We start from the raw sequence: 57671 nt of genomic DNA, 5'->3' as shown, positions 1-57671 counted from the left end.
TTTCCCTATATTCTCTCTGCTACCCTTAACTTTGCACTTCTTGATCTTGGATTTACTTCTATTTCTTCATCCGATGGAAGTATAGGTTTTCTACTTATAACTTTTAAAAGAGATTCTTTATCACATTGACATATAGGAAGTTCTGATGGGCATATACAATCAATAGCTAAATCCTTATATGCATTTTTAACTATTCTGTCTTCCAGCGAATGGAAAGTTATTATACATATTCTCCCACCAGGATTCATTATAGAAGTTGCATCCTCTATCATCTTGTTTATTATTCCAAGCTCGTTATTTACTTCTATCCTTATAGCTTGAAAAGTTCTCTTAGCTGGATGAGGCCCATCTATTCTAGCTTTTTTAGGTATAGCCTTTTTTATTACCTCAACAAGTTCACCAGTAGTTTCTATAGGTTTTTCATTTCTTTCTTGTACAATAAATTGAGCTATACGCTTAGCCCAGTTATCTTCACCGTAATCTCTTATTATTCTAGCAAGGTCTCTTTCATCATACTCATTTACAACTTCATATGCAGATAATGAACTTCTTATATCCATTCTCATATCAAGAGGAGCATCTTGCATATATGAAAATCCTCTTTCAGCTTCATCAAGTTGATGAGATGAAACTCCCAAATCTGCCAAAACACCATCTATTTTGTTAATACCTAACTTTTCTAATTCTTCTTTTAGATGAACAAAGTTTCTATGGACAAGTTTTACTCTATCAGAGTACTCACCAAGTCTTTCTTTTGCAGTATTTATAGCATTAATATCTTGATCAAAGCATACCAAAAGTCCATTAGGTCCAAGTTTTTTTACTATTTCCTTTGAGTGACCTGCACCACCTAAAGTACAATCCACATATACACCGTCTGGCTTTATATTTAAATTATCTATACATTCATTTAAAAGTACCGATACGTGATGAAATTCCATATTAACTCTCCTTATTTTTCATTTATGTCTTTATCTATTATGTTTTTAGATTTCTTAGTAAAATATACATGAATTATTAATGCAGCTATTATTCCAACTAAGCTTATAACCTGTGCCATTCTAAGCGGACCTAACATTAAACTGTCAGTTCTAAGTCCTTCTACAAAGAATCTACCTATTGAATAAGCTATTATATATAATACAGTAACTTCACCTTCATATTTTTTGTTTTTTCTAAATAACATTAAAAATGTAAATACTCCTACATTCCATATAGATTCATATAAAAATGTTGGATGAACTTTTTGACCATCTACAATTATGCCCCAAGGTAAATTTGTAGGACCACCATGAGCTTCTTTATTTAAAAAGTTTCCCCATCTACCTATAGCTTGTGCTAAAGGTATACCTAAAACTAATGTATCTGCCATTTTTAAGAAATTTAACTTTTTTATTCTACAATATATGTATCCAGCTAAAAATCCACCTATTAAGGCTCCGTGTATTGCCATTCCTCCACCTCTAAAATTAAGTATTTGAGATGGATTTGCTCCATAATAATCCCATTCAAAAATAACATAATACAATCTTGCACCTATTATCCCTGCTGGTATACCAACGAGAACTATATTAAGTATATCGTCTTCACTTATATTTAGTCTCTTTGCTTCTCTTAGACCTATAATAGTGGCTACTATCATACCTGTTGCCATTAATATTCCATACCACATTACGTCTATACCAAATATACTAAAAGCTATTCTGTCCATAAAGACACCTCCAAAATAAAAAACTAGACCTTAGTATTATAGCCTAGTTTTTATTATAACATTATAATTGTCCAATTTTCTATCTTATTAAACCATTTACTATGGCATCAGCTATTTTATCATAGCCAGATGGACCCATATTAATAAATATATCCATATCAGAAGAATCTAAGAAGAATCCTTCTACTAATACAGCCGGTGTGTTTGTTTGATTTAATACATACAATCCATTTTGTTGATTTGTTAAATATTCTCCGTACTTAACTCCTCTATTTTTAAATCCTAGGGCAGATATATTACTTGCTATATTTGATCCAATAGTTTTTGCATTGCCTTCACTTGAATAAAATACTTCAGTACCATTACCCTTGCCTATATTAAAATGTATAGATACAAATATATCAGATTTATTTAATTTAGCAATGTCAGTTCTTTGCTTTAGTGCATCTGTACTACTAGTTGCTGATTTAGGAAGAGTTTCTATTACATGATATCCCATACTTCTTAGCTTGTATATCACCTTCTCACCAACTATCTTAGTTAGATAATCTTCTTTATATACACCATATACTGCTCCAGTATTATACTTAACATTATGCCCTATATCAACAGCTATAGTAGGTTTATCATTTTCTCCAGGATTAGCTATAACTGGAGTAGCTATAGGTACTGGAAGTGGTCTTTGTCCAACTTCATTAGATAAATAAGTACTATATACATAAGCATAACTTTTATTATATTTTATTTTAGACCATCCATTACTTAATTTTTCAATAACTTCTACCTTGTCTCCATATACAAAAACCCCTAATACTATTCCAGAAGGATTATCTCTTATATTTAAAGTAGTTGAATTAACATACTTTACCTCAACCTTTTCACTATCTACAACGCTTCCAGAATCTGGAGTAGGACTAGGAGCTGTAGTTTGTGCCTTTAAATAATCTACACTTACATATCCATATCCACTTCCGTATTTTATCTTGCACCATCCATTGCTTAACTTTTCAACTACCTCTACTTCTTTGTCTTTAACTAAACTCCCTACAATACTACTACTAACCCCAGGACCTGATCTTACATTTAAGCTACTAGCAGTTACATTCATTTTTATAACTGTATCTGGTTGTGGTGTTGGAGCTGGCTCTTGAACAGGTGGCTTTGGTTCAGGTTGTGGTGTTGGTACTGAAGTTTGTGCCTTTAAATAATCTACACTTACATATCCATATCCACTTCCATATTTTATCTTACACCATCCATTACTTAGTTTTTCAACTACCTCTACTTCTTTCCCCTTAACTAAACTTCCTATAGCTTTATAACTAGTTCCAGCTCCTGCTCTTACATTTAAGCTATTAGCAGTTACATTCATTTTTATAACTGTACTAGGTTGTGGTACTGGTGTAGGTTCTTGAACCGGAGGCTTTGGTGTTGGTACTGGAGCTGGTACTGTAGTTTGTACCTTTAAATAATCTACACTTACATATCCATATCCACTTCCGTATTTTATCTTACACCATCCGTTACTTAGTTTTTCAACTACTTCTACTTCTTTTCCTTTTACTACGCTTCCTACAGTTTTATAAGTAGTCCCAGCTCCTGATCTTACGTTTAAGCTACTAGCAGTTACAATCATCTTTGTAACAGTGCTAGGATTAGTAGGTTGAGTAGGACTAGCATTATTTATTTCAGTTAAATATGTTTTAGATACATATCCTATTATATTGTTGTATTTTATTTTTGCCCAATCACCTGTATATTCTAATACTTCAACTATTGTCCCCTGCTTTATACCAGTTATCGATTTATATGTTGTACCTGGACCTGTTCTAAAATTAAGTGAACTTGCATTTACCTTTGCCATTTTTGATTCACCATGTACATCTGCATAGTTCATAGTTATACCAACTATACTTACTCCTATAGCTGATATTAGCTTTTTTCTATTCATCATAACCCCCTAGTTTTACCGTAATTTAACAATATATTATATATTATATATTAACCTTTGTTAAAAATTCTACTTAATATCCCTTTTTTCCTGTATTTTTCAGGTTCATTTATAGTTATTTCATCATTATTTAGCATATTTTCAGGATTACTGTAAAATATTTTCTTAGCTTTTCTTATTCCTATTTTCTTTTCAGCATAATAATAAGCATCTTTTATCAATGGTCTTCTTTTATCACTTCCATGAGCATCAGTGCCTACAAAATGAATCATATCATTTTCTAACAAGATATCACATAATTTCTTAATTTCTTTGCCATTTTTACCTACTATACTACTTGCATTGACCTGTATTAATGCACCTTCATTTATACAATCATAAACCAAATTTGGATTTTCAATTATATTCTTATATCTTTCAATATGAGCTAGTACCGGTACATACCCTTTTAATTTTAACTCATATATAATATCGGTTAAGTTATCTGGAAACTTTATAGGTGAAAACTCAATTAATATGTATCTACTGTTATTTAATGAATAAAAATCAAGTTCATCTAATCTACTTAATAAATCAGTAGTATAGTAAATTTCATTTCCTATATAAACTTCTAGATCTATATTATTTTCTTTTAATATTTCATTAATTTTTTCTACTCTATATCCTAATTCTTTCCCCATAATAAATTTAGAATCTGGATGATAATGAGAAGTACTTATGATCTTTTTTATGCCTTCTTCACTTGCTATCTTCGCCATATGTATAGATTCTTCTAGTGTTCTTGATCCATCATCTATCTCTGGAAGTATATGACAATGTACATCTATCATAAAGTGCCCCTTTCATAACTTTAATTGTATAAATTTTATATATTTTGTAATTTATTCTCGAATATTAATATAAGTAAATAATACCATATTTATAACAATAAAAAAATAAGAGGTTATAACTTAATAACCTCTTATTTCTTATTTAAATATTTTATTTTATTATTACTTTAGTATTTTTAGATACATTGTCATATATCCACTTTGCATTTTCTGTAGCAAGTCTTATACAACCTTTACTCAAAGAAGCTCCTAACCTACCATCTGTTATACGAGTTCCGGCCTTATTATATACTATAGAATGATACAAATAATTTCCTGATATTTGAGTAAACCACTTACATTGATATCCTTTGTCTTGACCAAAACTTCTTCCCCTAATACCTACTTCATATTCTCCAGTGATAGTTGGACTAGACGGTTTTCCTATAGTACACTTCCAAGTATTTATTCTCTTCCAGTTTCCTACACTACCTTGAAACACATATGTTTCTTTTTTCTGTAGTGATGTTACTACCATATATTTTGTATCACTTTTTATGTTATTTTCATTCACAAAAGCATCTATATTTGAATTGAATTTAGAGTAGTCTAGTCCACTTTGTAAATATCTACTATTGATATATCCTGTTATACCTTTATAAGTAACTAAACATTTATCACCTACTAAATCTTGTACAGCAATACTTGTACCTTTAGGTATAGTTACTTTTTTCCTTCCTGAAACTAAAGATATATTTCTATTAGCTTTTCTTGTCTCTAGTTTAGCTATTACTGTCATATCTTTGTAAGAGATATTTCCAGCTAAATCTTTAATAATTACTCTTGCCATAGTTCCTGCTTTTCTTTTAGTTTTTATACTTATATTGAAACGACCATTTTTATCTGTAATTCCTTTGTATTCATCTTTATCTATTTGTACTGTAACATTTATACCTGGCTCAGTTTTTCCACTTACCATTACATAGTTATCACTTATTGGATTTATTACCTCTATATTTGGTGGTGTCGTGTCTAAAGGTTCTGTATTTTCTGTTTCACTTATAACGTTTACAGGTGTTTCTATATTACTATCATCTACTCCAAATATTGTATTAACTTTTAAAGAAAAAATTATGGATATAGCCATAATAATTGCTAATGATTTTCTTTTTATCATATTTATCCCCCTAATACATATCATAATAACAATAAATTATATCTTTTATTTCATATACTATATTTATTCTATTAATTACCTTTAAATCCTTGATATAACTCGTCGCAATTATATTGTATAATTGACAAATAGTAACAAAAAAAATGGAGCCATAAGGCTCCATTTTTTATTTAATCTACTTTTGCCGGTGTTAATGTTGGAATTACTCCATCATCTTCATAAACTATACCATTTTCCCCTACCCAATAAGTTGGACCAGAAGTACCTGCGCCTGGTTCTTCTGGACTCGTAGGAAAGTCATAATTTACTTTAACTAAATGATATTTTTTCCCGTTGAATACTTCTGGAGTCTCAGTACGCCATGAAAATATATAGTCTTCTCTATTTCCAAAATACTTTGAAGCATATTGTTCCGCCATCTCAGGTGTAAACTCTTTTGCAACCTTAGAATCTTCACTTGTATTCTCAGTGGTATTTACAGCTTCCTGTTCTTTTGCTTTTTCTTCTAACTTACTTATAATTTCTTTAACATTTGCTTTTATAAAATTGCCCTCTATAACACTTACAAAATAATTAGTATTAACATCGTCATTCTTATTTGCTATATAAGAATCCATATCCTCTCTAGTTGATTTTTTTCCTTCATAAATATATTCACCTATCTTAAATTTTGTGCTTTCTTTATCATCTAACGTAATTTCTATTTCTAAATTACTATCTCTAGTTTTTAATTTTATTGTATTCTCAGTTGAATCTATAATATCTACTATATCAGCAGTATTTACAAACTCCAAATAACCATCTGGATCTAAATCTATGTACATAACTCCATGTTCTTCATCTTCAAGTGCCCATACACTTTCAACATCTTCTAAAGTCAATTTATTAGTGGTACAACCAGCAGTAAATAAATTTACTCCCATTAAAACTATACATAATACAAACAATAACTTTTTTCTCACTATATAATCCCCCAATTTATTATCTTATATATTTATTATTAATATATAGAACCATCTACTCCAATACTTACAATATCTCCAGTGTATTTATTCACACCATTTAAAACATCACCTGCTGGTTCATCAATTTCAGCAATATATGGTTCAAATATATAATAATTATTTCTTACATTTGCTGGAAGATAAGTAGGATTTGGCGCATATACATAGTACATTTCTCCTTTTCCATAATTAGTAATTTTGGCCATGGCTTCGTCTGCTGAAATCATTTTATTTTTTTCTATTTCAACATTACACTTTTCTTTTAACCCTTTTACTTCCTTATTATCTGGGTCTATTTTAGAAATATTATCTAACACAGCAATTGCAGCTTTATAATCTTTCTTTTTATATGATTCATTGTATGATTTCATAAGATTATCTATTTGTTTAGTTTTTAATTCGCCCAATCTAGCTTGTAATTTTTCGCTGTCATTTGAGTTCTTAAGTAAGTTCATAGCCTCTTCTATTTTTTCTTCACTTTCTAGTTTAGCTACTTCATTTAATAGCTTTTCTTCTTCTAAATCTTGTTTAGCTAGTTTAATAGCTTTTTTTATCTCTGGATCTTCTTTTATTTTCATGGCCTTTTCAAAAATTTCTATAGCTTCACTATATTTTTCTTCTTTTAAAAGACCATTTCCATTTTGAACTAATGTCTTAAACTCCTTTTCACTTGTATAAATTTCTAACCCCTTTTTAGCTCCAAATCCCACCGCTATAACACCTATTACAAGTGATATAACAATAACCTTTTTTGATTTCTTCATATTATCCCCCTTTAATTTGTTATATTTCCGACTATTTAATTTCTACATAAATGCCACAATCCCTTTGTTGCAATATGTCTAATAAAGTTCAAACGAAAAAAACTCATGAAATAGTTTACCTACTCCATGAGTTTCATATAATTATTTAGGTTGTACTATAGACATAACAGCAAATTCTTCATTGAAGTGTTCCTTAAGTCTATTTTCTACTTCTTCAAACTTTACAGCTTTTAATTCTTCTAAATAATCTATTAAATTTATTTCCTTAAACTTATAAGATATAAAGTTATTAGCTATAAACTCAACAGAATCAAAATACTTTAAAAAGTTTCCTATTTTCTTTTTCTTTATTCTGTCAAAGTCTTCTATCTTTAAACCTTCTTTTTTGTACTTTTCTATATACTCAGTTATAGTATTTCTAACCTTCTGTGGATCTTTTGATTCTCCACCTATTAAAGTATGAGCATAATCTATTTGAGAAGTATATCCAGCACCGAAATTTTCATTTATAGTACCATCTAAATACATCTTTTCATACAATTCACTACCTCTTTTAAACAACATATCTAAAAGTATTTCAGTAGCTAATTCTTTTCTAAGTAATTCTTTGCCTTTAAGCCCTACATTCATATCCTTATATCCTATATTAAACATAGGTATAGATATTGGGAAATGTGCAACTATTTCTTTTTGATTTATCTTCTTTGGCTCTTCTGGATAAAATCTTTTTATTTCATGTGTCATTTTTTCAGCGCCATTTTTCACAGTTTTTCTCACAACATCCATAACTTTGTCGTATTCTAAATCTCCGACTACAAATAACACCATATTTCCCGGGTGATAAAATGTATTATAGCATTTATATAGCTCTTCATGGGTTATTTTGTAGATACTTTCTACTGTTCCTGCTATATCTATTCTAACTGGATAATTTACGTACATAGCTTTTAATGTATTAAAGTATACATTCCAGTCAGGATCATCGTCGTACATATTTATTTCCTGTGCTATTATACCCTTTTCCTTTTCAACATTTTCTTCTGTGAAATAAGGTGTTTGAACATAATCTATTAAATGTTCTAGTGATTCATAAAAGTTTTGCGTAGCAGAAAATAAATAAGCAGTTGCTGTAAAGTTAGTAAATGCATTTGCGCTAGCTCCAAGTTCACTAAATCTATCAAAGGCATTTCCTCCACCAGGCTGTTCAAACATTTTATGTTCTAAAAAGTGGGCAATACCTTCGTTAACCCTAAATTTTTCATTTTCGCCAATTGGCACAAACTCAAGCTCATTTGACCCATAGTTAGTTGCAAACATAGCATACTTTTTAGTAAATCCTTTTTTAGGCATGAAGTAAACATCAAGGCCATTATCTAATTTTTCATAATATACTTCTTCTTTAAGTATATCGTTTACTATCTTCTCCATATATTACCCTCCATTTAGTTTCTTAAGAAATAAACAGTGTCTAATTCTATATTTTTTGAAACCCTAACAACGTCATCTATATTAACTTTTTCTATTTTTTCTATCATAGTCTCCAAAGTCTCATTAGAATTACCTATAGATTGAGCAAAATAGAAATCTCCCAATCCACCTATACTATCAGCAACAGATCTTAGAGAGTTTATCATTGAGTTTTTACTATTTCTTATTTCCTCATCACTTACTTTACCATCTTGTATCTTCTCTAATTGTTCTTGTATTACAGAAACAGTTTTGTCATATTTATCAAATTCAACACCAGAAGCTATATACATAATACCTTTGTATTTTTCTATAGATGAATAAACATAATAACATAAACTTTCTTTTTCTCTAACATTTAAGAACAACTTAGAGTGAGGTCCTCCACCTAATATACTTGAATACACCATAAGTGGATAATAATTATCTGCATCTTTGAAATCTATATGTGTTCTATAACCCATAGCAAGCTTTCCTTGAGTTACATCCATTTTATCTACGATATTTTTTACAGCAGATACATTCTTACCTATTTCTTCTCTAGGAACTTCTTTTATATTTTTTCTTTCAAAATTAAATTTATTTTTTATAGTATTTACTATTTTATCTTTGTCAAATTCACCAGCTACAACTATATCTATAGGCGAAGACTTAAGAATATCTTTATAATGATTATATAGTTCTACTGGGTCAATATTATCCAAATCTTCTTCATAACCATATTCATACAAACTAAATCTTTCATTTTTGCACATTTCTTCAAAACATCTCTCAAGGGCATATCTACCTTTGTCGTTTATTCTACCTTTTATTCTATCCTTTAGATTATTTCTCTCTAGTTCAAAATACTCTTTTTTAAATCCACCATTTTCTACTAATGGATTGTTTATAACCTCATTTAAGAAATCTATAGCTTCTTCAAATATAGGCTCATCTAAATACTTTTCATTAGTAGTTATAAGTTTGAACATAAGTATTTGTCTTTCACCTCTTTTAGATATATCACTATAAAGAGATGAACCATATAAACTATCCGACTTATTAGATATTTCCCTTGAACTTGGATAGTTTTTACTACCACTAGTTATAACATTAGGAAGTAATGCATTTTTACTAACTTCATCTTTATCTAAAACTCTTTGAACATAAACACTGACAACATTAGTTTTGAACTTATCAGTGTTTACTAAAGTTAGGTTCAAACCTTCACCTAAATTTATTCTTTCAACACTATTCATATTTGCCTCCTACTTTAATAAAGTTATTTTAGTATATAATTCTTCAATTATAATGTGTTCCTCATTTAAAGGTCCTATGTAATAAAACTTAGTGTAACTAGTATTGATTTTTTGTAAGACATGTTCAGCTAAATACCTAATATATGAAGTTTCTATAGTTGATGTTGGCATAACAAGATACAAAGCATCAATTCCATATTCTAACAATTCTTCCCCTGACTTTATTATATCCTTTTTATTATTTTCTAAAAGAGGTAACTTTATTTGAATATTATCTTTTTTTTCATTTAATATATATTCTTTAATTTTTTCTCTAAAAAGTACGTCTTGTTCTAAGTTATTTTCATTATTAAGACCAACTAACAAAACACCGACATCCATATCTTTATCTCTTATATTTTTTAATACTTCATCTTTATACCCTTTTGCCAAAGTATTAGACTTATAAAAAACATCTGTAGTTTTAACATTAACTTCATATCTTGAAACTTCCATTTTATCCAACCTATTTTTAAATACCTTATAATCAGTTCCTTCAGTTATAAACATAGGACATATAACAATGTCTTTGTATCCTTTACTTATAATATCTTCTAGGGTATTTTCAAAATATGGCTTAGTATATAAATAACTATTTATAACTATATAATCATTATCAAGCTTATTTCTTAATCCTTCTGCTATTTCATAACTAGTATGTTTGAAATGACTTGAACCCAAACTTTCATAAACCTGCTTATACTTATGTAGTCTAACTATCATATCAAAGTAAGAACTATATCCAGTAGTTTGATATATTTCACTTGCCCTTTCCTTTAAATGATAAGTTTCATCTTCTCCTTCATATAATAAAACAACAGCAGTTTTGTCCTGTGGCTCATCAAAATCAGTTTCTATATTACCTATATCTATCTTATCTCTCATAAAACCAGTAATAGTTATATTTAATATAAAATAAGCAATAATAAAACAAACTGCAATATTTTTAGTATCTTTATCCTTAATATACTTATACATAGCCAAAGTAAATATTATTATAAATGTATTTTCCAAAATACCTTGAAAAATAAAAATAGAACATAGACATAATCCTAATAATATCTTTTTTAATATAACAACCACCTCCAACTACATAAAATTTGCACACTATTTATATATAATGTATAATTAATAGGTATGTCTATTTAAGATAATTTAGTACGATATTACAACAATATTATATATATGAAAGGAAGATAAAATTATGAAATTAGGTATAGTAGGATTACCAAACGTTGGTAAAAGTACACTATTTAATGCAATAACACAAGCGGGAGCAGAATCAGCCAACTATCCATTTTGCACGATAGACCCAAACGTAGGTGTTGTAGCAGTTCCAGACGAAAGATTGGACAAGCTTAGAGAGTTATATAACTCTGAAAAAGTAGTTCCAACAGCTATAGAATTTTGCGATATAGCAGGGTTAGTTAGAGGAGCATCTAAGGGAGAAGGATTAGGAAACAAGTTCTTATCTCACATAAGAGAAGTTGACTCTATAGTTCACGTTGTTAGATGTTTTGAAGATGAAAACGTAGTACACGTTGACGGTTCAGTAGATCCACTTAGAGATATAGAAACAATAAACTTAGAGTTAATATTCTCTGATATAGAAATATTAGAAAGAAGAATACAAAAAACTCAAAAAGGTGCTAAAACTGACAAAGCCCTTAAAGTGGAGCTTGATATACTTCAAAGAATAATGGAAGTTTTAGAAGATGGAAAATCTGTAAGAACTATGGAGTTTACAGAAGATGAAGCTAATTTTGTTAATCAGTTAACTCTACTTACTTCAAAGCCAGTTATATATGTAACTAACGTAGCAGAAGAAGATCTTGCAAACGAAGGTGAAGATAACAAATACGTTCAGATAGTAAAAGAGTTCGCAGCTACAGAAGAAGCACAAGTTGTTGTTGTATCTGCACAAATAGAAGCAGAAATAGCAGAACTTGAAACAGATGAAGAAAAGAAAGAATTCTTAGAAACACTAGGGCTAGAGCAATCAGGACTTGATAAACTTATAAAATCTTCATATGCATTACTAGGTCTTATGTCATTCTTAACAGCAGGACCAAAAGAAATAAGAGCATGGACTATAAAAATGGGAACAAAAGCTCCACAAGCTGGTGGAAAGATACACTCTGACATAGAAAGAGGATTCATAAGAGCAGAAACTATAGCATTTAATGACTTAGTTGAGCACGGAACAATGAACGCAGCAAAAGAAAAAGGACTAGTAAGACTAGAAGGAAAAGAATATATAGTTAAAGACGGAGACGTTATATTATTCAGATTCAACGTATAAAAAAATTCACTAAATAAAAAAAGGCTGAGTTAAATGATCTATAAAATCATTTAACTCAGCCTTTTAGTTTTCTTTAAAAGCAAAGAACCTTTGTCCAACGTAATTCAGTAAAGTAAATAGCACCATTCCAAACAACATAGAAATCTGTTCGATAGTACTAACAGATAATTCTGTGTCTGAAATTATAAGTAACATTGTTGGTTTTGCTATACTGTAAGCTAATAAATAGCAAACTGCTACATTCACTGAAAATTTAAATGCTGTTTTAAAAATAGATCCTTCATTTTTAAATGTAAAGTTTTTGTTTAGAAAGAAACTAAGAATGCTTGCAAGTATATATGATACAGTAGAAGATCCCCAGTAGCCTAAATTTGCTATATTGTATAAAAAAAACATTATAATAGCACTAAATGCAGTGTTTAAAATCCCAACAAGTATAAATTTTAAAAGTTTTACATCGAAAAATTTCTTTATCACTTTAAGCATCCCCATTTCAAGTTTTATGTAATCAAAAAATTATGTTTTACTTTCAAATAATACAATAATTTAAGGTAAATAGCAACGTACCAAGTATAGTATTGCATTTTAAATTACAATACTGTAAAATTGTAATTTGTATGAATATCAGGAGGTGAGCATTAATGAGGTTGTTATCAATTATTGTACCTTGCTACAACGAGCAAGATGCTATACCCTTGTTCTATAACGAAATAATCAAAATTTCAGATAGAATGAAAGACTTAGTTGATTTCGAATTTATATTTGTAGATGACGGTTCAAAGGATATGACACTAAAAATAGCAAAAGAGTTAAACTTAAAGGATAATCGTGTTAAATACTTATCTTTTTCTAGAAATTTTGGTAAAGAATCAGCTATGTATGCTGGTCTTGAAAAAGCTAAAGGTGATTTTATTGCAATAATGGACGTAGATCTCCAAGACCCACCTGAACTTTTAATTGATATGTATAACAGTATCATTAATCATGACTATGATTGTGTAGCAACAAGAAGAGTAACTCGTAAAGGTGAGCCTCCCATTCGCTCGTTTTTTGCCAGATGTTTTTATTCATTAATAAATAATATTTCTAATACTGAGATTGTTGATGGCGCCAGAGATTATAGAGTCATGACAAGACAGATGGTAGACTCTATATTAAGCTTAAAAGAATATAACCGTTTTTCTAAAGGAATATTTAGTTGGGTTGGGTACAAAACAAAATGGCTTGAGTACGAAAATGTAGAGCGTATTGCCGGTGAGACAAAATGGTCATTTTGGAAACTTCTTTTATATTCTTTAGACGGGATAATTGCATTCTCTACTGTACCACTGGCCATTGCATCTATCATGGGAATAATTCTTTCTTTAGTTGCTTTTATATTGATTTGTATAGTAATCGCAAAAACATTAATTTGGGGTGACCCAGTTGCTGGTTATCCATCGTTGATTTGCGCTGTTACGTTTATTGGTGGAATTCAACTTTTATGTATTGGAATATTAGGGCAATACTTGTCCAAGACTTATCTTGAGATAAAAAATAGACCTATTTATATTACAAAGGAGGAAACACAAGACAATGACTCTATCTAAATTAAAAAATAATAAACAGTTTATTTACTCATTAGCTTTTGTTATTCCTGCTTTATTAATGCTACTTGTATGTATATTCAATAAAATATACCCTTTTGGAAATAACGCATTATTAATTTCTGATGCTAACGGACAATATATAGATTATTTATCATATTTTAAAACTATATTTACAAGCAACAACGACTTTTTTTATACCTTTAGTAAAAACATGGGTGGAGATATGGTAGGACTCTCTGCTTACTATTTAATAAGTCCACTGAACTTTATATTCCTTTTCTTTTCAAATGAAAATCTACCCGTTGCTCTATTTTTAATTATATTAATAAAAATAGGTCTATGTGGATTGACTTTTAACTATTTTATAAATAAATGCAATGATTTAGATTGGAAATCTTTAGTGTTTTCCACATCTTATGCACTAATGGCTTATAACATGACTTATTTCTGGGATATCATGTGGATTGATGGTGTAATTTTACTGCCGTTAATAGTTTTAGGAATAAATAATATACTTTCATCAAGCAAGCCATATTTGTACATAATAAGCCTTTCTGCCGCACTGATTACAAACTACTATATAGGCTTTATGCTATGTATTTTTTCAGTAATATATTTTGTTTATAGACTTCTTTTATCTATAAACAGTCTATCCGAACTTAAATTATATACAAGAAGAATACTTCAATATATTATTTCATCCTTGGCTTCAGCTTGTTTATCTGCATTTATACTTATCCCTACATTTAAGTCATTACAGGGTGGAAAAGCACAGTTTTCGTTATCTATGCTATCATTTACAGAAAACTTCAAGTTCATTGATGTATTTACTAAACTTTACACAAATTCAATGGATGGTAATCAGTTAATTAACGGTCTACCTAATATTTTTTGTGGAATGCTTATTGTCTCATTAGTTATTTTATATTTCTTTAATTCTAAAATAACATCAAAAGAGAAATTATTATCTGCTGGAATTTTATCTGTTATGTTAATAAGTTTTCATATAAACACATTTAATTTAATATGGCATGGATTTAACCCTCCTGCATGGTTTCCATATAGATATTCTTTTATGTTCAGCTTTTTATTAATACATTTGGCATATAAAAGCTTTCTTAATCTTAATGACGGAATAAAAAATAAAGATATTATTTACTGTGCAATTATATTTATAATTTCATCTATAATTATATTTAAGAACGATTATTCTTTTGTAAATGTAAAGAACTTTTACCTTGATGTGTTTTTAATAATTTGTTTGTGTACATTACTATATCTTTTGAAAAATAGTATAAATAGAAAAAAAGTACTTATTATTTTAATTGTACTTATTCAAGTTGGAAATCTATCATTGAATGCTATTTACTCTATCCGTAAATTACAGGATTTTGATTCTTCTACAATGGATACCTATACAAGTTACATTCAAAACACTAAACCTGTAATAAATAATATTAAAACACAAGATACAAGTTTTTATAGATTAGAAAAAACTTTTCAAAGAACACATAATGATGCGATGCAATTTAACTATAATGGGTTAAGTCATTATAGTTCAAGTGAAAAAACATTCGTTAAATCATTTTTAGGCAAATTAGGATTTAGATATAACGATAACTGGTCATATTATAATAATGGCTCTACAGTTTCTGTAGATAGTTTCCTAGGCGTTAAGTATTTACTTTCTAAAGAAAAAATAAATAAGCCTTATGACAAATTATTTACTAAAAATGATATTACCACTTTCCAAAATCCATATACACTACCTATAGGATTTGCTGTAAGTGATAAAGTCCTAAAAGTAAATTTAAATACTCCAGACTTATTCAAAGTTCAAAATAAGATTTTTAGTTCTATGACAAATAAGGAATTTAATAATATATTCACACCTGCTGATGTTATAGATATGAATATTAAAAACTTAAAGGTAACAAAACTTAAATCATCAACTAAATATGAAAAAATAGATGCTGCAAAAGATGCCTTTATATCCTATAAAATAAAGGTAGATAATATAAATACGCTTTACACGTATATTAGTGCTCCACAATGTCAAGGTGCAGAAATTTTTATCAATAATAAGCCTTTAGGACCATACTTTGATTCTTATAGATGGGACATTGTATCTCTTGGAAAATTTGATAAAGATACTACCGTTACTTTTAAAATAAAGGTTAACGATAATGCAATAGAAGTTAATAAAGCATTTTTCTATTATGAAAATATCGATGTTTTACAACAATATTATAATGAATTATCGAATGAACCTTGCAATTTAGAAAAAATAAGCAGTTCTCATTTAAAAGGAACAATAAACATTAAAGATGATAATAAATACCTATTATTTACTATTCCACAGGAAAAAGATTGGAAAGTAACTATTGATGGAAAAAAAGTCAAAACAGTTATGGTATTTGATGCACTTATGGCCATTCCTATTTCAGAAGGTGAACATACAATAGAGCTTAAATATATTCCAAGTGGTTTATATTTAGGAATAGGAATATCAGCTCTTTCTTCCATGGCAGTTTTGGTATACTCCATATGGTCGCGTAGAAACAAAACTAAATAAAACATAACACAAAATCCTAGGTTATGAAAAACCTAGGATTTTATTATGTTTATATTTAATTTATTTGTTAATAATTAAATACATAGTATAATTAATTTAAATATATTTTATATAGAGGTGTAAACATGCTTTTAAAATTAAATTTAATAATTCTTAGCTTACTCATATTATTTTATAGTGTTTCAAGAATAATAATAAATAGAAATAAACATGTAGATATTAAAAAAGAAGTTATAAACTTATCTTTATTTATGTCTATGCTCGTTATAGTATCTGCAACTATACTTCCTAGACAATTAGGTACAGGATTTAGAGAATTTGAAATTTATAACTTAACTCCATTTAAAGTAGTTACTTATATTTACAATAATTACTCCTTAGAATACTTTTTATATCAAACCGTAGGCAACTTTATGCTATTTATCCCCTTCGGATTTTTTAGTTATTGTAAATTTAAAAGTATAAAAAAAGCTATTATATTATCTCTAGCCATGACTCTAAGTGTAGAGCTTATACAAGGGTTTATTCCCAATAGATTTTGCGATATAGATGATATATGGCTAAATACATCAGGTGGTATTTTGGGGTCTATTGCTGCATACTTTCTTATTTCATCTTTTAATTTAATATCAAAAAATATGAAAATTAGTGACATAGAAAGTTAGCAGTTATTATAACTGAACTTCTTCTTCATCCTTTGAATATTTAGTTAAACTATACGATAAATAAAACCCTACAACACAAAGTAATATTCCAATTAAATACTTAAAATTAAATTCTATACCTGGAAATATAGTAATTATTGATCCTATTACAAATCCTAATACAGCATAATAGGTATATCCATAAAATCTTTTAAACAACAAACTAATTAACTTTGCAAACATTAAAATACTAAGTGCAAATCCTACTCCTATAGGTATAAGTAATGTTAAATCAAAATTTACAATTGCATCAAGCATAACTTCATATGCACCAATATACATTAGTATAAAGGAAGAACTAATACCAGGAACTATAGTTCCAAAGCCAGTAATTGCACCATATACAAGAAGCTCAATTAATCCTGTTCCACCTTCAGTAATTATATTTATAACACCATTTTCTAATATTATAAACAATACTGTTATACCAAATGTAATTATACAAGGCAAAATATATGCTTTTTTAAATCCCTTCTTATTAGCCTCCTTAAATATAGCAGGAAGTGTACCTATCATAAGGCCAATAAAAAGATACTTAACCTCAGTATTATAATTTTCAAATAAATACTTCATAATTTTACTAAATATCAAAACCCCAGCAACAGCACCAAGTCCAAGAGGGAAAAGCATTATTACCTTTTTTCTAAAGTCCTTAAAAATATTTGCAATTGCATCTGTAAGCTTCTTATATATGCCTAATATTACAGCAAACGTACCTCCACTTACACCAGGAGCAACAGCTCCTATTCCAATTATCATTCCTTTTAAAAAATCTGATAAAAAATTCATTATTATTTCACTCATTTCATAACTATTATTTATTACTAACTATTTAAATATTAACCATGTTTGATATATCTCTCATATGTAGTAATTATATCATGTATTAATATTATTTATTTTGTACTTCAAGAGTTTCTGATTTTTTCCAATCATTATCCTCTCTTACAGCATATCTTTTATATAAATGTTTCCAATAAAAACTCATACTTACAATTCCCATAAGAACAACAATTCCACTTATTACAGACATATTAAATAAGTACTTCTTAATAACAAGGCCAACAGTCTCTGCAATATAAGGAGTAGCTATAATAACATACTCGTAAAACCCTGATATATATCCACTAAAACTTAATAAAAATACAACCATGCCAGCACCAACCAAAGAATAACCAGACCAAGCATATGCTCTAACTTTTCTTCTTCCCCAAATTGGAACAAATAGACTCATAAGCATAATATCCAAAACTATAATACCTGCAATAACAAAATTATTAGCTAAAATCCCAACAATTTTAGATAACATTATCATAGGACTTGACTTAGATAACTCATTAAAATTTATAATCTGAAGCTCTTTATCTATAATTTTAATAATATTTTGTTTCATAAAATCTAAATCTTTGCTTTGTTCTTCATTTAAATACATATTCTTGTCTCTCAAAAACTTATTTATATTAGTATCCACTCTTTTACTATAAATACTTAGATCATGAGAAATAACAAAGTTATCTCCACCATTAATAAAATCTATAAAACTTTCAGTAGTAGTATTAATAGTGTTAGTAACATCATTTTTAGACAAAACACCATCTAATGTATCTACAGGAATATTGTTAACAACAAGGGCATATTCAATATTTTCATTTATACTTTCATATACCTTATCATAAATCCCAGCAGACTCAAAAACTTTCTTGTAAGTATTTTCATTAACTAAGGTAGTCTTTAAAAACACAACACCTATAGTAACTATAACACTAAACATAAGTATAATAGCTACAACAGTAGAAGCTATATTTTTACCAATTTTTTTAGATGAAAATTTCATTAGCTTACTCTCCTATCTATTTATCAAAAACTCCCACATAGTCACACTCAACTATAAATCTCTCAGGTGCATTACCTATATAGTTAAATGGATAACATGTGTACATAGTTAATTTTTCATTATCAGTAGGCATAGTAACAGTAGAATCATTAGGATTAGTTATCCTAGTTTTACTAACCTTATACTTATAAACACCATATTCAGTTTCAAATACAACCTCATCACCAACTTTAATATCCTTAAGAGGTCTAAAAGCCGTATCTCTATGACCACTTAACACAACATTTCCACCTTCTCCAGGAAGAGTACTTCCTGCATAGTGACCAATACCTTTTCTAAGCTCTAAATCTCCATCACCATGAACAATAGGCTTTTCAAGATTTACAGAATCTATCTTTAAAGTAGCAAACAAAGTACCTAATTCAGGTCTATATACTTCTTTTCCATTTATATTAAAAGAAACTTCATTTAAATTATTATTTGGCTTAGCAAACACAGTAGAACCTACAGCATAAGTTTGAGCAAACAAATTCCATCCTGCAGTTAAACAAATCAACATTCCTCCAATAGCCAAAAACATAGGGATTACAAATGTAATCCCTATGCGTTTTATTAGCTTGGAGTTTTTAAAACTTAGTTTTTTCATAATAAAAACCCCTCTAAAATAACTATATTATTTTCTTTTCTTTCTAGCTAGGAAGTGAACTCCACCAGCCATACCAATCATACTAGTTCCTGCAAACATCATATTCCCAAAAGGAGTAGCAGTTTTATTTAACTTTCCTCCACCCTCAGGCTTGAACTCAGGCTTGTCTGGCTTGCCATCTCCATCTAAGTCAATTTTGTTTTTATCATTTGAGAAATCAGCAGCTTCTTGAACAGCATCAACTACAACATTCATATCAAAATTTGTAGCTAAATTAATAACTTCAAGAGTATTAAGTTGAAGTACAGTACCTCCATTTGCAGTAGTACCGACTACAGTAGTAACTCCTTTAGAGTCAGTGCCAAACTTAACATTAATATCTACTACCTTAGCAGCTTCTACTGCTATACTTTGAAGCTTAACTTTATTAGCAGTAGACAACGAAGATAAGTCTTTAGTATTTCCTATTATAGACTTAGCTTCATTAATCTTACCCATCATCAGATCCACTTCTTTGTCACTTACTTTTATTCTTTGTAAGTGATCAACTATATTGCCTATGTAATTGCTTGGTACTCCCATTTGTATAAGTGCATTCTTCACATCATTTACTGGACTCTCATATGCTAAAACTGTAGTACTCATACTAAGAGTAACTATGGCAGCAGCAGCCATAACTCTAATTTTTTTGTGCATAATTTTTCCTCCTCTCTTGTATAATATTAAACCTTTCTTATTATACTACACTTAACCTGTGTTTGTTGTCGAAATTTGCATCATAATCAATTTCCATTTAATTTTTTTATTTTCCTTATAAATTATTAATATTTTATTGCTAAGCCTCCTTTGTATGAAATGTTAAAGCTTGATAAGTAAGGAACCTTATGGAGAAACTTATCAAAGGAAATATACTTTTAGACTTGGCAATTTCCCTCATAATCATATTGTACTTCTTCATCTGCTTTGTTATATAAATTCTAATCTTATTTTTGAAAACACTTAACATATGAGGAAATTTCATACATTAAGTGTTCCATTTATCGTCATATAATATATAGTCACTTTTTCAAGTTTTATTAGTTTTCCAATTATATTTTATGATACGTTTACGTAATTAGCTCTATGGGTAATCAGAATACCTTTACTTTATAGATACTATTTATTCTCTACCATACTCATCATCAAATCTTACAATATCATCTTCTTCCAAATATTCTCCCATTTGTACCTCAATTATTTCTAATAGTGTCCTACCTGGATTTTCAAGTCTATGTTTTTGTCCCTGTTTTATAAAAACACTCTCGCCAGCAGGTACTAGGCTCTCTACATCATCTATAGTTATTTTAGCCATTCCACTGACAACAATCCAATGTTCACTTCTATGATAATGCACCTGGTAGCTTAATTTCTTATTTTGACTTACTTTAATTCTTTTAATCTTAAATGAATTCTTTTCTTCCTCAAGGACTTTATAATTACCCCAAGGCCTGTAATCTTGAACATGATATTCAGTTCTACAATCATTTTTCTCTTTTAGGATCTCAACAATCTCTTTTACTTTTTGTGATTGGTCTTTTTTGCATATTAATAAAGCGTCTCTGTTATCTACAACGATTAGATCATTAACTCCTACTATCGATACTACTTTATCCTTTTCAGAGTATATATAATTGTTCTTTGAGTTAAGAACTATATTATCAGAGCCTACAATATTATTATTTTCATCCTTGTCAAATACATCATAAAACGAATCGAAGCTACCTAGATCATTCCAGCCGATATCTACTGGTGTGACGGTAACATTTCTACTCTTTTCCATAATTCCATAGTCAATTGAAATCTTTTCTTCTATTTTACCAAAAGCCTCTTTTATATTGTCGCTTGTCTCAAATGCATCGTAAATGTTTTTAGCATATTTTTTCACTTCATTTATAAAGAACTCTGTGTTAAACATAAATATACCAGCATTCCAGTAATAACCTTTGTCAACATATGTAACTGCTATCTCATACTTTGGTTTTTCTTTGAACTCTTTTACTTCATAACTATTAAACTTTGCAGTTCCTGGTGCGATATACCCATATCCAGTATTAGGAGCATCAGGCTTAATGCCAAAAGTTATGATTGAATCTCTTGTTAATGCTTCAGAATCTCTAATACTATCTACAAACTTCTGTTCTTTTAAAATCACATGGTCGGAAGGGAACACTACTACTGAGTCATTACCTTTTTTAGCTATTTCATGAACACCTGCATAAATTGCAGGAAGGGTATTCTTTGCTTCGGGTTCAATAAGAATGTTTGACTCACTATATTGATAATCTAATTCTTCAATAGCCCCAAGAACTAAAAATTTATATTTTTCATTTGTAACCACATATATATCGTTTAAATCAGCTAATAGTAAACTTCTTTTAAAGGTTTCTTGAAACAAGGATAGTTTATCTCCTTGTAACTTAATAAACTGTTTTGGATATCTATCACGGCTAAGGGGCCAAAGTCTGGTACCACTTCCACCTGCTAATATTATTACTTTCATTAGCTTTTCTCCTTTTTAAAATAGTTTAATCTCTGCTAAATAAATCTCTAGTATACACCTTTTTCCCAACATCTTTAATATCATCCGACAATCTATTTGCAATAATAACATCAGAAATTTTCTTAAATTCTTCAAAGTCTTTTATTACTCTTGAATTGTAAAACTTTTCCTCTTGGAAAGTCGGCTCATAAACTACTACTTCAATTCCCTTAGCCTTAATGCGCTTCATAACTCCTTGGATAGATGATTGTCTGAAGTTATCTGAACCCATCTTCATGGTTAATCTATAAATGCCTACAACCTTTGGGGCTCTTTTAAGAATCATTTCTGCAATATGATCTTTTCTTGTTCTATTAGCATCAACTATTGCTGCCATAATGTTTTGAGGAACGTCAGCATAGTTTGCTAATAACTGCTTCGTATCTTTTGGTAAACAGTAGCCGCCATAACCAAAAGATGGGTTGTTATAATGATTGTCTATTCTAGGATCAAGGCATACTCCTTCTATAATCTGTTTGGTATTAAGACCTCTGACTTCTGCATATGTATCAAGTTCATTAAAATACGCAACTCTTAATGCAAGATATGTATTTGCGAACAATTTAATGGCTTCCGCTTCGGTTGAGTCAGTAAGCAAAACAGGAATATCTTCCTTTATTGCACCTTGTACTAAAAGATTGGCAAACATTTTTGCTCTCTCTGATTGCTCTCCTACAATAATTCTTGAAGGGTATAAATTATCATATAAGGCCCTACCTTCTCTTAAGAATTCTGGTGAAAAGATAATATTATCAGTTTCAAACATCGCTCTTACCTTTTCTGTGTATCCTACAGGTACAGTGGATTTAACAACCATTACTGCATCTGGATTAATTGATAATACATTTGCTATAACTGCTTCTACAGTTCTTGTGTTAAAATAGTTCTTTTCCGGATCATAATTAGTAGGTGTAGATATAATAACATATTCTGCATCCTTAAAAGCTTTATAATTGTCCGTAGTTGCAGTAAGATTTAACTGCTTTGTTGCCAAATATTCTTCAATCTCTTTATCAGTGATAGGAGATTTTCTATCATTAATCATATCTACCTTTTCTTGGATAATATCCAATGCAATTACCTCATTATGTTGAGCTAATAGTACTGCATTGGAAAGTCCTACATAGCCTGTTCCTGCTATTGTTATTTTCATTTGAGCTACCTCCCCTCAATTTCCAATATATCTGCTATTCTTTTGCATGCAAATCCATCGCCATAAGGATTGCTTGCATGACTCATCTTTTCATACTCTTTTCTATCTTCTAGCAATAGCTTAAAAGTGTTATAAATTACTTCTTCATTTGTTCCAACAAGTTTCAATGTTCCTGCAGCTATTCCTTCGGGTCTTTCTGTAGTATCGCGCATAACCAATACTGGCTTGCCTAGACTTGGCGCTTCTTCTTGGATACCACCGCTATCCGTTAGAATCAGATATGATCTTGAAAGAAAATTATGAAAATCAAGTACTTCTAGTGGTTCAATAATCTTTAACCTATTACAGTCTCCTAAAATTTCATTTGCGGCTTCTCTTACCACAGGATTCATATGAATAGGATAAATAGCCTTGATGTTAGGGTGTTCATCCACAATTCTCTTAATAGCCCTAAACATGTTTCTCATAGGCTCACCAAGATTTTCTCTTCTGTGTGCGGTTATCAATATAAGCCTACTATCTGCAGCCCATTCTAATTCTCCATGAGTATAATCTTCTCTTACTGTAGTATTAAGGGCATCGATTGCTGTATTGCCAGTTACATATATATTAGCAGGGTCCTTACCTTCTTTTATTAGATTTTCTTTTGACATTTCAGTTGGTGCAAAATTGTATTTAGCAACGATTCCCACAGCTTGACGATTAAATTCTTCTGGATAAGGAGAGTATATATTATAAGTCCTAAGCCCTGCCTCAACATGTCCAACAGGAATTTGCATATAAAAACATGCTAATGCTGTTACAAATGTTGTTGATGTATCTCCGTGAACTAAAACTACGTCAGGCTCAACTTCTTCTAAAATAGCCTTCATTTTTTCTAGAATATTTATGGTAACATCAAATAGAGTTTGCTTATCTTTCATAATTGAAAGGTCATAATCTGGAACAACATTAAAAGCATCTAATACTTGATCTAGCATTTGCCTATGTTGACCAGTTACACAAACCACTGTATCTAATTGTTTTCTAGTCTTTAATTCCTTAACTAAAGGACACATCTTAATAGCCTCTGGTCTTGTTCCGAATACCACCATTACCTTTTTCATAGGATCCTTCCTTTCATTAAATCCTTATCACTTTTCTTAAAATATCCTTTAAATAAACTGGATAAATATTTAATAGTAGAAACATTAAATATATTAGATAAAGCAATATATATAATAGCTCCTGCTAAAATTTGAATTATAAGTTTTAGTATGATATTAATTGATAAAAACTTTAGACTATACACAATAACTGCCATAATTACAGAATTGAAAAAAGATGGTGTTATATCTTTCAGTTGTTCCTTCACCCCATAATTTATTAGTTTTTTATTTGGATATAAATTGATTCCTAAAGATATTACCGTAGTAACTACTTCTCCAATCGCAATTGCATATACTCCAAGTCGTACACTAAATATTAAAATACTTAATTCTAATATTTTTCTTATTATTTCTAACTTTAATATTATATTGCTATATCCCATTGCTTTAATAGCTTGTAAATTTGCAGTGTGAATTGGCATTAACATGTACGTAAAAGCACATATTTGAATATATGGAACAGCAAGTAGCCATTTATCAGTCAAAAGTATTTTCACAACAGGTTCAGCTACTACTGCTAGTCCAAACATCATAGGAAAAATAATGAAGGAGCTGACAGTCATAGATCTCCTGACCATTTCCTTGATCCTTTGCTTATTGTCCTGTTCATTTGAATACGCAACCAACATTACTGATTGAATAGAGCCATTCACATTAGTCATTATCATTTCAGGAAATTGTCTACCTCTATTAAAATAACCTAACATATCAGGTGTATATATTTTCCCAATTAATAAGCTTCTTAAATTTAAAAATAGAGTATCACTTAAATTGGTCATAAGTATTTTCCACCCATACCCTATTAGATCTTTCAATCTTTCAATTGAAAATATTAGTTTTGGTCTCCAAGGAACGGTAAACCACATTATAATAACTGTAAAAAATTGATTGGATATTTGTTGACAAACTAGTGCCCAAACTCCAAACCCGCTCATAGCCATTCCTATACCAATAAATGCTGAAATCATCGTAGCGCCAATACTACTCATAAATAATTTTTTGAACTCCATATTTTTTGTAACAAATGCTACTTGTATCGAGTTGATTGAACCGGTAAATAGAATGATTGATAATACTCTAATTATACTAATTAACTCTTCTTCATTATAGAATCTTGAGATAGTCGGAGCTGATATAAATAATATTATATATAATATAAAAGCTATAAAAAAACTAAAATAAAATACGCTAGAAAAATCTTTACTATCAGTATTCTTTTTTTGAATTAATGCAGTATTAAATCCTCCCTGAATAAAAACATTCGCTAAATTGATAAATACAATAATTAATGATATAAGACCATAATCACTTGGGGTTAATAATCTAGCTAAAATAATCGAAACAATAAAACTTACGCCTTGTATCCCCGCTCGTTCTAAAAGCTTCCAAACAAGTGAAGAAAAAATTTTTTCTCTATTCATTTATAATTAATCACCTTTACCTTCTGCTATACAACATTTATCAATTACACAAGAACTCGTTTTGTTATTTGATTTCGAAATCATCCCATTAAAATATAATTACAGCATTACAATAAAATCAAATATATATTTTATATACTTTTTTGAATATCACATATTATTTCATACTCTATTGTTTCAATAGAGTGTGCCATATCATCTGTTATAAAGTCCTCGTCCTCAAACTTGACCTGTGAAATTTCCGTTACATCAACCATCATCTAATCCATCTAACTCTTCCAACGATAGGAGCCTTGTACCCATGAATAATTACACTACCCTCATTAGACAGAATACAATTGTATCCGTCAACATATTTTGTAGGAATTGTTGTAACAACCACCTCTTTTGGCGCGGTATAATAACCCTATACCCTAGTTTCACCTTTATGAACCGTTTTCACCATATAAACAACTAATTTCCACTGAAGTGCTAGTTTAATTCCACCTAGCAAAGTATTTATGTAGTCGGGTTTTAAACTGTAAAGAATTATGCATAAGCTTACAAGATTTCCTAATTTGTTTTGCCAAAGACCGTCGTCAGAGTTTATAATGGGAACATACGTTAAATTCAAGTCAGCATTTTTTCTGCAGCAGTTTTAAATTTTTCAATCTTTTCCTCAGCAAAATTATTTTCAATTGCATCATCAGCAACACAAAGGTGAGTAAATATATCGGACAGTTTGAGTTTATCAGCATACTTACGAATAATTTTTACACTTTCTTCCGGACTATCCGACATCCAAGTCCATTCGATTCATTCTAGTATCAATAGCAAACTGTGCCTTTATTGACTTACCAGTTAATTTTTCGGCGTATTCTTCAGAAAACATTGCCTGTATAATATCATAATCTATCAGATTCTGCAACGACGCCACCGGTGTATAACCAAGTATCAAATCTGACCGGTCGTTCCGTTTTAGTGAAGAATTATTGCCTCATCTATATTTGCTATCGCAAAATATTTATACCCATTATCTTGTAACTGTTTTGTTATTTTAACTTCACCATGTCAGTAAGCATCAGCCTTAACAACCGACATAATCTCTTGGTTTTCAGGCAATTAATATCTGTATATTCGATAGTTATCGAATAATATATACGATTTATTCCACGCAAGAGTGTCTTATCATTATTACACCTCAAATAATTTATTTTCTCAAAGTTAAACTATTTTCTTAGGTATAGGTTTTTTCTCAGACAAAGTTATCAAGTTTCCGTATAAAAGATTTTGCTCGTTATCATTCCATTTTCCGGTTCCGCTTTGCGGTGTAAATGTTAACTCCCCAAAATATATATTTCCATTAATTGAATAAAAATCTACTCTTACAAAAGTAAATTCCTTACTGAGTATTGCAGCAAATTCCTTCATTTTAGAAAATGTATCGGGCATTTCAGGAGAAGGCTCTATGGGTGGATAATTAACCAAATAATCTTGAATATTCCAAGAAGCGTCAAAAATAGTTCTTGTATGCTCTTTAGTTCCGCTTCCACTATCTACCCATACAAATTTAGGTATACCGTTAAAGCAGAAAAATCTATAATCAAATATTGTTCCATCCATATCAGCTATATATTTTTCGGCAACAATTTTAGGAGGAATATTCATATAGTGAAGCTCATACCCGTATTCTGTAGCAAAATTTGTATGCATCCACCTATCAAATTTCATCTTTTCGGCCATGTAATTCATAGCGGCTTTGTCTTGAATTATAGAATTCCATCCACTACCGTGATTGGCTTTTAAAGCAAATTGATTAGGCATTTTAGCAAAGTCGATTTCATCAAAATTATCCCATACACCTAAAATCGGTATCAAATGCTCATGACCTATTTTGTCTCCAACATATTCCCTAGCAAGATATTTGTCCGCAAGGAGAGTTTTAAGTGCTGTACTGTCATATAGTTTTAACCACTGCATTTTTTCATTAAAAGAAACGGGATTTTCCAAATCCAATTCACTTCCACACATACGAAGATACCATTTTTTAAGAATTTCTTCTTTTTGGGAATCACTCGTTCGCCAATAATATCTGTCACGCAAAGGTCTAAATATTGACTTGATAATTTTCCTATACTCCATAAATATTTCCTCCCCTAAATTTATCAACTACTTATTTGCTATATTTTTTATTATCTCACGCCATTGATTTGCCCAGCGTTCATAAGAAAATGAGCATTTTACAGTTTCGTAACCAACCGAAGCCATTCTTGTTCGTTCTTCTGGATTATCAATCAGTTCCTTAATAGCTAAATACAGTTGTTTGGTATCTCCGGCATTAACCATTCTGCCGTTATATCTGTTCAAAACAATATTTGTCATTCCACCCACATCGGTACAAACAACTGCACATTGAGCAGACATTGCTTCAATCAAAGATAAAGAAGTCCCTTCAGAACCTACAGTAGGAACTAGCGCTATATGCTTGTCCGCATGAATATCTAAAGACTGTTCTGCGGTGTATTGTGTAAATAAGACACGGTCTTGCCATTTATTAAGCTTATTGTGAAGATATTCTTCATCGGGTCCTCTACCAGCTACAGTGATTTCAACGTTATCATATTCGACCAATAATCGTTCCACCGCTTCAGCAAAGACTCTTGTTCCCCTATGCTTTACAAATCTTCTGGCAAATATAATTTTCACCTTGTCATTAGGTTTTACGTTAACTTCAGCAATTTTCGTGAAATTTGGAATAACAACAAAATTACTGTTTGGAACGTCAACCTGTGCTCTATACCAATTCAAGAAATTATAATCTACGCACACTACCTGTTTTACATATTTCATTCGTTTATGCTCGTTATATGCAAAACGCGCTTTTGATAAAAACATACGAATATCACTACGGCTTTCATCTTTCTGTATGTCCCAATGAATACCATGTTGTATTGACAAACTGTGTGTAGCATTATTGTCTTGAGCCAACAAATGATCTGCAAAAATCAACAAATCATTATTTTTATCAAAATCTTTATTTATACAATCTAACACAACCTTTGTTCTGAGGCTGCCGTTAACCCTAGCTCTCGGAACACTTTTAACAATACAATTCTCTAACTTAATTTTATTATTATCATTTTCAGAACCGAATTGGAAAACCGTACAGGAATAGCCGGCTTCACACAACAACGGGATTAAATTATTAATATAGGTTTGAACACCACCGGATACAACGCGGTTTGAATCAAAATCATAATATCTTTCATACACAATAAAAGCCTTGTTCTGAATATTATTATTTTTCATAACATTACCTTTCTAGTTTTAGTTATTTTCTCTTTAGCACACCTTATTTCTTTTAAACAAAGTCCCAACAGGAAAAACAGACTATAATCCAGATAGCGTCCTCCAAAAATGCCTTTTACGAATACAAGACAGCCAAACATGATAATCCAATTTCTCACCAATGTACCTTTAGTGGCTTTTAATGCTTTAAAGTATAATGCAACAAAACTTATCATTAGGGTCAAGCCAATAGGAAAACCATAGTGGAATAAAATTTCCATATACATATTGTGTGCCGAATAATATCCCAGTGTCCACTCACCATAAATACCATATCCTAATATTGGCCGTTCCATGAATCTGGAAAATAAATCTTGATAAATGTCAGTTCTACCAGAAGTGTAGGATACCAATTCTCCACTTATCAAATAGTCCACAACTCTTGTTGACAAACCATATCGCATCAATAATCTTTTGATATCAGATAACATCTGCAAATAAGCTGGTGACATAATAAATAAAAAAACAATAATGGATAGAACAATTGCAATACCAACCTTTTTATTGATATTAATATTTAAGTGTGTCCATATACGCACAATCAAGAAAACAAATAGGACAACAATTGCGCCTCTTGTTCCCATAGCCAAAGCATATATTACACCAATAATTGAACAAATAATTGCAAAAATTTTCTTTTTTTCAAAAGCATATTCTATTGCAATAATAGTGTTAGGTAAAAGCAAATAAGACCAATACATACTATATCCAGATCCAACATCCCCACCCAATATTCTCCCTGTTCCCATATAATAAAGCACATAAACCGCGCTCACAAGAATAGCAGTACAACTGAATCCGCTCACAATAGACAATGTTTCTTTATCTAAAGAAAGACACAATCCCAATAGAAAGAACGGAATACAGGGAAGTATATTGGAAGTCAAGGACGCTGAAATATATAGAGCATTATCGGGATAAAAGATATAGGTAGACAAAATAGATACTGTGAAAAACAGTATAATAACCAAATCCGATCCTCTAACATATCTTAATCTGCTTTCTCTATATGATAAGATTATTAACAAAGAATATAATATTGGAAAAAAGAAGACTTCAGCAACAGAAATTACTGGAAGTTTTCTAATAATAACTGAAAAATAATTAAATAAGGTATAATGACAAAACATTACCGAAACAAGCAATGCGAACATCTTATCTTTAGTTATCACAATTTTCGTTTTTGAATCTCTTATGACATTGTTCATTATAGTTAACCTCCCAAAATCGTTTTTGGGGGTATAGAGTGCATTCATCCCCCCTGTCGAACACGATTTTTTATATTTCCGACATATAAAGCTAAAGAAGCCACCCTATACAGATGCAATTTTACACACAGCAGAACCGCTTTTTGGTAGAAACTTCCAGCTATTTTAAAACTATATTTTGAAAACTCTAACTCATTGCATGTTCTACGAATCCATCTTGAACGTGTAAAAACATTTAATTCCATTTTAGGCGAGTAAGAAAGCTCCAAAGCCTTCATTAATTTAGAAAAAATTAATTCATCGACAAGAAGATGTGTTTCCTGATCTCTAGAGTTCCATATACAAATTGTTTCGCTCCATATCTCTTTAAGACCTATAACACAATCCACATAGTTGACCGGATATTTCTTCCATTCCAAGCTAACAGTGTTTTGATAATAGGAATACAAAACTTCCGGTATAAATCTAATGTTTTTACAGTGGTTCACATACCTTGAAATGAAACCCTCATCCTGATGGCGTCTCAAAGGAGGATACTTAATATTGTTCTTTCGAACAGTTTCACCATCAAAAAACTTATTCCAAGGTGCGCCTTGAATACTATTCTTATTAGACATACCGAAATAATCACTGTAATCTGCTCTTACAACCTCACCGGTATTGTTAAACTCTTCGTATTTTTTTTCAAAAACAACTTCACCATCATGTTTCAAACATCTGTATCCGAACACGATTAGATCATATTGTCCGTCACACATAGCTTCAACAAGAACCGAAACAGCATTTGGATCGATATAGTCATCAGCATCCGGAAAGTATAAATATCTACCCTTACTTTTCTCAATTCCTACATTTCTTGCGGGACCTGAACCCTGATTATCTATATGTATACATTTTACTCTGTTATCCTGTAGAGCAATTTTTTGGCATATCCTATAGCTGTTATCCTTTGATCCGTCATCAACCAATATAACCTCAATATTGGTATAATCCTGTAATAAAATTGATTTAACACAAGCCTCAATTGACTCCTCCATATTATAAACAGGAATGATAACACTGACTAAATCTGACATAGAAACCCCCTTATTCATACATTCCTCGATTTTTAACATTTAAATAAAATCTAATTATTGTTGACGGGATACAAAAACATAAATATGTGATCATCAATCTTTTCTTCCAAATTCTATTTTTATCTATCTCACTCATTCGTTGCATTGCTTCTTTCTTTTTTCCATCTACTAAGTAAGAGCGAACAACCTGAAGTTTCGTAAATTCATATTCCGTTTTTAAACTTTCCTTAATGTTGTCTAAAATCGTGTCATCGCTCAAAAACATCGGCATACGATTCAATGGATCGGCCTCATATCTTCGTGTATAGTGCTTTGTGGCCTCACTTCCGTCTCTATTACGCTTAAAGGTAACAGTATCACTATATACAATTCCTGTATGTACATAAACTCGTTTCCACATATCTGTGTCTTCAGCTAATTTAACACCCGGTTCAAACATACCGTATTTCTCAAACATTTCACGCTTTATGCAAACGCAACCTGTACATATCATTTCAGGGGTTCTTAGCATCTCCTTGACAGCATCTTCATAATATGAAACATCACCAGTTGTATTGGGCATAATAATATCATTACTATCTGTTCTCAAACTAATACAGAACCTTGTTGCAAAAAATTCCCTAGAGGGATTTTCAGTTATCAATCCAGCAAGATGTTCCAAATGATTGGGCAAATATTCATCATCTGCATCTAAAAAACAAACAAACTCACCATGTGCATTACTTATACCTGTGTTTCTCGCAACAGAAACACCTTTATTGGATTGAGAAATTACCATAAGACGTTCGTCATTTATTGATTTTAAATGTTCTAATGTTCGATCTTCGGAACCATCATCAACAACAATAAGTTCAAAATCCTCAACTGTTTGCTTTAATACACTTTCAACCCCCCGAGCAATAAATTTCTCTGCATTATATGCCGGAATTATTATAGAAAAACGCATAGCTCACCTCCTAATGTGAATTATAAGAATAAAAACATTTGTCATGTTTTCATGAAAAATTTCTCAATGGAATAGTGCAAAATCCATCTATTTTTTACGAATAAACACTATCTTCCTATAAGACATTTGCTTATTCGATCTCAGCATCAGTGTTATACTTTTTCATATCCAAATTTGCCATAATTAGCATTTAATGTCCCCCATATCGAGCCCGCTTTGCCTTACAATCTTGTTTTTGCTAAATATTCTTTCGACTATTAAATATGATGACTTGAGGTCTGATGCAGAAATAATGACATTATATTTATCATAATTAATATTGGTTTTTGAGACCCCTATAATATTGTGTTTTTGTGCGTCATAAATAGCTACACTACTATATACTATTTTCATATAAATTTTTATCTCCGTATATATGATGTAACCCAAAGAATAAGTACTTTATAAAATGTAATTCATAAAGTATACTGTTATTAATTAGTCTCGATTTTCGATTTTATATATTTCCACTAAATCTTTTCCAATATTATTCCAAGAATAATTATCAACTATATATTCGTGAAGTCTCTTACCCTTTACTGAAAGGGATTCTTTACTTACCTCATTTGAAATATACTTAAGCTTATTAAAAAATTCATCATCATTATTTTCAACAACATAGCTATTCTCTTCGTCAACTACATATTCTGAAATAGCTCCTACATTTGTACATAGCACCGTCTTATTAAACTCCGCAGCTGTAAATATTACACCACTCATACTTGCATGTCGATATGGTAAAATAATGATATCTGATTTAGTAATTAGATAATTCAATAAGTTATCTTCAACAAACTTGCTTATATATAGAATATTTTTACAATTATTAATTTTATCTTCCAAAACTTCAAGTTCCTTATATTCTGAACTTTTTTTTCCAGCTATTACTAATAGGTTCTCACTACTACTGAAGCTTTCAATCCACATTTTTGTAACCCTATCTACTCCTTTGTTATAGAAAATATGCCCAAAGAATATAAACACTTTGTTATATTTCTCGACTGTTTCAAGAATTTCTTGGCCGATACTACTTCTATCATATTGCGTATCCTGATTTAAATAAGTACCATGTCTTTGAATAACAACTTTATAATTGAATTCGCCAAACAACTTTTTAAATTCTTCTCTAATACCCTCACCATGCAGTACTATAGTATCGACAATACTATATATAGTTTTCAAATCATCAACATATTGATTCCCATTTATATGAGGTAAAACATTATGAGCAGTATAAACTAACTTTTTGCAATATTTTTTAATGATACTAAGAAATTGTACATCCATCTTATAATTCAAAAGCCATTGCACATGAACAATGTCATACGAATTTTTTTTTAGTTCCTTAATAATTCTTATATAGGCGCTAATATATTCAGCACCACGTATAATTTTTCTAAACATGCCATCTTCCATACCTTCTGATTTTTTAAAAAAAAGAGGCATAATAGTATATTCTGAATCTGTTGTTTTTTCATAATAACAATTCGTAACTAAAGTCAAATCCCCATATTTTGATATGCCGCTACATAAACCATTTGTATAAAATAGCAAATTGTTAATCCCCCAGGGGTCAATCATCATTATCTTCAAAGGATATCACCTCATCTCTGTAGATTTGTGCCTTTATTACTTAAAATAAAACTTATTTGAGCATATATTTGACTATCCATCAATATCCTTTCAACTTGTTTAAAAAGTTGCTTTTCTATTATAAAAATAATATCCATATTGTTATTTCATCTATAATTACTTTTATTAATTTCTTTTAATCCTTATTAAATAAATCCCTAGTATACACCTTATCTGCAGCATCTTAATATTATTGGCTAATCTATTTGCTACAATAACGTTTGAGACTTTCTTAAATTCTTCGTTTACCTTCTCTCAAAATTTCGGTAAAAAGATGATACTTTCTGTGTCAAACATCTCTCTTCCTTTTCTTGTATATCCTACAGGTACTGTAGATTTAACAACCATTACAGCGTCTGGGTTGATGGATAATACATTTGCTATTACTATCTCAACCGATCTCGTGTTAAAATAGTTCTTCTCCGGGTTATAATTAGTAGGTGTAGAGATAATAACATATTCTACATCCTTGAACGCTTTATAATTGTCCGCTGTTGCAGTAAGATTTAATTACTTTGTTGCCAGTTAATCTTCAATCTCTTTATCTATGATAGGAGGCTTTCTATCGTTAATCATATCTACTTTTTCTTGAATAATATCCTATGCAATTGCTTCATTATGTTGAGCTAATAACACAGCAATAGAAAGACCAACATAACCAATCCCCACTATTGCTATTTTCATTAAGCAATTCCTCCTTCATCCACTTACTATTGTATATATTAGAAGTAGTGTTTCTTAACAGCATTAATGCCATAAAAGAAAAAATAATAAAGACATTTTACTGCAGACAACTTCTCAATATTTCTACAATTATTCCAATGATTTTTAGCAGCCTTGAACTTATCATTTGATATTGACCCATTTACTTTTCGATAATATGCTAAACTTTCATTTAACCCATGGGCTATATGCCCTTCTCTAAGTAGTTTAGCCCATGTCATAGAATCGTGATCTTTCTTCACATTTACGAGTCTAACTTCACCAACGCTTTCTTTGTCTAGCATAACTGTTAATGTACCAATAACCGTATTTTTCATAAACTGACTATAATTAAGCTTTTGAGGAATTTTTATCACCTTATTACCCTCATCTCTTAATATTTCATAACCAGTAAAAGAAAACTCAACTTTATTCTCTATCATAAAATTTAATTGTTTTTCCAACTTATCTGACTTCCACATATCATCAGCATCAAGAAACGCAATATATCTACCTTTAGCTCTTTCCAAGGCTTTATTTCTTGCCACAGCTGCTCCTGCGTTTTTTTCTAGTTTGAAGTATTTTATACGTGGATCCGAAAACTGATTAATAACCTTTGCTGTATTATCTTTAGAGCAATCATCAGCAATTATCATCTCCCAATTCTCATGGGTCTGTGATAAAACACTCTTTATTGTTTCACCTATATACTTCTCCGAATTATAAACAGGTGTAATTATCGAAACCAAAACATTTGGACTATTACCATTTCCCATTTTTCCACCTCACTCTGAGAACTAACTTGCTATCATCTTACTTTTTTCTAGACCTTCGATATATTTTTGCTCGTCAATCGTGCCTATACGTAACAAATAGTCGCCAAAATCCTCTGCAGTCTCCATACCTTCTGCGCTAATACCATCTCTTTTAAAGACTTTAGCAACCGTCATAAAGATTATACTCCAGTCTCGTAAAAAAGTAATATTATTGATGTATTCTAAATCTAGATTGAGCTTTTTTTCCCAGTTTACTCCATTTCGTCCATTTATCTGAGCCCATCCAGTAAGACCTGGTACAATACTATGTCTTTGCCTTTGCTCTGGAGTCATAAATACCATATCTCGAATTAATTGTGGCCTCGGCCCTACTATAGACATATCTCCTATAAGAATATTAAAGAGTTCAGGAAGTTCATCCAAGCTCGTACTCCTCAAAAATTTCCCAAACTTCGTAAGCCTAATACTGTCTGGCAGCAACTCCCCATTCTCATATCTTTCATCGGTCATAGTCCTAAACTTATACAATGTAAATATCTTCTCATTCAGCCCAGGTCTCTTCTGCTTAAAAATAACTGGACTGCCAAGCTTAGTTCTAACTAGCACTCCAACAATTAATAAAACAGGACTAAGAACTATAATTGCAATCAAAGCCAATATGAAGTCCATCGGTCTCTTAAAATATCTTGCGTATACACCACCCTTACCAGGTAATTGCAAGGATGTTTTTACATTTCGTTTAACCTCAGTTTGCATCTATATCCACAACCTTTTTATAATCTTACATACTCTATTCAAATCTTTATCAGTCATCTTAGTATCACTTGGCAGGCAAATACCTCTATTAAATACATCTTCCGATACACTCAATGCCTTTCTATATGCAGGCTCAGCATCTCCACTCAAAGACTCACTATTTGAGGCTGCTACCAATTCCCTAACATCATCTTCATAGGGGGAGACGAAGTCATATGCTTCAAATACAGGCTGCATGTGCATTGGCTTCCATACTGGTCTTGACTCAATATTTTCTTTTTCTAGAGCTTTCATAATATCAAGTGGTTTAACTTGCCCACTTAAAGTCATGCAGCTTAACCAGTAATTAGGTTCATTCCATTCATTGATAGGCATAAACTCAACACCTTCAAGCTTTCCTAATTCTCTCTTATAGAACTCAAATATATATTTCTTCTTAGTCACTCTTTGGTCTAGCACTTTAAGTTGTCCTCTACCAATTCCAGCAACAATATTACTCATACGATAATTAAATCCTAATTCACTATGTTGATAGTGTCTTGCTTGATCTCTAGATTGTGTTGCCCAGAATCTTACCTTTGCTATTCTCTCTTCATTATCAGAAACTAACATTCCACCACCTGAAGTAGTGATTATCTTATTTCCATTAAATGAAAAAATACCGTACTTTCCGAAAGTTCCAGTATGTTTTCCTTTATAATAAGTACCTAAAGACTCAGCCGCATCTTCGATTAATGGGACATTATGTTTCTTACAAATACTAACTATTTTATCCATATCTGCAGATAAACCATAAAGATGAACTATAATTACAGCCTTAACATTTGGATACTTCTCAATAGCTTCTTCTAGAGCTTTAGGACACATATTCCATGTTTTGTAATCACTGTCTATGAAAACTGGTATTGCATTTTGATAAATAATTGGATTTGCTGTGGCTGAAAATGTAAGTGTTGGGCAAAATACAATATCGCCTTCTCCTACTCCAGCTGCTTTTAAAGCCATATGAATAGCAGCAGTTCCGGAAGAAAGTGCTGCAGCGGCCTTACTTCCAACATTATTAGCAAGTTCTTTTTCAAATCCATTTACATTTGCTCCAAGAGGGGCAATCCAGTTAGTATCAAATGCTTCTTTTATATATTCCATTTCATATCCTTCATCGCTCATATGTGGTGATGAAAGGTAAATTTTTTCCCCCATATTTCATCCATCCTTTTTCAGATATTTTATATTTTCTGAGTATTTAGCTTGCAAATTCTTTTGATTTATCTTGTTTCATATAAGTAGGTACTAACATCTTAATAACATGTTCAATAAGCTCTACTTCTTCATTTTTAACAATACTCTGTAAAAGTTCTAGGTTTTCTTTTATCTTCTTCTTATCTATGTCTATAGGCTTACCTATAAAAATCTTTTTGTGTGCTGTATCTGTCAGACCTTCCTCAGCCATTAGAAGTTCTTCGTATAACTTTTCTCCTGGTCTAAGTCCACTGAATTGAATTTTAATATCTTCATCAGGTTCAAATCCTGATAATTTTATAAGATCTTTTGCTAATTCTGTTATTTTTACAGGTTCTCCCATGTCTAGAACAAATATTTCTCCACCTTTGGCCATTGCTCCGGCTTGTATTACAAGTTGAACTGCCTCTGGTATAGTCATAAAGTATCTTATAATATCTGGATGTGTTACTGTTATTGGCCCGCCTTCTTCTATTTGCTTCTTAAATAGTGGGATAACGCTTCCATTACTTCCTAAGACATTTCCAAACCTAACAGCCACAAATTCTGTTTTGCTCTCTTTGTTCATAGTTTGTATTATCATCTCAGCAACTCTTTTAGTTGCTCCCATTATATTAGTTGGGTTAACAGCTTTATCTGTAGATATAAGAACAAATCTTTTTACATTGTATTTGTCTGCTAATTTTGCCACATTTAATGTACCAAATATATTGTTCTTAATTGCTTCGCTTGGGCTTTTTTCCATAAGTGGAACGTGTTTGTGTGCTGCTGCATGAAATACTACATTAGGTTTATATGTGTTAAATATTTCATCCATACGCTTTTCGTCTCTCACAGAAGCTATAATTGTCTTTAAGTTAAGCTCATTTCCATACTTTCTTATAAGCTGTTGTTGTATTTCGTAAGCGTTGTTTTCGTATATATCTAAAATTATGAGTTCCTTTGGTTTAAACTTAGCTATTTGTCTACATAATTCAGAACCTATAGATCCTCCACCGCCAGTTACAAGAACTACATTGTCACTTAAGTATCCACATATTTCTTCTAAGTTTACCTTTATAGGGTCTCTTCCTAGTAAATCTTCAATATCTACATCTCTTATTTTCTTAATATCTACTTGACCGTCTATAATTTCATATACTCCTGGAAGAGTTTTTAATTTACATTTAGACTCTTTACATATATCTATGATTCTTCTTTTTTCTTTTTGAGATGCTGATGATATTGCAAATATTATCTCATCGATATTCTTTTGTTTAACTATATCTTTTATATCGTTACTACTTCCTAATATAGATACATTGTGTATACTTCTTCCGACCTTGCTTAAGTCGTCATCTATTATACCTACTGGTAACTTATTTAACTGTGGGTTAGTAAATAACTCTTTCACTACCATAGCACCAGCATTTCCACCACCAATAACCAAAATTCTAGATGCTGTTTTTGATAAGGTATGTTTTGTCTTTAATCTTCTTATTGTTCTATAACTTAATCTAATTCCTCCAGTTGCACAAATTAATCCAAATGTATTTACAAAATAAAAGCTTATAGGAAGGTTAAAATTTAAAACTATAGATAAAGGATATATTATGATTGCGCAAACTATTGTAGCTATAAATATAGAATTTAACTCTTCTACACTTGCATATCTCCATAAGCTTTTGTAACATCTAAATGAATAAAGTACCCATATCGATACTGATGTATAAATAAGTAATGTTTTTTTCAGTAGTGCAACATACTCCATAGGTGGAGCCATATTAAAAGTAAGTTCTAGAGACAATATTGCTACTAAGTTAATTGAAATAATATCTAATAATACTAAAACAAATTGTCTTACTCTGTACTTGTCAAAAAAATTACCAATAGTATGATTGTCTTCTTCATACTCCAAAGATTTTACCGCTCCCATAATATCCCCCCTACTTTACTACCTATCTTTTATTTCTTTTATTTGTTTTTTTGTCTTTTTCACCATAGCTGTAGTAATAATATCCATAGTATTTACTTGCATCTAAATCAAGTTTATTAAGAACTACTCCTAACATCTTTGCATTTACACTATCTAATTTTTCCTTAGCTATTTTAGCTAGTTCTGAATCTACTTCATTAGATGCACACACCAATATAACTCCATCAGAATATGAAGATATTATAGCTGCATCTGTAACAGACCCAATTGGCGGTGAGTCTATAAAAACATAATCGTAGTATTCTGACAATCCCGTTACTAATGTTTTCATATTATTAGAACTTAGTATTTCCGATGGATTTGGTGGAATAGTGCCTGCTGTTAATATATCTAAGTTTTCTATTTCAGTTTTTTGTATACACTGAAAATATGGTTTTGAACCTATAAGAGCATCAGTTAAACCATGTAAATTACTTATATTAAATTGCTTGTGTAAAGAAGGTCTTCTTAAATCGCAATCTATTACTATAACCTTTTTGTCAAGTGCTGCAAATGATACAGCCAGATTTGATATTGTAGTCGTTTTCCCCTCACTTGGCTGAGCACTAGTAACAAGTATAGTTTTGATATCCTTATCTACATTAGAAAATGCTATATTAGTCCTTATATTTTTATATGCTTCTGATATATGTGACTTTTGGTCAACATAAGATGTAATATTATTCAACTTGCTACCTCCTATTCTTTTTACTTTCAGTATTAGGAACTATTCCAAGTACTGGTAACCCTAAGTGTCTTTCTATATCGTTAGGAGTTTTAATTTTGTTGTTTAGGTATTCTAGTAAGAATGTTAAGAATAAACCTATCATCATACCTAAAACAGCTGCTATAGCAACATTCATCATTTTGTTTGGCTTAATTGGATTTTGTGGTACTACAGCATAGTCCAAAACTTCAACACTGTCTGCCTTAGTTATTCTTCTAACTTCTTTTGTGAATATTTCAGGTATTTTGTTTGCTATTTTGTATGATAATTGTGGATTTGTATTTTGAACCTTAATGTTTATAATCTCAGTGTCTTTGACAGAAGAAATTGTAACAGCACTTGATAATTGCTCATATGTAACGTTCAGATTTAAATCATTTATAACTCTATCTAATACCTTTCTTGATCTTGCTATTTCTCCATAAGTTAATGCTAGCTTTTGATTTACCATTATATCATCACTTGTAATTTCTTTGTCTTCTGTAGTCTTAGATTTGTTAACCATTAATGTTGTTCCTGCTTCATATACTGGCTCTAATACATAAAAACTTACAATTCCGCTAACTAATGATGCTATAACAGTTATAAGTGCTATTATCCAAAACCTTTTTTTGATAATGTCTACGTACTCTCTTAAGTCTATTGTTTCTTCCATGTTCTTTCCTCCTATTTGAATTTATTAATTTGCATATTATTTTCTTCCTATCTATTATTATATAGGCTTCGACTTTATAATGCAAAAAAACCCACCTATCCATATTAAACCAGTGCTACTAGTATAATTTGAATGGGTGGGTGCACCACTAACTCCACATACTCCAGGTGCCCAGATACAGAATATGTTTCTTCGTTCCATTTCTAACTATTTAAGTTATTTATATAAAATTAGACATTTTTTTAAGTAATATGACCTTTTCCCCTTTAAAAGTATAACTTAGTAACGTACAGTTTTCAACAATTTGATGTCTCGGTATTTCGACACGAATTTACAATATGGCTTATTTAGAATTAACTGATTATTACAAAAAAAGAAGCACTATTTAAATAGTACTTCTTAATTATTATATAGATTCAACTATACTCATAATATCTTTTATTATATATTCTAATTTATTATCAACTTCTTCTTGAGTATTTCCGTTAGTTCCAAAATAAAACTTTATTTTAGGTTCTGTTCCAGATGGTCTTATAGCTATCCATGAATTATCTTCTAATATATATTTCAAAACATCCGACTTTGGTAGTTCTTCTATTCCTTTAGCATAATCATTTATTTCTTTCACATTTATATTATTAATAGAATTTATTTTGCTATTTCTAAAGTAATTCATTATAGTCTTTATCTTTTCCATTCCTTCAATTCCCTTAAGGGTAATTGACTTAAGATCTTCTTTATAATATCCGTATTTTTCAGAAACCTCTATTAAACCTTCATATAAACTCATACCTTTAGAATAATAATATGCTGCCATCTCCGCTATAAGCAGCGCTGACACAACTCCATCTTTATCTCTAGCATGGGTTCCAACTAAATAACCATAACTTTCTTCATATCCCATAACAAATGATTTTTCATTAGTTTGTTCAAATTCATGTATTTTTTCACCTATAAACTTAAATCCTGTTAAAGTATCTAGACAATCAACGTTATATGATTTAGCTATAACTGAACCTAACTCTGATGTAACTATAGTTTTTACTATAGTTGGATTATTTGGCAGCTTATTTTCTTTGACTAAATTTTCTATAACATAATTGACAAGTAGTGAACCTACTTGATTTCCATTTAAAACTATATACTCATTTTCTTTGTTTTTAACTACAACCCCTACTCTATCACAGTCTGGGTCTGTACCTATTATAATATCTGCATTTTCACATTTAGCTAATTCTATAGCTATATTAAAAGCATCTCTTTCTTCTGGGTTAGGAGATTTTACAGTTGAAAAGTTTGGATCTGGATTTTCTTGTTCTTTAACAACTATTATGTTTTCAAATCCTACTTCTTTTAAAGCTCTTCTTATTGACTTATTTCCAGTTCCATGAAGAGGAGTAAATACTATCTTAAATTCTTTGCCTACTTTTTCTATTATGTCTTTTCTTAAAGATTGACTCTTAACAGCATCAATAAATGCTCTATCTACTTCTTCACCTAAAATTTCTATCATTCCACTATCTATTGCATCTTGTTCATCAATAGTAGGTATTGTACTATAGTCATCTATTTTATTTACCTCTTTTATTATTTCATTAGCAATATCTGGGCATACTTGTCCTCCATCAGTCCAATATACCTTATAACCATTGTATTCTGATGGGTTGTGACTTGCAGTTATAACTACTCCTGCTATAGCATTTAGATGTCTCACTGCAAATGATAACTCTGGAGTCGGTCTTAAGTCATCAAATATATATGATTTAATGCCACATGCTGCTAAAGTCTTAGCTGTTTCTAAACAAAACTCTTTAGACATATGTCTACTGTCATATGCAATAACTACACCTTTTTTCTTACCTTCATCTCCAGTTTTATTAATTATAAAGTTTGCCAAACCATATGTTGCTCTTCTAACTGTATATATGTTTATTCTGTTTGTACCTGCTCCTATTACCCCTCTTAATCCGCCAGTACCAAATTCTAAATTTTTATAAAATCTATCTTGTATTTCTCTTTCATCATCTTTTATAGACAATAATTCTTGTTTTGTTTTTTCATCAAAGTAATCATTATTTAACCATTCTTTATAATCCATATTGCTATCTTCCTTTCTGATATTTTATACATAGCATTTTATCAGCTTCAAATCCCCATTAATTTCATATTTTATATTATTTGGTATATAAACTGTCTCTTCTTTTTCTAACTTTATTATTTCTTCTCCATCAGTTATATATCCGCTTCCATCTATTACAGTATAACATTGAAAATCTTCCTTAACAGTGTCATTATAGCTTCCTTTAACATAAATCTTTTCTATTGTGAAATAAGGAGTTTCTAACTTACTAAAATTCTCTATTTTGCCACCTTTTCTTTTTCCTTCATAATCTATAACATCTAATGCCTTTTGTACATGCATTTCTCTATCTCTTCCCCAGTCATATATCCTATAAGTTACATCACTACTTTGTTGTACCTCTAGTATTTTTATACCACCTTGAATAGCATGTACAGTTCCAGCTGGTATATATATCATATCACCTGATTTTACATTTATCTTTTCAATATATTCTTCTACTTTATTTTCATCTATTATCTTCTTAAATTGTTCTTTAGTAATTCCTTTTTTTAATCCAGATACTAACATTGCGTCTTCTTTTGCATCTAACACATACCAACACTCTGTTTTTCCATTATCATTTTCATACAAATTTGCATATTCATCATCTGGATGAACTTGTACAGATAATGTCTCATTTGCTTGTATTATTTTTATAAGTATAGGTAACTCTTTATTTAGTACATCTTTAAGTAATTTATTATTTTCATTTACAACTACAGAGTTGCCATTTCTATGAGTAGATACATTCCATTTTTCATAACCCCATATCTTTTTACTAAAGAATGGGCTTAATCTCAATATCTTTTCCATAAATCCTCCATATATAATAAAATATAATTTTATTTTATTTATATTTTTAACACTACAATTATACATAATTAATGGAATTATATCAACAACTAGAGAAATATACCAATGTTTTTAGTAATAATATAGTAAACAAATGAACTGAACATTATTAAATAGATATATTAAATAATCTATTTAATAATGTTCAGTTCATAATTTCATTTTGTAAATAACATATCTTATTTTGAAATTTTAAGTTTAGATTTAACTAAATCTATTAATACACCCACTTCTTCTATTTTTAATAAAAGAATTAAAACTCCATATACTACTCCACCTATTAGTATTGATAATCCTAGAGAAATAATATGAAATGTAGTCTGAGTTCCAAGAATGCCAACTAAATAATTATAAGATATCTTTGCCATAAATCCCATTATTAAAGAAGCTATAGCTGTTTTAGCAATTACCATATATACTTTATCTTGACCATAATAGCCTATTTTTCTTTTAAGGCTTCTAAATAGTAATAAAACACCTAATATACCAGATATACTAGTAGCTAAGGCTAATCCTGCATGTGCCATGTACCTAATTAATATTAAGTTTAGACTAATATTTATTACAACTGAAAAAAATGAAGTCAACATAGGGGTTTTAGTATCTTGTAGTGAATAAAATATTTTACCTAAAATATCATTTAGTGCATATCCTATAATACCTATTGAATAATAAAATAATGCTACGGCTGTTGCATCTGTAGCTTTGGAATCAAAAGCTCCTCTTTCAAAAAGTATTTTAGTTATAGGATCTGATAAAACCATAGCTCCAACAGATATAGGTAATACAACTAATACAACTGCATTTATAGCCTTAACTATAGATTTGTTAAAGTTTTCTTTGTCTCCTATAGAAGCCATTTTAGATATCATAGGATATACTGCTGTTGAAATAGCCATTACAAATATTCCTATAACAAATCCTACTAGTCTATTTGAATAATTCAAAGCAGATATACTTCCTACACTTAAAGTAGATGCTAAGGATCTATCTACTAATGTATTTATTTGATTTACATAAGACCCAACAAATACAGGAATAACTAAAAATAACATTTTGTTTATAAATTCATCTTTTATATCTAAGTTTAAACTATATTTGTATCCTTTTTTGTATGCAGATGGAAGTTGGAATAGAAATTGACTTAATGTTCCTATTAAGGTTCCCCACACAAGTATATAAATATTGTTAAATCTAGCACTTAAAAATATAGAAGTTATAATTATAATATTATTAGGTAGTCCTATAAGCGCCGGAATTATAAAATTACCCTTTAGCTGTAAATATGATGTTATTATATAGTTAATACCCATAAATATTATACCTAAAAATAATATTCGCGTGAAATTAACAGTTAACTGTAAAGTATCACCTGTAAATCCAATAGCAAATAATTTTACTATTTCCTTTGTAAATACAAAGCCTAATATAAGAATAATGAAACTTATTATAGTTATAATATTAATGATATTATTTGTAAATTTACTGGCTCTTTCTTCATCATACTTTTCGGTTACATTATGATATAGTGGTATATAACTTGTAGCTAATGCAGACCCTATACCTGCAAATATAATTATAGGTATATTTAATGCTACTAAATAAGCATCACTATATGATGAAGTACCATAAGCCGATGCTAATGCTAACTCTCTTCCAAAGCCTAATATTTTTGATAATATTGCAGCCAACATAATGGCTATAGCTGATGCTGTTACCTTAGACATAATTATTGCTCTCCTCGAACTCATTCTTCCTTATTTTACAAGTATTCATTCTTATTTTCTTCTTTTAATTTCTCTACTATTAACTTTACGTCTTGTGCTTTATCCTTAGGACATACCAAAACAGAGTCTTTAGTAGAAACTACTATTAAATTATTAATACCTACTGTAGTTATAAGCTTGTCTTCAGAATAAACAATACAATCTTCCGTACTTATAGTTATTGTTTCTCCTCTTTTTATATTTCCTTCATCATCTGTTGGGTATATAGCACCTAATACATCCCATGATCCTACATCGTTCCATCCAAATTCTCCAGGAACAACTACTACATCATTACTTCTCTCCATTACACCATAATCTATAGATATAGAAGGAATAGTTGGATATATTTTTCTTGTCATTTCAGCTTCTTTATCAGTTCCTATGTACTGAGTTAACTCTTCTAACTTTGCATAAACCTTTGGAATATATCTTCTAAACTCCTCTATTATCTTAGAAACTTTCCATACAAACATACCGCTATTCCATACATATTTGTTTGATTTTATATACTCTTTTGCTTTTTCAAAATCTGGTTTTTCAACAAATTCTATAACATCATAAGCTGAATTGTTATAAACTACATTTTTATCGAAATTTATATATCCATATCCCGTAGAAGGAAATGTAGGATTTATACCAACAGTAACTAATTTATCATTTTCAGTTGCAACATCAATAGCTTTTCTAAGAGTCTTTACAAAACTATCCTCGTCTTTTATATAGTGGTCTGCAGGGTATACGCACATTATACCATCGCCGTGTTTTTTCATTATATTCAATGCTGCATACCCTATTGCAGCAGCTGTATTTCTAGCTGAAGGCTCTAATAGTATATTATTATGATTACATTTATTATTTACAACATCCTTAAGTAGGTCTTCTTGTTTTTCATTTGTTACAATAAATACATTATCTTTATCTGATATAGATGCTATTCTATCTATAGTTTCATTAATTAAAGCATCTACTCCACTTAAGTTAAGTAATTGTTTGGGATTAGCTTGTCTACTCATAGGCCAGAAACGAGTTCCACCACCGCCAGCTATTATAACATTATATATATTCATTAAATTACCTCCAAGAATCTTATTGCTTCTCTTTTAGATATAGTCTATTTTTTTAAGTTCTAAATATAAATCTTCTTTTATACTATCTAAAGATAACATATTTTGAGCATTCTTTATATTTTTTATTTGTTCATTATATTCATCTATATCTAGATTATCTTTTACATTTTTTATTGTTTTTATAAAATCATCAATATCATCACATAAGTATCCGATTTTGCCGAACTTTTTAAAATAATATTCAAAATAATCATTTCTAAGTGCTATTATCGGTTTTTCTACATATAAAGAATCAAAAAATGCTCCACTAGCTGTCAACTTATAAGAATTTGTAGGATAAAAATAAAGAATATAATCTAGGTTACTTATACTTATCCTATATTCATCTTCAGGTATTAAATCATTTGATATTCTATATTTTACAAATTCATTAGTAAACTCCTTAATATCATCGTTTACTTTCCCAATTATCCTAAACTCCAACTTATTATCTTCAATATCTGCTTTAAAGCTTTTTGCAACTTCAAATATATTTTGTACACCTTTTCCTTTATTAGCTACACCAACTGTACCTAGAACTAATTTTTTGTTAAGTGTTCTATTATCATTTTCTTCCCTAAATATATACGGATGGTCTATACAAATTAAGTCATCTTTATTGACAATATTGTGTTCTAAGAAATTATTTCTTATGGATTCACCTAATACCATGTATTTTGTATTAGGTGTTTTAGATTTAAGACCTTTAATTAACATTGTTTTCATAATATACATCTTATCATTCTTATCAGATATATTAATATAATCAAGTTCTCCATGTAATACAACTAATGTCTTTACACCTGGGAACAGTTTTTTAACCTTTTTGAAGAAATAATGTCCTATAGCAGAAAAAGAAAAGAATATTAAAAAATCAGCATTGTTCTTTTTTGCAAATTTAAATACTTTATATATATTTTTAATTTGATGTAACTCCTTATTTAATAACTCTTTTTTACTAAGAGTTAACTTGTCGTAATTAACGACCTCTTTATATGTTAAGTTATCCAAATTATTTTTAACTACGTATTCATTTATATTTTGACACATCTTTTTTTCACCAAAGAAAACAACTTTATCCTTGGCAAAAAGCTTCGATGATATCATAGTCATACAAGCATTAAATATTAAATGTCTGTTGTTAGACATATTAGTATCTGCTAAAACTATCATATATACTTGCCCCCTAAAAACTATATTCAATTGCCAACTATTTTTTTAATTTTTCTTTTAGAAAAATCCCTATAAATTTGGTATCATCTATGAAATATCTTTTAAACATTCTTTTAGGCTCTTGAGAAAATCTGTAAAACCATTCTAGCCCACTTTTTTGCATCCATAGAGGTGCTCTTTTTACGCTCTCTGCTACAAAATCAAATGAAGCGCCAATCCCCAGTGATACAGGAACTTCATACTTATCTTTATTGTTAAATATCCATTTTTCTTGCTTAGGAGCTCCTAACCCAACAAATAAAATATCTGGACTTGATTTTTTTATCATATCAATTATTTTTTTATTTTCATTTTGGTCTTTATCAAATCCAAATGGTGGAGAGTATACCCCTACAACATTTAAGTCTTTATATTGTTTTTTTAACTTCTCAGCTGCAGTTTTAGCAACACCTTCTCTTCCACCTAGAAAAAACACCTTATATCCTTTTTCTGAAGCGTATTCACATAGTAGAGGAAATAAGTCAGAACCCGATACTTTTTCTTTTAACGGCTTATTTAACATCTTAGATGCCCAAATCAAAGGCATTCCATCAGCTAAAACTAAACTTGATTCATTGTATAGTTTTTTGAACTCATTATCATCTTGTATTTTTACTATATGATCTACATTAGGAGTTACAACATATGAATTATTATTTTCCTTAATAAGTTGATCTATCTTATATATAGCCTCTTCCATAGTAACATTATCTATTGCTATGTCAAACATGTCTATTCTCTCATTATTTTTATCCACAATTATCACCTTTTAAAATTTTTTTCTAAAACATTCAACAATTTTTTGCTTTCATTTTCCCATTTAAACATTTTAGATCTTTCTAAACAGTATTGTATATATTCTTTTTTCTTAGACTCTTCTAGATTTATATAATCAATTATTTTGTTTTCCAAGTCAAATTGATTATTATTTTCAAACATTATCCCTTTTTCCCCTACAACTTCAGGCAAAGATGAAGAATCTGAAACTATAACCGGAACTCCACTTGCCATTGCTTCTAACGGTGGTATTCCAAATCCTTCATATAACGATGGAAATACAAACAAATCTGCTCCCTTATAAATACAAGGAAGATCAGCTTCGTCAACAAATCCTGTAAATATTATTTCTTTTTCTAAGTTTTTTTCTTTTATTTCACTTAATATTGAATCATACTTCCATCCATGTCTTCCTGTTATAACTAACTTATGAGGAATATTTTTCTTTATCTTTAAGTTAACAAAAGCATCAATTAATAACTTTGTATTTTTTCTTGGTTCTAGTGTACCTATACACAACAGATATTTTTGAGGAAGATTGTATTTTATTCTTACATCATTTATCTCACTATTATCTGTTTCTCTATATCTTTTATCTACGCCATTATTTATTATTTGTATATTATTGTGATTATAAAATCTTAATATATCTTTTTTTGAATTATTAGAAACAGTTAAAATTAACTTGCTTCTTAACAGAGCTAATTTGATTAGGAACTTAAAATAAACTAGACCTTTAAACGACATTGTTTCAGGAAATAACCATGGTGTCATATCATGTACTGCATTTACAGTTTTTTTGCTAAAAAATAAAGCAGGAGAAGGAAATGCCAAGAATAAGTAAGCATCGCACTTATATTTATATAATTGAAAAGGTACCACTATTTGGTCTAACAGTATTTTGTTATTAACATTTAAGATTTTATAGTCTATATTTTGTCGGTCATGTATAAATTTAAACTCTTCATGAATCTCTTTTTTAAATAATAACAAATACTCATTACTAGTATCATTAAAAATCATGTTCTTTGATATATTTAAACAAAACTTTTCTATTCCAGATAATTTATCATATATACTTGTTAGATCTATTAATATTTTCATTTGTATCACTCACCTAGGCATCTTTTAAAATTTTTATTAATTCTTCACGCACTACTTTGCTATCATATCTTTTATAAACATCACTTATATTTATTTTATCTTTATTTGATAGTATATCATTAATACATTCACTTGCATTTTCTGTTATATTTTCAGGATTTGAATTTGGAATAATAACCCCATTAGTATTGTTATATATATATTCATTTATATCACCTACATCTGTAGCAATTACAGGTACAGAGCAAGCTATTGATTCTAATGCAGACATACATATACCTTCAAAATTTGATAATATAATAGATACATCCGAACAGTTTATTATATCAACTAAGTCTTGTCCATGAGAAACATGGCCTTTGAGTATAAAAACATCCTCTAACGAGTATTCTTTTATTTTTTGTTTTAAATTTTCTAAATCATTACCCGTTCCTGTAACTACCCATTTTAGATTATCTATTTTTTCACTTAAATTCTTAGCTATGTCAGGAAACAACATAACTCTCTTAGGATTGTCTTCTATTCTTCCACAATAAAGAATAATTTTATCATTGTTATCAAAACCATATTCTTTTCTAATATTATTTTTATCTAATTTCTTGAACAAATCTAAATCTATAGGCACTTTTCCATAAACTATTTTATCTGACATTTTTTTAAATTTTTCTTTGTAATATGGAACTCCAAATTCTTTTCTATTTAAAAGTACTATAACTTTATTTGCTCTATTTATTGCAAACCTTTCAACTATATTATATATAGTACCTATAAAATCACCCCAGAAAAGATAAGAATACTTACCTGAACCATGAACTCCCATAACAACTTTTTTGTCTCTTAATATAAATATAAAAGGTAAAACATATTCCATTCTTTGGCAATAGAAAACATCTATATTATTAAAAATTTCTCTTCTTTTTAAATATAATTTAAATATATTTAAAAAATAATATATTGAAAGGGGTTTTCTATTATTTTTATTTACAGGTATAAAAGTATATTTTTTATTTTTAAAATTTACTTCATATTCCTTAAATAACTCATAATCACTATTATATTCACAAGTTCCAAATAATACTATATTACTTTTATTATCGTTATTTTCTATTATTTTTTCTATATATTGAGAAATACCTCCTGGAGATATATTCTTTAAATCGCCTGAATGCAATATACCTATATTAAATTTAGATCTTTTAGCAGATTTCTCACTATATTCACTTTTTTTACAATAAATTGCTGCTATACATGATGCTAAAATAGTGGTTACCATAGGAGAATCAAAAACATGACCACCTAAAAGTCCATATATTAGTAAACTTATTAATGCAATAATATATGGTCTATTTATATTGAAATTTTTCTTTATATAATTATAAGGTAATTTTAGAGCATAGGTATAAATAATTATAGTTCCTATAACTCCATATGAAAATAAAATATCAAATAAATCCATCTCTATATTTTTGATTCCACCTGAGGCTTTATTGACAATAGAAAATATATCTACTTGGACGTTATATGATCCCATTCCAAATATAATGTTTTTTATATTTAGATTGTCTATATACGTAGAGTATCCAGCTTCAAGCAATTTATTTCTTCCACTTAATAAATATGTTAATAAATCATTATTACTAATAAAGTATAATTGCATTGAAACTATACTATCTATAGTTGTTTTAAAGAATAATTGTAAAATACCCATTGATGCAAATAATATCCCTATAAGTAAAAAAGTAGATTTTAAAGACCAGTTTTTTAGTCCAGTATTTTTCAAAAAAACAACAATAAATGTTATAAAAATAAGTGCTATAAAAATAAAACTAGACTTAGTTCCTAACATTATTAAGGAGATTAATATTATTATCAATCCTATTATATCTATTAATTTTTTTTCTAAATAAATCTTATCTAATGCAAAAACAAACATAGCTATTAATGAAGCATTTAAAGCATTTAATGATATAAAGGTTCCTTTTATTCCTATATTTCCGTAAGCATAACTGCTTTTTGATATTCCTAGTAAATAAGATATACAAATTAAAACTGGTATAATATACATACTTTTATATATAGCTTTTCTTATTAAGTCTTCTTTTATTATATTTTTTTTGGTAAACATAACTAATAATTGCGTAAAAACAATAAAGTAAAAAATCCTATAAAATATTTTTATATCTAATTTTAGTCCATGAATTGAATTATGATCAATAATAAAAGACAACATTATACTGGTAATAAAAAATACAAATACTAATACTATATTTTTTATCTTTTTAGAATCATAATTTGCAATATAATATAAAGATATCATCATAATTAAAGTTCTAGTTATCTGACCAAATGAAACTGGAAATGCCCATATTCCATTAATAAAGTCAATTAAAAAATTAAATAAAATTATATAATATAATATTCGTTCTTTATTATTTAATAAATAATTTTTCACTTTTGTCCCCCCTAAAACTTTTATGATGCATTCGTATCTCCTAATAAGCAGGGTATTGTCATAAAAATAAGTTTTATATCCAGTCCTATATTTTGTTCTCTTATATATTTTAAGTCTAATTCTACCCATTCATCAAATCCGATACTATTTCTTCCACTAACTTGCCAATAACAAGTTAAACCTGGTTTAGTTAATAGCCTTTGCATTTGATATGAGTTATATTGAGACACCTCTTGTGGTAGTGGTGGTCTTGGCCCTACCAAACTCATGTCCCCTATTAGAATATTGAATAATTGAGGTAGTTCATCTATACTAGTTTTTCTAATAAATTTACCTATTTTAGTTATTCTCGGATCATCTTTTATCTTAAATACAGGTCCAGACGCTTCATTTTTATCTTTTAATTGTTCCAACATCTCTTCAGCATTATGAACCATAGATCTAAATTTGTACATTTTAAATACTTTACCGTCCTTGCCGTTTCTTTCTTGTCCAAAAAATACTTTCCCCTTAGGATCTTCTAACTTTATTAATGCTGATATTATTAAAAATAATGGCAATAAAATTATTAATCCAAATAAAGAAGCAGATACATCTACTAATCTTTTTAAGAAAATATATATTGGAGAATTATTAGGTGTCACAGTATTAAAGCTTTTATTGAAGCTTCTTGTAATAGCTAGCTCACTACAGCCTAACTCACTACAGTCAATCTTTTTTTCCATAATTACCCCTCCTATTTACTTAATTTTTCTAAATTATTTATGGTATTATGTTTTTATTTGTCTATTTGCGTAAAATCAGATTAATTATATCATAGATTACTTAATAAATAAAATACATATTTATTTCCATATAGATAACTACAATTATTCCTATAGCATAAATTTCAGAATAAATGTTTATTATATATATACCCGGTTATCCTATTATCATTTTAAATAATATTATACTGTCACTATAATTGCTAAATATTATTATATACATATTAATTTATCTTAAGTCAAATACTTATTGAATTTATGCCCAAATTAGAATATAATTTATACATCTTTAAAACCAATAAAAATCTTAAATAAAGGATGAGATATAATATATGAAAGCTTTAAAAAATATTGTTATAGGATTATTAGTTTTAACTATTATATTACCAACCACTGTTTTTGGGTACTTATATTTCAAACTAAATTCTATGTATGTATCTAGTAGCACAACTAAAGAAATAACTACGTCAACAGACTTTAAACAAGTTAAAGGCATATCTAATATTCTATTAGTAGGTATAGATGCTAGAAATTTAAATGAAAGAAGTAGATCTGATTCTATGATGATATTGACAATAGACAGTGTTCATAATACATTAAAGTTGACTTCATTAGCTAGAGATACTTACGCAGATATTCCAGGGCGTGGACAAGAAAAACTAACTCATGCTTATGCATATGGTGGAATAGATTTATTATTAGATACTGTGGAGAAAAATTTCGAACTTGATATAAATCACTATGCTATAGTTAACTTTTACACATTTATTGATATAATAAATACTATTGATGGTGTAGGAGTAGATATTCAATCTTCTGAGATTAATGAATTAAATAAGTATATAACTGAATGTTATGCTTTTGATAAGAGTGCAAATAAAGGGTCTATTGAGTATATACAAACTCCAGGGGTTCATACTCTAAAAGGATATCAAGCATTAGCTTATTCTAGGATACGTTATAACGATAGTGCATTTGGTAGAGATGCTCGTCAAAGAAAAATAATTCAAGCAGCTGCTGACAAGGCATTTAGCTTACCTGTAACTAAATATCCGCCTCTTATTGATTCAGTATTACCTTATGTTAAAACTGATATTTCTCCTGCTAAGATGATGAGTTTAGGATTTACTGCTTATAAAATAGGAAACTTCGATATAGTCCAACTAGAATTCCCTATACTTAAATATAGTAATGGTTCAATTAAAGGTGGAAAAGGATGGGTTTTAGATTGGGATCGTGAAAAATGTTTGGATATACTTCATAAATTTATATATGAAAATATAATGTACGAATAAAAATTAGCTCCTATATTTTAGTTTATAGGAGCTAGTTTTTTATTTAAATATAGTATTGAATATAATTACATTGTTGAATATAATTATATAGTTAATACTTAAATAAAGAAAAGGGGGCATTATATGTTGTCATTAAAAAAAATAGTAATTTCTTTATTGGCTTTAGTTCTAATTATTCCTGTTACAGGTTTTGGATATATATACTTTAAATTAGGTACAATGCATGAAGACAACTCTGAGATTTCAGGCATAACAGATGACTCAAGCTATAAACAAGTCAACGGAATAACAAATATACTACTTGTAGGTATCGATGCTAGAAATTTAAATGAAAATAGTAGATCTGATTCTATGATGATATTAACCATTGATAATGCTAATAATAGTCTTAAACTTACATCACTTGCTAGAGATACTTTTGTAGATATCCCTGGCCATGGAATGGAGAAACTTACCCATGCATATGCTTATAATGGTATAAGTACTTTATTAGAAACTGTTGAACAAAATTTTGAGATAGACCTAAACGGATATGCTATAGTTAACTTCTATACATTTGTAGATATAATAGATACATTAGATGGTGTAGAGGTAACTGTAGATTCTAATGAAATAAGAGAAGTAAATAAATATATACCTGAATCTTATGAATTTGATAAGAATAAAAACAAAGGTCCTATGGAATATGTACGTTCTTCAGGAACACAAACGCTAAAAGGATATCAGGCTTTATCTTATTCAAGGATTAGAAAAGCCGATAGTGCATTTGCTAGAGATGGGAGACAGAGAGAAGTTATTCAATCAATAATGAAAAAAGCATCGTCTGCTCCAGTAAGTAAGTATCCAGAATTAATGGATTCTATACTTCCTTATGTAAAAACAAACTTTAGCCCATCGCAAATGCTAAACTTAGGATTTACAGTTTATAAAATAGGAAACTTCGATATAAACCAATTACAATTCCCTATATTAGAACATAGTACTGGCGGCAACGTTGGAAATAGCGGATGGGTATTACAATGGGATAAAGATGAAAACTTACAAATACTTCACGACTTTATTTATGAAGATAAACTAATATCTGAATAATTACAAAAAACTTCTAGATTTAAAATCTAGAAGTTTTTTTATTTAAATATAAAACTTTTTTATTATAGCATCTACTATATATTTACTTGAATTTCCATCTCCATAGGGATTAGAGGCCTTACTCATTTTGTTGTATTCTACATGGCTAGTTAGCAATTCCTTCGTCAACTTATATATTTGTTCTTCATCTGTACCAGCTAACTTCAAAGTTCCTGCAGATACTCCTTCTGGTCTTTCTGTAGTATCTCTTAATACAAGAACAGGCTTACCTAAGGATGGAGCTTCTTCTTGTATCCCTCCACTATCAGTCATTATTATATATGACTTATTTAAAAAGTTATGAAAATCAAATACTTCAAGAGGCTCTATAAGATGAACCTTATTATTATCACCTAAAACATCATCAGCAGCTTCTCTAACTGCTGGGTTTAGATGAACAGGATAAACAACTTGAATATCATCAAACTCTTCTACTATTCTTTTTATTGCTCTAAACATATTCTTCATAGGACTTCCTAGGTTTTCACGTCTATGAGCAGTTAAAAGAATCATTTTATCATTCCCTATTTTTTCAAATATAGGATGATCATAGTCATCTTTAACAGTAGTTTTCAAAGCATCTATAGCTGTATTTCCAGTAACATATATACTATCTTCTTTTTTACCTTCTTTAAGTAAATTAGACTTAGATACTTCAGTTGGTGCAAAATGCATATCTGCTATAACCCCTGTTACTTGTCTATTTACTTCCTCAGGAAAAGGAGAATACTTATCATAAGTTCTAAGACCTGCTTCAACATGTCCTACAGCAACTTGATTATAAAAAGCTGCCAAACTTCCAGAAAGAGTTGTTGTAGTATCTCCATGAACTAAAACTATGTCTGGTTTAACATTACTTATAACTTCATTTAAATTTTGTAATGCCCTTGTTGTTATATCTACCAAAGTCTGTCCTTGCTTCATTATATTTAGGTCATAATCTGGAGTTATCTTAAATGTATCTAAAACCTGATCTAACATTTGGCGATGTTGAGCTGTAACGCATACTATACTTTCTATTTGTGACCTAGATTCAAGTTCCTTAACTAATGGAGCCATCTTTATGGCCTCTGGTCTCGTCCCAAAAATAGTCATTACTTTTATCTTCGGCATATTTTCCTCCCAGTTTTTTACATCAAGTTTAATTAGAGCTATTTTTTAATTTATTAATAAATGTACTTATACTATCATAACCACTTACAGTAATACGATTTAATAAATAAGTATCATCATCACTTTCAACAAAACCATCTCTAACAGTAAATGTTAACTTTATGCCATTATCTTTTAATACTCTTTCAGCAACATCACTAAATTCCCCAAAAGGATAAGCAAATGCTATTGGTTTATATCCAAGATTTTCTTCTATGCCTTTAATGCTAGTCTTAATATCTTCGTCTATACGTATTTTATATTCTTCCGTATTCTCTCCTATAAGAGGTGCAGAAAAGTTCCCTCTATATCCCTTAATAGTTTCTGATTTATCATGGCTATTATAAGTGTGACTTTGTATATCCACTATACCACTATAATACATTTCTCTTGCCTGATCCCAGTTAAATTTCGGTATACCAATTGAGTTATTAGCATTATCAATTCTCTCTCCAATTGAAAATATAGTGAATTTCATTCCGTATTCTTTTGCTACAGGATACATAAACTCATAATTACTCAAATATCCGTCATCTGCTGTAATTAATATAGGTTTATCTGGTAAATCTTTATTTCCATTTTTATGTTCTAATAAATCATTACTTGTAATTGCAGTGTATCCGTTATCTTTTAAATATTTCATTTGTTTTATAAATTCTATCTTTTGAACTATTGAACCGGTTACTTGTTCTCTATCATTTTCAAAGTGGTGATACATAAGCACAGGTATAGCTACTTCATCTACAACTTCAATAGGTTTATCATCATTTTTGACTCTAGATAATATAGTA

At 29.5% G+C, this 57671-nt stretch carries 52 protein-coding genes, 1 pseudogene and 1 riboswitch (1 of these 54 only partly in view); of the genes and pseudogenes, 6 read left to right on the top strand and 47 right to left on the bottom strand.

Features of this window, described 5'->3' with window-relative positions:
• Positions 1 to 5: 5 nt before the first annotated feature.
• From rsmH to BS62_RS07860, 10 genes are all read right to left on the bottom strand, one after another.
• Positions 6 to 941 carry a 16S rRNA (cytosine(1402)-N(4))-methyltransferase RsmH gene (rsmH, locus tag BS62_RS07905; RefSeq protein WP_496490721.1) on the bottom strand — a complete coding sequence of 312 codons (936 nt, stop codon included), beginning with the start codon at positions 939 to 941 and terminating at the stop codon, positions 6 to 8.
• A gap of 11 nt (positions 942 to 952) precedes the next feature.
• Positions 953 to 1711 (bottom strand): prolipoprotein diacylglyceryl transferase, encoded by a 759-nt coding sequence (gene lgt, locus BS62_RS07900; protein WP_496490720.1) that lies wholly within the window; start codon positions 1709 to 1711, stop codon positions 953 to 955.
• Positions 1712 to 1790: 79 nt separating this feature from the next.
• On the bottom strand, positions 1791 to 3665 hold the full coding sequence (locus BS62_RS07895) for an N-acetylmuramoyl-L-alanine amidase (protein WP_496490719.1): 1875 nt from the start codon (positions 3663 to 3665) through the stop codon (positions 1791 to 1793).
• Between the two features lie 47 nt (positions 3666 to 3712).
• Positions 3713 to 4492 carry a tyrosine-protein phosphatase gene (locus BS62_RS07890; RefSeq protein WP_496490718.1) on the bottom strand — a complete coding sequence of 260 codons (780 nt, stop codon included), beginning with the start codon at positions 4490 to 4492 and terminating at the stop codon, positions 3713 to 3715.
• A 151-nt stretch (positions 4493 to 4643) separates the two neighbouring features.
• The gene (locus tag BS62_RS07885) at positions 4644 to 5648 is read right to left on the bottom strand and encodes a L,D-transpeptidase family protein (protein ID WP_496490717.1); all 1005 of its coding nucleotides are present in this window, start codon (positions 5646 to 5648) and stop codon (positions 4644 to 4646) included.
• A 170-nt stretch (positions 5649 to 5818) separates the two neighbouring features.
• Positions 5819 to 6610, bottom strand: a complete 792-nt coding sequence (locus BS62_RS07880) for a hypothetical protein (protein WP_496490716.1) — start codon at positions 6608 to 6610, stop codon at positions 5819 to 5821.
• Positions 6611 to 6648: 38 nt separating this feature from the next.
• On the bottom strand, positions 6649 to 7416 hold the full coding sequence (locus tag BS62_RS07875) for a tetratricopeptide repeat protein (RefSeq protein WP_496490715.1): 768 nt from the start codon (positions 7414 to 7416) through the stop codon (positions 6649 to 6651).
• A gap of 141 nt (positions 7417 to 7557) precedes the next feature.
• Positions 7558 to 8844: an EF-P 5-aminopentanol modification-associated protein YfmH gene (gene yfmH / locus BS62_RS07870; protein WP_496490714.1), complete on the bottom strand. Its 1287-nt coding sequence runs from the start codon at positions 8842 to 8844 to the stop codon at positions 7558 to 7560.
• Positions 8845 to 8858: 14 nt separating this feature from the next.
• Positions 8859 to 10121 (bottom strand): EF-P 5-aminopentanol modification-associated protein YfmF, encoded by a 1263-nt coding sequence (yfmF, locus tag BS62_RS07865; RefSeq protein ID WP_496490713.1) that lies wholly within the window; start codon positions 10119 to 10121, stop codon positions 8859 to 8861.
• A gap of 9 nt (positions 10122 to 10130) precedes the next feature.
• Complete coding sequence (locus BS62_RS07860) at positions 10131 to 11243, bottom strand: ferrochelatase (protein WP_496490712.1); 1113 nt, start codon at positions 11241 to 11243, stop codon at positions 10131 to 10133.
• Positions 11244 to 11364: 121 nt separating this feature from the next.
• On the opposite strand from BS62_RS07860, the gene ychF reads away from it, so the two are divergent.
• Positions 11365 to 12462 (top strand): redox-regulated ATPase YchF, encoded by a 1098-nt coding sequence (gene ychF / locus BS62_RS07855; protein ID WP_496490711.1) that lies wholly within the window; start codon positions 11365 to 11367, stop codon positions 12460 to 12462.
• Positions 12463 to 12525: 63 nt separating this feature from the next.
• Here ychF and BS62_RS07850 read toward each other — a convergent pair whose 3' ends face one another.
• A complete protein-coding gene (locus tag BS62_RS07850) occupies positions 12526 to 12939 on the bottom strand; it encodes a GtrA family protein (protein WP_496490710.1) in 414 nt (137 codons plus the stop codon).
• Between the two features lie 164 nt (positions 12940 to 13103).
• On the opposite strand from BS62_RS07850, the gene BS62_RS07845 reads away from it, so the two are divergent.
• The 3 genes from BS62_RS07845 (at position 13104) to BS62_RS07835 (ending at position 17291) form a co-directional block, all read left to right on the top strand.
• Positions 13104 to 14051 carry a glycosyltransferase family 2 protein gene (locus tag BS62_RS07845; RefSeq protein ID WP_496490709.1) on the top strand — a complete coding sequence of 316 codons (948 nt, stop codon included), beginning with the start codon at positions 13104 to 13106 and terminating at the stop codon, positions 14049 to 14051.
• A complete protein-coding gene (locus tag BS62_RS07840) occupies positions 14038 to 16626 on the top strand; it encodes a YfhO family protein (RefSeq protein ID WP_496490708.1) in 2589 nt (862 codons plus the stop codon). Before BS62_RS07845 ends, BS62_RS07840 begins: the two co-directional genes overlap by 14 nt.
• Positions 16627 to 16751: 125 nt before the next feature.
• The gene (locus BS62_RS07835; RefSeq protein ID WP_496490707.1) at positions 16752 to 17291 is read left to right on the top strand and encodes a VanZ family protein; all 540 of its coding nucleotides are present in this window, start codon (positions 16752 to 16754) and stop codon (positions 17289 to 17291) included.
• Positions 17292 to 17297: 6 nt separating this feature from the next.
• Here the strand turns inward: BS62_RS07835 and BS62_RS07830 are convergent, their stop codons facing one another.
• The 34 genes and pseudogenes from BS62_RS07830 to BS62_RS07665 all read right to left on the bottom strand — a co-directional run bounded on the left by BS62_RS07830 (position 17298) and on the right by BS62_RS07665 (position 53266).
• On the bottom strand, positions 17298 to 18119 hold the full coding sequence (locus tag BS62_RS07830) for a DUF368 domain-containing protein (protein WP_496490706.1): 822 nt from the start codon (positions 18117 to 18119) through the stop codon (positions 17298 to 17300).
• A 103-nt stretch (positions 18120 to 18222) separates the two neighbouring features.
• The gene (locus BS62_RS07825) at positions 18223 to 19164 is read right to left on the bottom strand and encodes a hypothetical protein (protein ID WP_496490705.1); all 942 of its coding nucleotides are present in this window, start codon (positions 19162 to 19164) and stop codon (positions 18223 to 18225) included.
• Between the two features lie 16 nt (positions 19165 to 19180).
• Positions 19181 to 19810 carry a class D sortase, LPxTATN-specific gene (gene srtD / locus BS62_RS07820; protein WP_496490704.1) on the bottom strand — a complete coding sequence of 210 codons (630 nt, stop codon included), beginning with the start codon at positions 19808 to 19810 and terminating at the stop codon, positions 19181 to 19183.
• 27 nt (positions 19811 to 19837) lie between these two features.
• Positions 19838 to 20506, bottom strand: a complete 669-nt coding sequence (locus BS62_RS07815) for a hypothetical protein (protein ID WP_496490703.1) — start codon at positions 20504 to 20506, stop codon at positions 19838 to 19840.
• Between the two features lie 463 nt (positions 20507 to 20969).
• Entirely contained in the window at positions 20970 to 22349 is a 1380-nt protein-coding gene (locus tag BS62_RS07810) for a mannose-1-phosphate guanylyltransferase/mannose-6-phosphate isomerase (RefSeq protein WP_496490702.1), read from the bottom strand.
• Between the two features lie 25 nt (positions 22350 to 22374).
• The gene (locus BS62_RS07805) at positions 22375 to 23541 is read right to left on the bottom strand and encodes a nucleotide sugar dehydrogenase (protein WP_496490701.1); all 1167 of its coding nucleotides are present in this window, start codon (positions 23539 to 23541) and stop codon (positions 22375 to 22377) included.
• A gap of 5 nt (positions 23542 to 23546) precedes the next feature.
• Positions 23547 to 24647 (bottom strand): non-hydrolyzing UDP-N-acetylglucosamine 2-epimerase, encoded by a 1101-nt coding sequence (wecB, locus tag BS62_RS07800; protein WP_496490700.1) that lies wholly within the window; start codon positions 24645 to 24647, stop codon positions 23547 to 23549.
• Positions 24644 to 26110: a lipopolysaccharide biosynthesis protein gene (locus BS62_RS07795; protein WP_496490699.1), complete on the bottom strand. Its 1467-nt coding sequence runs from the start codon at positions 26108 to 26110 to the stop codon at positions 24644 to 24646. Before BS62_RS07795 ends, wecB (BS62_RS07800) begins: the two co-directional genes overlap by 4 nt.
• Positions 26111 to 26241: 131 nt before the next feature.
• Entirely contained in the window at positions 26242 to 26367 is a 126-nt protein-coding gene (locus BS62_RS07790) for a hypothetical protein (protein WP_496490698.1), read from the bottom strand.
• Positions 26367 to 26498, bottom strand: a pseudogene (locus tag BS62_RS07785) (alanine racemase C-terminal domain-containing protein); the annotation flags it as partial. The pseudogene BS62_RS07785 and the gene BS62_RS07790, both read right to left, overlap by 1 nt.
• 221 nt (positions 26499 to 26719) lie before the next feature.
• Complete coding sequence (locus tag BS62_RS07780) at positions 26720 to 26890, bottom strand: hypothetical protein (RefSeq protein ID WP_496490697.1); 171 nt, start codon at positions 26888 to 26890, stop codon at positions 26720 to 26722.
• Entirely contained in the window at positions 26880 to 27017 is a 138-nt protein-coding gene (locus tag BS62_RS07775; RefSeq protein ID WP_496490696.1) for a hypothetical protein, read from the bottom strand. The genes BS62_RS07780 and BS62_RS07775 overlap by 11 nt, the downstream gene beginning before the upstream one ends.
• A 296-nt stretch (positions 27018 to 27313) precedes the next feature.
• A complete protein-coding gene (locus BS62_RS07770; RefSeq protein ID WP_496490695.1) occupies positions 27314 to 28231 on the bottom strand; it encodes an ATP-grasp fold amidoligase family protein in 918 nt (305 codons plus the stop codon).
• 27 nt (positions 28232 to 28258) lie between these two features.
• Positions 28259 to 29398, bottom strand: coding sequence for a glycosyltransferase family 4 protein (locus BS62_RS07765; protein ID WP_496490694.1), 1140 nt, complete (start codon positions 29396 to 29398; stop codon positions 28259 to 28261).
• Positions 29395 to 30645, bottom strand: coding sequence for an O-antigen ligase family protein (locus BS62_RS07760; RefSeq protein WP_496490693.1), 1251 nt, complete (start codon positions 30643 to 30645; stop codon positions 29395 to 29397). Before BS62_RS07760 ends, BS62_RS07765 begins: the two co-directional genes overlap by 4 nt.
• A 44-nt stretch (positions 30646 to 30689) precedes the next feature.
• Positions 30690 to 31721 (bottom strand): glycosyltransferase family 2 protein, encoded by a 1032-nt coding sequence (locus BS62_RS07755; RefSeq protein ID WP_496490692.1) that lies wholly within the window; start codon positions 31719 to 31721, stop codon positions 30690 to 30692.
• 10 nt (positions 31722 to 31731) lie between these two features.
• Entirely contained in the window at positions 31732 to 32667 is a 936-nt protein-coding gene (locus BS62_RS07750; RefSeq protein ID WP_496490691.1) for a glycosyltransferase family 2 protein, read from the bottom strand.
• 183 nt (positions 32668 to 32850) lie between these two features.
• The gene (locus BS62_RS07745; protein WP_496490690.1) at positions 32851 to 33060 is read right to left on the bottom strand and encodes a hypothetical protein; all 210 of its coding nucleotides are present in this window, start codon (positions 33058 to 33060) and stop codon (positions 32851 to 32853) included.
• Positions 33061 to 33144: 84 nt separating this feature from the next.
• The gene (locus BS62_RS07740) at positions 33145 to 34290 is read right to left on the bottom strand and encodes a glycosyltransferase family 4 protein (RefSeq protein ID WP_496490736.1); all 1146 of its coding nucleotides are present in this window, start codon (positions 34288 to 34290) and stop codon (positions 33145 to 33147) included.
• A gap of 770 nt (positions 34291 to 35060) precedes the next feature.
• Positions 35061 to 35789: a glycosyltransferase family 2 protein gene (locus BS62_RS07735; RefSeq protein WP_496490689.1), complete on the bottom strand. Its 729-nt coding sequence runs from the start codon at positions 35787 to 35789 to the stop codon at positions 35061 to 35063.
• Positions 35790 to 35837: 48 nt separating this feature from the next.
• On the bottom strand, positions 35838 to 36572 hold the full coding sequence (locus BS62_RS07730; RefSeq protein ID WP_496490688.1) for a sugar transferase: 735 nt from the start codon (positions 36570 to 36572) through the stop codon (positions 35838 to 35840).
• On the bottom strand, positions 36573 to 37772 hold the full coding sequence (locus BS62_RS07725) for a DegT/DnrJ/EryC1/StrS family aminotransferase (RefSeq protein WP_496490687.1): 1200 nt from the start codon (positions 37770 to 37772) through the stop codon (positions 36573 to 36575).
• Between the two features lie 43 nt (positions 37773 to 37815).
• Positions 37816 to 39726: a polysaccharide biosynthesis protein gene (locus BS62_RS07720; protein ID WP_496490686.1), complete on the bottom strand. Its 1911-nt coding sequence runs from the start codon at positions 39724 to 39726 to the stop codon at positions 37816 to 37818.
• Between the two features lie 22 nt (positions 39727 to 39748).
• Positions 39749 to 40453, bottom strand: a complete 705-nt coding sequence (locus tag BS62_RS07715) for a CpsD/CapB family tyrosine-protein kinase (protein ID WP_496490685.1) — start codon at positions 40451 to 40453, stop codon at positions 39749 to 39751.
• 4 nt (positions 40454 to 40457) lie between these two features.
• A complete protein-coding gene (locus BS62_RS07710; RefSeq protein WP_496490684.1) occupies positions 40458 to 41147 on the bottom strand; it encodes a YveK family protein in 690 nt (229 codons plus the stop codon).
• A 125-nt stretch (positions 41148 to 41272) separates the two neighbouring features.
• Positions 41273 to 41356: riboswitch (cyclic di-GMP riboswitch) on the bottom strand.
• 197 nt (positions 41357 to 41553) lie between these two features.
• The gene (locus BS62_RS07705; RefSeq protein ID WP_496490683.1) at positions 41554 to 43245 is read right to left on the bottom strand and encodes a phospho-sugar mutase; all 1692 of its coding nucleotides are present in this window, start codon (positions 43243 to 43245) and stop codon (positions 41554 to 41556) included.
• 24 nt (positions 43246 to 43269) lie between these two features.
• Positions 43270 to 44082 (bottom strand): type I phosphomannose isomerase catalytic subunit, encoded by an 813-nt coding sequence (locus tag BS62_RS07700; RefSeq protein ID WP_496490682.1) that lies wholly within the window; start codon positions 44080 to 44082, stop codon positions 43270 to 43272.
• Positions 44083 to 44300: 218 nt separating this feature from the next.
• Positions 44301 to 45848 carry a murein biosynthesis integral membrane protein MurJ gene (murJ, locus tag BS62_RS07695; RefSeq protein WP_496490681.1) on the bottom strand — a complete coding sequence of 516 codons (1548 nt, stop codon included), beginning with the start codon at positions 45846 to 45848 and terminating at the stop codon, positions 44301 to 44303.
• 35 nt (positions 45849 to 45883) lie between these two features.
• Positions 45884 to 46957: a mannose-1-phosphate guanylyltransferase gene (locus BS62_RS07690; protein ID WP_496490680.1), complete on the bottom strand. Its 1074-nt coding sequence runs from the start codon at positions 46955 to 46957 to the stop codon at positions 45884 to 45886.
• Positions 46958 to 46990: 33 nt separating this feature from the next.
• Positions 46991 to 48169, bottom strand: coding sequence for a glycosyltransferase family protein (locus BS62_RS07685; protein WP_496490679.1), 1179 nt, complete (start codon positions 48167 to 48169; stop codon positions 46991 to 46993).
• A gap of 37 nt (positions 48170 to 48206) precedes the next feature.
• Positions 48207 to 48965, bottom strand: coding sequence for a WecB/TagA/CpsF family glycosyltransferase (locus BS62_RS07680; RefSeq protein ID WP_496490678.1), 759 nt, complete (start codon positions 48963 to 48965; stop codon positions 48207 to 48209).
• 5 nt (positions 48966 to 48970) lie between these two features.
• Entirely contained in the window at positions 48971 to 50089 is a 1119-nt protein-coding gene (locus BS62_RS07675; protein ID WP_496490677.1) for a glycosyltransferase family 4 protein, read from the bottom strand.
• Between the two features lie 13 nt (positions 50090 to 50102).
• Positions 50103 to 52541 carry a glycosyltransferase gene (locus tag BS62_RS07670; RefSeq protein WP_496490676.1) on the bottom strand — a complete coding sequence of 813 codons (2439 nt, stop codon included), beginning with the start codon at positions 52539 to 52541 and terminating at the stop codon, positions 50103 to 50105.
• A 20-nt stretch (positions 52542 to 52561) separates the two neighbouring features.
• Entirely contained in the window at positions 52562 to 53266 is a 705-nt protein-coding gene (locus tag BS62_RS07665; RefSeq protein ID WP_496490675.1) for a sugar transferase, read from the bottom strand.
• A 371-nt stretch (positions 53267 to 53637) separates the two neighbouring features.
• Here BS62_RS07665 and BS62_RS07660 point away from each other — a divergent pair, with 371 nt between their 5' ends.
• The gene (locus BS62_RS07660) at positions 53638 to 54600 is read left to right on the top strand and encodes an LCP family protein (protein WP_496490674.1); all 963 of its coding nucleotides are present in this window, start codon (positions 53638 to 53640) and stop codon (positions 54598 to 54600) included.
• A 123-nt stretch (positions 54601 to 54723) separates the two neighbouring features.
• Entirely contained in the window at positions 54724 to 55689 is a 966-nt protein-coding gene (locus tag BS62_RS07655) for an LCP family protein (RefSeq protein ID WP_496490673.1), read from the top strand.
• Between the two features lie 42 nt (positions 55690 to 55731).
• Here BS62_RS07655 and wecB (BS62_RS07650) read toward each other — a convergent pair whose 3' ends face one another.
• Both wecB (BS62_RS07650) and BS62_RS07645 read right to left on the bottom strand, forming a co-directional pair.
• Positions 55732 to 56841, bottom strand: a complete 1110-nt coding sequence (gene wecB / locus BS62_RS07650) for a non-hydrolyzing UDP-N-acetylglucosamine 2-epimerase (protein ID WP_496490672.1) — start codon at positions 56839 to 56841, stop codon at positions 55732 to 55734.
• 28 nt (positions 56842 to 56869) lie between these two features.
• Positions 56870 to 57671, bottom strand: the 3' portion of a protein-coding gene (locus BS62_RS07645) for an S-layer homology domain-containing protein (RefSeq protein ID WP_496490671.1). It continues 584 nt past the right edge of the window; the window shows 802 of its 1386 coding nt (coding positions 585–1386); its start codon lies beyond the right edge, outside the window; it ends in the stop codon at positions 56870 to 56872.

This window comes from Sporacetigenium mesophilum DSM 16796, from assembly GCF_059569055.1.
The sequence above is the reverse complement of the archived record's forward strand: the minus strand, read 5'-3'. Positions and strand labels throughout refer to the sequence as shown.

Bases quoted from the DNA above. Each gene is read 5' to 3' on its own strand.
- rsmH (WP_496490721.1), bottom strand. From the start codon at position 941: ATGGAATTTCATCACGTATCGGTACTTTTAAATGAATGTATAGATAAT.
- lgt (WP_496490720.1), bottom strand. From the start codon at position 1,711: ATGGACAGAATAGCTTTTAGTATATTTGGTATAGACGTAATGTGGTAT.
- BS62_RS07895 (WP_496490719.1), bottom strand. From the start codon at position 3,665: ATGATGAATAGAAAAAAGCTAATATCAGCTATAGGAGTAAGTATAGTT.
- BS62_RS07890 (WP_496490718.1), bottom strand. From the start codon at position 4,492: ATGATAGATGTACATTGTCATATACTTCCAGAGATAGATGATGGATCA.
- BS62_RS07885 (WP_496490717.1), bottom strand. From the start codon at position 5,648: ATGATAAAAAGAAAATCATTAGCAATTATTATGGCTATATCCATAATT.
- BS62_RS07875 (WP_496490715.1), bottom strand. From the start codon at position 7,416: ATGAAGAAATCAAAAAAGGTTATTGTTATATCACTTGTAATAGGTGTT.
- yfmH (WP_496490714.1), bottom strand. From the start codon at position 8,844: ATGGAGAAGATAGTAAACGATATACTTAAAGAAGAAGTATATTATGAA.
- yfmF (WP_496490713.1), bottom strand. From the start codon at position 10,121: ATGAATAGTGTTGAAAGAATAAATTTAGGTGAAGGTTTGAACCTAACT.
- ychF (WP_496490711.1), top strand. From the start codon at position 11,365: ATGAAATTAGGTATAGTAGGATTACCAAACGTTGGTAAAAGTACACTA.
- BS62_RS07845 (WP_496490709.1), top strand. From the start codon at position 13,104: ATGAGGTTGTTATCAATTATTGTACCTTGCTACAACGAGCAAGATGCT.
- BS62_RS07840 (WP_496490708.1), top strand. From the start codon at position 14,038: ATGACTCTATCTAAATTAAAAAATAATAAACAGTTTATTTACTCATTA.
- BS62_RS07835 (WP_496490707.1), top strand. From the start codon at position 16,752: ATGCTTTTAAAATTAAATTTAATAATTCTTAGCTTACTCATATTATTT.
- BS62_RS07830 (WP_496490706.1), bottom strand. From the start codon at position 18,119: ATGAATTTTTTATCAGATTTTTTAAAAGGAATGATAATTGGAATAGGA.
- BS62_RS07825 (WP_496490705.1), bottom strand. From the start codon at position 19,164: ATGAAATTTTCATCTAAAAAAATTGGTAAAAATATAGCTTCTACTGTT.
- srtD (WP_496490704.1), bottom strand. From the start codon at position 19,810: ATGAAAAAACTAAGTTTTAAAAACTCCAAGCTAATAAAACGCATAGGG.
- BS62_RS07815 (WP_496490703.1), bottom strand. From the start codon at position 20,506: ATGCACAAAAAAATTAGAGTTATGGCTGCTGCTGCCATAGTTACTCTT.
- BS62_RS07810 (WP_496490702.1), bottom strand. From the start codon at position 22,349: ATGAAAGTAATAATATTAGCAGGTGGAAGTGGTACCAGACTTTGGCCC.
- BS62_RS07805 (WP_496490701.1), bottom strand. From the start codon at position 23,541: ATGAAAATAACAATAGCAGGAACAGGCTATGTAGGACTTTCCAATGCA.
- wecB (WP_496490700.1), bottom strand. From the start codon at position 24,647: ATGAAAAAGGTAATGGTGGTATTCGGAACAAGACCAGAGGCTATTAAG.
- BS62_RS07795 (WP_496490699.1), bottom strand. From the start codon at position 26,110: ATGAATAGAGAAAAAATTTTTTCTTCACTTGTTTGGAAGCTTTTAGAA.
- BS62_RS07790 (WP_496490698.1), bottom strand. From the start codon at position 26,367: ATGGTTGATGTAACGGAAATTTCACAGGTCAAGTTTGAGGACGAGGAC.
- BS62_RS07780 (WP_496490697.1), bottom strand. From the start codon at position 26,890: ATGTCGGATAGTCCGGAAGAAAGTGTAAAAATTATTCGTAAGTATGCT.
- BS62_RS07770 (WP_496490695.1), bottom strand. From the start codon at position 28,231: ATGGAGTATAGGAAAATTATCAAGTCAATATTTAGACCTTTGCGTGAC.
- BS62_RS07765 (WP_496490694.1), bottom strand. From the start codon at position 29,398: ATGAAAAATAATAATATTCAGAACAAGGCTTTTATTGTGTATGAAAGA.
- BS62_RS07760 (WP_496490693.1), bottom strand. From the start codon at position 30,645: ATGAACAATGTCATAAGAGATTCAAAAACGAAAATTGTGATAACTAAA.
- BS62_RS07755 (WP_496490692.1), bottom strand. From the start codon at position 31,721: ATGTCAGATTTAGTCAGTGTTATCATTCCTGTTTATAATATGGAGGAG.
- BS62_RS07750 (WP_496490691.1), bottom strand. From the start codon at position 32,667: ATGCGTTTTTCTATAATAATTCCGGCATATAATGCAGAGAAATTTATT.
- BS62_RS07745 (WP_496490690.1), bottom strand. From the start codon at position 33,060: ATGAAAATAGTATATAGTAGTGTAGCTATTTATGACGCACAAAAACAC.
- BS62_RS07740 (WP_496490736.1), bottom strand. From the start codon at position 34,290: ATGATGATTGACCCCTGGGGGATTAACAATTTGCTATTTTATACAAAT.
- BS62_RS07730 (WP_496490688.1), bottom strand. From the start codon at position 36,572: ATGCAAACTGAGGTTAAACGAAATGTAAAAACATCCTTGCAATTACCT.
- BS62_RS07725 (WP_496490687.1), bottom strand. From the start codon at position 37,772: ATGGGGGAAAAAATTTACCTTTCATCACCACATATGAGCGATGAAGGA.
- BS62_RS07720 (WP_496490686.1), bottom strand. From the start codon at position 39,726: ATGGGAGCGGTAAAATCTTTGGAGTATGAAGAAGACAATCATACTATT.
- BS62_RS07710 (WP_496490684.1), bottom strand. From the start codon at position 41,147: ATGGAAGAAACAATAGACTTAAGAGAGTACGTAGACATTATCAAAAAA.
- BS62_RS07705 (WP_496490683.1), bottom strand. From the start codon at position 43,245: ATGGATTATAAAGAATGGTTAAATAATGATTACTTTGATGAAAAAACA.
- BS62_RS07700 (WP_496490682.1), bottom strand. From the start codon at position 44,082: ATGGAAAAGATATTGAGATTAAGCCCATTCTTTAGTAAAAAGATATGG.
- murJ (WP_496490681.1), bottom strand. From the start codon at position 45,848: ATGTCTAAGGTAACAGCATCAGCTATAGCCATTATGTTGGCTGCAATA.
- BS62_RS07690 (WP_496490680.1), bottom strand. From the start codon at position 46,957: ATGAATATATATAATGTTATAATAGCTGGCGGTGGTGGAACTCGTTTC.
- BS62_RS07685 (WP_496490679.1), bottom strand. From the start codon at position 48,169: ATGATAGTTTTAGCAGATACTAATATGTCTAACAACAGACATTTAATA.
- BS62_RS07675 (WP_496490677.1), bottom strand. From the start codon at position 50,089: ATGAAAATATTAATAGATCTAACAAGTATATATGATAAATTATCTGGA.
- BS62_RS07665 (WP_496490675.1), bottom strand. From the start codon at position 53,266: ATGGAAAAAAAGATTGACTGTAGTGAGTTAGGCTGTAGTGAGCTAGCT.
- BS62_RS07660 (WP_496490674.1), top strand. From the start codon at position 53,638: ATGAAAGCTTTAAAAAATATTGTTATAGGATTATTAGTTTTAACTATT.
- BS62_RS07655 (WP_496490673.1), top strand. From the start codon at position 54,724: ATGTTGTCATTAAAAAAAATAGTAATTTCTTTATTGGCTTTAGTTCTA.
- wecB (WP_496490672.1), bottom strand. From the start codon at position 56,841: ATGCCGAAGATAAAAGTAATGACTATTTTTGGGACGAGACCAGAGGCC.